The organism is Vreelandella indica, assembly GCF_037070225.1.
Classification (GTDB): Bacteria; Pseudomonadota; Gammaproteobacteria; order Pseudomonadales; family Halomonadaceae; genus Vreelandella; species Vreelandella arctica.
The window spans coordinates 1-57,671 of record NZ_JBANSO010000016.1 but is presented as its reverse complement, the minus strand read 5'-3'; the positions used below and the strand labels follow the sequence as shown (position 1 = coordinate 57,671).

The following is a 57,671-nucleotide window of genomic DNA, read 5'->3' as shown; positions in this document are numbered from 1 at the left end:
CGACTGCATCTCTTCGTTGGCCGTGGCCAGCTCTTCAATTAGCGCCTGGAGATGTTCACGGGTAGCCACCAGCTCATCTTCTAAGCTATTTCCTTTTTCCGTTGGCAGCGGCTCCATTAGCCGCTCTAACGACACATCGGTTGCTGGAACAGCTTCAGTAATGGGATTCGGCGTTAGAATCACCAGAAGACGGCTGTCGTCATCGCTCTCCAGCGACCGCACACTGAGCCGCCACCAGCGGTCTTCAAAACGCCGACGGCGGCCTACCTGAGGCTCCCGCAGTTTCTGGAACTGATGCAACATCGTCATCAGCTCTCCGCGAAACACCGGACTAATCACATCGCTGATGCCTACTTGCGTGCGACCAGCAGGAAAATGTAAAAATTTAGCGACGTCACCCGCTGTATGCAGCACGCTTCCTTGGGTATCGCACAAGGCAACAGTTGCTTCCATATGGGAAACCAGCCCATCTAACAATTGCTGCATATCGCGATCACGCCGACGTAAAGGCTGACTCTCCCCACCCCCTTGCGATGAACGCACGGCTACTTCGCGGCTTTCACCCTGTTTGCGGAACAGACGTTCACGTCTATTCAGCGGCGTAAATAAACTTTCGGTTTGGGCGATACTTTCCGAGCGCCCTAGAAAAAGCACTCCTTTGGTTCTGAGGCCAAAATGAAAGCGCTGCAGCACCCGCGCCTGCAACTCATTATTGAAATAGATCAACACGTTACGGCAAGAAACCAGGTTCAATCGCAAAAATGGGGGGTCGTTGACCAAATTATGTTTGGCAAACACGACCATATCGCGCAGCTCTTTGTTGACCTCGTACGTATGCTCGTCAGCAGTGAAGTAACGCTCCACCCACTCGGACGGCAACGCTTCAAGGGCAGCCGCTATATAGCGACCGCGTCGAGCAATCTCCAAAGCATCTTCGTCGATATCGGTAGCAAATATCTGCACTACACGGCTGAACTCGCCATGCCGCCGCTTGGCCTCGGCAATCATTAACGCAATCGAGTAAGCCTCTTCCCCTGTTGCACAGCCCGCCACCCATATCCGAATTGGCTCACGACCTGCCTCTTGGATAAGGCTATTCACAGCCCCATCCAAAGCATCAAATGCGGACCTGTCGCGTACAAATGCCGTTACCGAAATTAAAATATCGCGACCTAGCTGCTCTAATTCTGCAGCATCAGACTCCACTAATGCTAAATACTGATGCATATCGGCAACATTTGTAGCAATCAAGCGCCGCCTGATGCGTCGACTTAACGTGCCTTTTTTATAGCCGGAAAAATCTAGCTTTCGATGCTCTTTTAATAATGCTAATAAGCGTTCTGGTACGTAGGCCTGTTTATCCTCCATGCCTGAACGTTCAAGGCGAGAAAGATCAGCCAACCGTGACGCCATGGACTCTACATCCAATACATAATCAATGACGCCGGCATCCAGCGCCGATTGCGGCATGCCGTTGTACTTAGCGCTGGCTGGCGTTTGCACCATCGTGATGCCACCGGCCGCCATAATAGCGCGTAAGCCAGCCGTACCATCAGAACCGGTGCCTGACAGCACAATCCCTACCGCAGCCTCATGAGCGTCCGCCGCTAGCGAGATAAAAAATTCGTTAACCGACGGTTTTGGCCCAACGTGAGGTCTTATGGGGGTGGTATAAAAAACCCCCTCTTTAATAAGAGCATTGGTATTCGCAGGCACCACATAGATTACGCCCGCTTCTGGGGTTTGATTATCTTCAAAGAGCTGGACGCTTAAACGGGTCTCTCGGCTTAAAATGTCGACCAGCATACTTTTATGCTTCGGAGATACATGCTGTAACACGACATAAGCCAGTGGCATGTCCGGATCAAGCGGCTTTATCAACTTTGAAATGGCTTCTAACCCGCCAGCAGAGGCGCCGATACCCACCACGAGGGGAGGGATGGGAGGAAAGCTGGCAGCGGTCATGAGAATCCTTACAAGGGGAAACAGTCTCCGCTCAGTTTACACACCTTACTGCGCAAAGCGACATTTTCAGAAGTCGAACCAGCCCAATAACCACCTGTTTTTTAATGCAGATTACATTCGTATTTGCTACTGCTTTTAGTTTAGCTTTAGACATTCGCTGTGCACCTGGGCAACCCCAGCTAATCAGCCAAACTTAACTTCAAATATAGAAATTTAGTGATGGCAAACTAAAACGCTGGCGTAAAGCGACGAGGCTAGCACTCGCCACGAACGCCTTTTATGCGCTATTCCACAACGCTCTCGACGCCACTAATTACGCAATTTATTTATTAAGTGGACACACGTGCCTTCCAAATCAAGCCGTTCCGATACTTATCTTGGCTGCGTTTTGTCTGTGGTTCGGTGCACATAGGCACTGTCAGCGGCGCATTTTGCAGCTTGCCGGGCTGTTGTTTTTATGGGTTATTGGCTTCATTGCTTTAGCGGCTCACTTTGGATGGCCGGTGCCTGCATGGCTACTGCGAGCAATTAAGTTAATCCCCGGCTTGCTCTGCTTTTTGTTAGGTATCGCGATACTGATGGTAAGTCGACGCATTCCTCACTTGAAAACGTCGTTAAGCAGTAAGAGCAACTAACGGCGTTTAACTGTGATGTATTTCAAGGCTACCTATTTGCTCGACCGATGCCCATCGAGGCTTTGCAGGGATGGTTGGCAGAGCACTTTTAGGTTAATTAAAATTAACTAAAAAGCACTTTTCTGTGTTGTGCTCAAGCGTGACGTATGCAAACCATCAATTTATGAAAATATTTTCCACAAAACCATTCGCTCGCTCCCGGTTCTGCGCCATACTACACCTTAGTCGCATACACTAACGTCTAACCTCGATCTATAAGCCCGGTTTATAAGTTACAAGCCCAATGCTTATGACAGCTCTTTAGGAGTTAATAGAAGCCATGAAATACCAAGATCACTTCCCGACAATTTGGGACGCTCCTCGTAAGACTAGCGCCAAACCCGCTAACCAGGCGCCAGCTAAAAAAGTACTTTCACCGGTTAAAGAAGCGTTTTTATCTATTTGGGATATCCCAAAGCGCCAGCCCAGCGCATAAAGCGTCAGGAATTACATCGGCAGCACGGCAATGATGTGTGACTCCAACTGCTGCTCAGGGACTTCATCTTGAGAAACGGCAAAACTACGCACACTGATCCCTTTACGGTGAACCCGTTCGGCGTCATTGCTTAACAGCGGATGCCAGCCCGCCAGCTTGCGTCCCTCTGCCACTCGCCGGTAACCACAGCTTTGTGGTAACCAGGTGAATTCTTTTACTAAGGCAGGAGTAAGCTGGGTGCAGTCGGGAACCGTTTTAAAACGGTTCTCATAATCGCTGCACTGGCAGCTATGGATATCCAGCAGGCGGCAAGCCACGTTCAGCACTGCCAGTTCCTGGGTATCCTCGTCGTGCAACTTTAGCAGGCAGCACTGCCCACAGCCGTCGCATAGCGCTTCCCACTCCTGGGGCGTCAACTCTTCCAGGGTATAGCGCTCCCAAAAACGCTCGCGCATCGCGGTTTCCATCGTTTTCTCCTTCACTACCACACAGAAACACGTCCTATGGTGGTGTATCAGTGTGGCTTAATTCTGCCAACAGCGCTGGCCATAAAGCTTGAAAGTCGTCCTCTAGCGCTTGGTAATCGTCGTGCAGCCAGGGCACCAGAGCGGCAAGCTGATTCGGGCCAGACAATCGCTGGCCGATTCCCGCCACGGCGCGGCAGGTAAACGCGAAATCAGCGTAGCCTCTTAACCAGTCGTGCTCGACAAGTGATGGCACCATACCCGCCAGCCGGTTCGGCGCAGAGCGCGCTAAGAGCAGTCGATAGCAGCGTTTTACAATTACTTCCTGGTCAGCCTGCCCCGCCGTATCACGGGCTAGAAAATGATCCCAAACCATATCGAGCGCAATGCCCGCATAGCGGCGCTGAGCAGGCGGGGCGCGTCGCCGCGCATTAATAACGCTCGGATGACTATCCACCCAGGCATCCACACGACGGTGATGACGAATGCCTAGCGCCGTGGCCGCGGGCCAATCACTTAAGTCACGCCCCTTAACCCCATCGGCAATTAAATTGCCGTAGAGAAAATCATCGCTACCCGCCCTGACGAGCCAAGCATGGGCAAGAAAATTCATGTAAAGCTAACGCTACTCATCGTCAGAACGCATATTAGAATGCGAGGCCACATGGGCGCGATGCATGTCGAGCAAGTAGGCCTCTTTAGGCGGCGGCATCTGTAAATAAAAGCCTTTATCGTTAATACCTTCGACCACATCGGCCGCATTAACACGTGACAACTTTTTATCAGCCGTTAGCAGCATGGTAAAAACCGGCACTGGCTTACCAAACGTTTCCAGCAGTGGCGCTGGTATATTTGCCAATCCTTGACGTTTATCTACGTACAAATACATTTCATCTTTACGCGAGCTTTTGAACACCTCGCAAATCAGTTTGTCGCTCATGATGGTCGCTCCTCAAGGGCCTGGGCCAGCGCAGCATTCAAATACTCTCCCCGCCAACCGCTCGGCCAGGTGCAAGGCTCGCCCGCCAAGTCCTGCATCACAAGTGTTTCAATATCACGGCGGCGCAGCAGCATTTCCGGTGCCACACCTAATTCGTTGGCTTTAGCCGTCACCGCTTTTTTGAGTGCCTTAAAGCGCGATTTGAACGATGGATGCATCGGGTCTGGCCAGCGTGTCGGCAGTGACGCTTCATCGCAATGCTGCGCCTGCTTCACCATTGCCAAAAGAGCATCACCCTCTTTTTTAATTAGCACCGGCTTAACGCCTTCCACCTCAGCGAGCTCGAAGCGGTTGCTGGGCATCTTTTCGGCGATGGCGAACAGCAATTTATCGCTAATTAGCCAATTACGCGGCAAATCGCGACGACGTGTTTCGCCTTCACGCCATGTGGTCATCAGCCGATACGCCTCCATTTGACGGGGCATCAAGCGCCATAATTGACGTTGACGGGTATACCACTGTTGATCGTTATCAACGCTGCGCCCGGCCTGTTCAATCAAGCTAGCACTCTCAGCTTCCACCCACTCACGACGACCTAGCGTAGTGAGCTTTTCAGCCTGTAGCGCCCAGACTTTCAATAAATAGATAACGTCTAGCGCGGCGTAATGGCACTGCGCAGGCGACAGCGGGCGCACTAACCAGTTTGAGCGCGTTTCCTCTTTAGGCAACGTTTCACCGACCCAAAATTCGACCAGTTTTTGATACCCCATTCCTGGATTTTCACCCAAAAAACCTTGTACTACCTGAGTATCAATTAAGGGTACGGGTAACACGCCTGCCCAGTGCTGAAAAACTTCCAGGTCCTCGCTACAGGAGTGGAGCAACTTAATCGCACTGTTTTGCAGCAGAGCACGGAATTTATCAGTACACGGGACAGCCACAGGATCAATTAGATAAGCCTCTTCACCCGCGGTGAACTGAATCAACGCAGGCACTGGAAAGAACGTATTCTCTCGGAAAAACTCGGTATCCAGAGCAATCACAGAAGCATCGGCTACTTGATCGCACGCAGCATCAAGCGCCTCTGGAGTATCAAGCCATTGAAAAGAGGGAGTAAGAGAGGACAAAAGCATTCTTCCAAGTTGGCGCAAGCGCTAAAGCGCTTGCGTTTAGATAGGCTTATTCGCTGGCAAAAGGCAGGCGACCATTAAACGCGCGACTCAAGGTGCCGCCATCAACATACTCCAGCTCACCGCCCATCGGGACGCCATAGGCAAGCCGCGAGAGTTTGACGCCATATTCTGCTAACTGCGAGGCAATATAGTGAGCTGTCGCCTCCCCCTCGATAGTAGGGTTCGTCGCCAACACCACTTCTTCGACGAGCCCTTCTGCGACACGTGCTTCTAACAAATCCAAACCAATCGATTCTGGGCCAATGCCATCTAACGGTGAGAGGTGGCCGTGCAGCACAAAGTAGCGGCCTTTAAAGCCGCCGGCCTCTTCAATCGCTAGTTGATCGGCAGGTGACTCCACCACACACAACAACGCATCATCGCGGCGTGGGCTTTCGCACAGCATGCAAATATCGGCTTCAGTGAGTGTGCGGCAACGTTGGCAATAGCCCACTTCTTCAATGGCTTGTTGAATAACTGCAGCGAGTCGCTGCCCCCCTGGGCGTTCACGCTCAAGCAGGTGCATCGCCATACGTTGAGCCGTTTTAGGCCCAACGCCTGGCAGTACGCGAAAAGCATCCATCAACTGCTCAACGAGAGGAGAAAAACGCATTGCTTAGAACGGCATCTTAAAGCCGGGCGGAAGGTTCAAGCCAGCGGTCGCTGCTTCCATTTTTTCTTTAGAGCTAACTTCCAATTTACGCACCGCATCGTTGACTGCCGCGGCTAGCAAATCTTCCAAAAGCTCTTTGTCTTCTTCCATAACGCTGGGGTCAATGGTCACTTTTGATACGTCATGTCGACCATTCATCGTGACCTTAACCATACCGGCACCCGCCTCGCCCTGCACTTCGGCTTTGGCGACCTCTTCCTGGGCTTGCTGCATTTTTTCCTGCATCTCTTGGGCTTGTTTCATCAAGTTGCCCATTCCACCTTTAAGCATGGTCTAATCTCCAACGTGGTTAAAAGATAGGTCGCTATTGCAATGATATGTGAGACAGCTTAGCGCATTTCATCGGCTGGCTTAACGCTGGATTCTATCAGCTTTGCTCCAAACGCCTGCTGTAATTTCTGTACATGGGGGTCGTGATTGAGTAGATCAACCGCCTGGGCATGACGCTCGTGATTAAGACGCTCTTCGCGCTGCCGGGGTGTTTCCAGGCTATTAGACAACTCAGCCACGTAAAACGCTATTCGCCGCGGCATGCCCTGCTCTTTCAGCGCCCGCTCAATACGTGTTTGGTGCACCTCCGCCTGCATGGCCTCCTGGCTAGGATCCAGGCGAAGGGTCAACAGCGTGCCATCATCACTCTCGACCAGACAGTTGCCTGCTAGATTTCGCGTCAAACCGCCCAACCCGAGTGCATCAAAGCATTGCAACCATTTTGCGTTGTCCAGCCTACCAGCCGGGGCCACCGAAGCAGGTTCCTCCTGCGCAGGAGCAGGATCAGCTGTCAACTCGGGCGCTGGCGGCGAAACCGGTTCCGGCGCTGTTGTTGATTCCGCGACAGGCGCTGGCTCAACCATAGCCGCTGGCTCGGGGCCTTGATCAGGCGCGCCAACCTCGGACGGTGGTGTTTCATTCTCGACAACCCAAGGGGGTGGCTCTTGTAACGGTGCCTCCTCTTCAGCGACAGGTAGGGCTTGGGGCTCGGCTTGGGGCTCGGCTTGGGGCTCGGCTTGGGGTTCTGGCTGCGCTTCTGGCGTGGACTGCTCTTCTGGAATGGTCTGAATGTCAGGCGTTGTTTTCGTTTCTGGCGTGGGCGCTGATGAAACCGTGGCCGGCGCGGGAACGTGAGTATTCGTTTCTGACGCTGCCTCACCTGTAGGCTCGCGACGCAGGGGCAGCGGTGTACGCGGCGGTTTCGGTACGCCTTGAGGACGAAACGCCAGCATGCGCAGCAGCGTCATCTCCAGGGCGCTGCGCAGATCCGGCGCGTGCACCATATCCCCACGGCCCTGAATACCGATTTGGTAATAGAGCTGAATATCCTCGGCGGTAAAGCGGCTCGCTAGCTGCAGGATAACATCACGGTCACCGTGGCTGTTATCGACAGCATCTGGCACCATTTGCGCCACCGCCAAGCGGTGCAGAATGCTGGAAAACTCATCCAGCACCGCGGCAAAATCAGGGCCTTGTTCTGCCAACTCAGCTACTTCGGCCAGTAAGCGCTGCACATCCACATCGGCCAGGGCTTCTGCTAGCCCAAGAATATGACGATGATCCAAGGTGCCCAGCATGGCAGCCACATCCGCATGGCGAACCGCCCCCTGGCCAAACGCGATGGCTTGGTCGGTCAGGCTCATGGCATCGCGCATTGAACCTTCGGCCGCTTTACCCAGCAGCCACAACGCGCTCTCATCAAATGCAACGCCCTCTTCCCCTAGTACGTAAGTGAGGTGCTCCACTACGCGCTCAGGCGGCATATGTTTGAGGGTAAATTGCAGGCAGCGCGAGAGTACCGTCGGCGGCAACTTTTGCGGATCGGTGGTCGCTAGCAGGAATTTAACGTGAGGGGGCGGCTCTTCCAGCGTTTTCAGCAGCGCATTAAAGCTGCTGGTGGAGAGCATGTGCACCTCATCAATCAGGTACACCTTGTAGCGCCCTTGGGTCGGCGCGTACTGAACGTTATCGAGTAGCTCGCGGGTATCTTCCACCTTGGTTCGAGAGGCTGCATCGACCTCAATCAGATCAACAAAGCGTCCTTCATCAATAGCTTGGCAGCTATCGCACTGCCCACAGGGGGTAGAGGTAATGCCTTCATCACCACGCCCGTTGGCCGTGCAATTCAAACATTTGGCGAGTATGCGCGCCAAGGTGGTTTTACCCACCCCACGGGTACCTGTAAAAAGATACGCATGATGTAAACGCCCCTGGTCAAGGGCATTTACCAAGGCGCGTTGAACATGGGCCTGACCAACGAGTTCGTGGAATGTGCGGGGTCGCCACTTGCGGGCCAGAACCTGATAGCTCATGAAGCTGTACTTCCTTCAGCGGGCTAACTTACCTCGCGCTGAAGACAGCGCAAGGTAAGTGCCACGGTGCATAACAATGTGTCATTCTAGCGGTTGCACCATAGCCCGCCAACCGCTTAGGGCGGAGTGCTCAACAACACTTAAGCGTTGTCACCACCCTCTGCAGCACCAGCGCGCTCGGCAGCTGCTTTCACCAGTTTTTCCAGCTCACCGTTCTGATGCATTTCCACCACGATGTCACAGCCACCGACTAACTCGCCTTCTACCCATAACTGAGGAAATGTCGGCCAGTTAGCAATCTTTGGCAGTTCCGCGCGAATGTCCGGGTTATCCAGAACATTAACGAATGCAAAGCGCTCACCGCAGCTCATCAAGGCTTGCACGGTCTGGGCGGAAAACCCGCACTGTGGCAACTGTGGCGACCCTTTCATGAAAATAAGGATCGGGTTTTCGCTGATTTGACGCTGAATGTTTTCGGCGGTAGTGCTCATACTATTTCCTCGCTTATTGATGACCGATGCTTAACTACTCCGTTGCTTAGCTACGTAGCACTTAAATCTAGCATTTGAACGTAGCACTAGAACAAGTACCTGAGTAGAGCGCTCGGCTTTAACGTGTGGGTCTATTCTACGCATGCCATTCGCGTTGCGCATCCCCTGCTGCATAGCTAGGATAGTGTTTTTGCGCGGAGAGAAGCCCTTATGGCGACACGCCATTTCCTAACGCTGTTGGATTTGACCCCGGATGAGCTGGATTATTTGATCCAGCGCGCCATTACCATCAAGACCAACCTTAAAGCCCAAGGCCCTGTTTATACACCCTTACCCAACCGCACCCTGGCGATGATCTTTGAAAAATCGTCAACACGTACGCGAGTTTCATTCGAAACGGGTATGGCACAGCTTGGTGGTCACGCGCTATTTCTCTCCCCTCGCGACACCCAACTAGGCCGCGGCGAGCCGATCGAAGATACCGCTCGCGTACTGTCGGAAATGGTCGATGCGGTAATGATCCGCACCTTCTCCCACGCAGGCCTGGAGACCTACGCCAGCGCCAGCAGCGTGTCGGTTATTAACGCTCTGAGTGATGACTATCACCCCTGCCAGTTGCTAGCCGACGTAATGACCTGGACCGAGCTACGCGGCAGTGTAAAGGGACGCACGGCAGTATGGATTGGTGATGGCAATAACATGTGCCACTCCTGGATCAATGCGGCCCGTCAGTTCGGTTTTCATTTGCGCATATGCTGCCCGAAAGGCTACGAGCCACGCGCCGACATCATGGCGGCCGCTGGTGACCAGATAACATTGCTGCATGACCCGCAAGCAGCGGTCAAAGACGCCGACCTGATCACCACCGATGTCTGGGCCTCCATGGGCCAAGAAGAAGAACAGGCCAAACGTGAGGCGGATTTCGCTGGCTTCCAGGTAACCGAAGCGATGCTTGATCAGGCGAATCAAGAGGTGCTGTTCCTGCACTGCCTGCCAGCACACCGCGGCGAAGAGATCAGCCAGACGCTGCTTGATGACCCCCGCGCCGTTGTTTGGCAGGAAGCCGGTAACCGCCTACATGCACAAAAAGCGCTGATCGAGTTCTTACTGCTGGGCAGGGTTGCTGAGTAATCTTTACTGGAGACGAAAAAAAGCCTCGTTTAATCAACGAGGCTTTTTTCTATAATCTTGATAAATATTATCAGGATTATATTTAATTTTGGTGGAGCCTAGCGGGATCGAACCGCTGACCTCAACACTGCCAGTGTTGCGCTCTCCCAGCTGAGCTAAGGCCCCACATGCTGCTCTTTTCGACAGCGAGGCGGATACTACGATGAACATTTACCTCGGTCAAGTTTTTGAACCACCAGCGTTGACTAATTCTCCTTTGTCGCCAGCTGTGGCACTCTATATGTCGTTAGCAGGATATGTAGTCAGCAATATAAAGTAGCGTACAAGGCCAACGCCTGAGCCCATGATGTTTCCATGCAGGAGCGTATCCATTGATCAGTGTACTTATCGCCGATGATCATCATTTAGTAAGAACCAGTATTGCGCACCTGCTAAACGAAGAGTGTGACATTAAAATTGTGGGCGAGGTCGACGACGGTGAAAATGCAGTGACACAGTGTCGCCATTTGAAGCCCGACATCGTGCTAATGGATATCCGCATGCCGGGCATCGGCGGACTGGAAGCGACACGCCGCATTCACCGCACAATGGAGGACGTCAAAGTATTGATCCTGACCGCGCACATGGAAGACAGCGTACTGCGTCGCATGTTGGAAGCTGGTGCCTCAGGATTTTTAAGCAAAGGTGCAGACGCAATAGAGATGACCGACGCCATACGCCAAGTATTTCATGGTCGGCGCTATGTCAGTCAGGAAATTGCGCAACGCTTAGCCCTTTCACACTTTACTAATGAGGATAATCCGTTTAGCCACCTCTCCCACCGTGAGCTACAGATTGCCCTGATGATTGTTAACTGCCAACGCGTGCAAGACATCTCAGATCGCCTGCACTTAAGCCCTAAAACAGTAAATACCTATCGCTATCGACTGTTTGATAAACTACAGATTGCTACTGACGTTGAGCTCACTCATTTAGCGCTCCGCCACGGGTTAGTCGAGGGGTTTGACGCCGCCCAGATATAACTCAATTTCCCCTGCTGTTATCGGGTACCGACACGCTGATATGACCTTTGATGCAAAACAATTTCTAAGCTCGGTAAGTACCTCTCCTGGTGTTTATCGCATGCTTGATGAACAAAGCAACACGCTCTATGTGGGCAAAGCAAAACGCTTAAAAGCGCGCCTTGCCAGCTATTTTCGTGGCCAGCTGAATACTAAAACCCAGGCCATGGTCGGACGCATCGCCGACGTCCAGGTCACCGTGACGCGCACTGAAACTGAAGCCCTGCTGCTCGAACAGACGCTGATCAAGCAACTGCGTCCGCCCTACAACATTTTGTTGCGCGATGATAAGTCCTACCCCTTTGTCTTTGTCACCGACCGTCACCCTTACCCGGCACTTGAGTATAAACGCGCTCGTCAACGTAGCGATGACGGTCGCTATTTAGGCCCTTACCCCAGCAGTGGTGCGGTACGGGAAAGCCTAGCGCTGATGCAAAAAATATTTCATATTCGGAACTGCGAAGACAGCGTGTTTGCGCACCGTTCGCGCCCCTGTTTGCAGTATCAAATTCAGCGCTGTAGCGCTCCTTGCGTCGACTATATCTCCGCCGAGGATTACCAGCGCGATGTTGAACATGCGGTGATGTGTTTGGAAGGCAAAAGCGAAAATGTCACCCAAGAATTGATGGAGGCAATGGAAGCGGCCAGCCAAGCGCTGAACTTTGAGGAAGCCGCTCGCCTACGCGATCAAGTTCAGCAGCTGCGACAGCTTCAGCAGCGTCAGTTTGTCGATACAGGCGGTGGTGATGCAGATATTTTTGCCTTGGCACAGCGACCCGGCGCGCTAGGCGTTTCTGTTCTCAGTGTTCGCGACGGACGCCTGCTGGGGGCACGCCATCACACGCCAAAAAACGACCTCGATCTCCCGCTAGAGACACTGCTCACTGAAGTGGTTAGCCAATATTATTTTGGCCAACCGCATAACGTTCCTAGCGAAGTCATTACCAGCCACCCACTCGACGATAGTGAGCTGATTGCCGAAGCGTTGACGCAGCAGGCGGGTAAACGCATCCGCGTCACCAGCCAAGTCCGCGGCCACCGCGCCCAGTGGCAACAGCTTGCGATTACTAACGCGGAGCAGCAATTGGCATCGCAGCTTGCCAATCAAACGCAACTTACTCAGCGCTTTACCGCGCTACAAAAAGCACTCGGCTTGGAAGAAACGCCTCAACGCCTGGAGTGCTTTGATATCAGTCACAGCCATGGCGAAGCGACGGTTGCTTCTTGCGTGGTGTTTGATCATCAAGGCCCACGTAAAAGCGACTACCGCCATTTCCGCATTGAAGGGGTGGCCGCAGGTGATGATTACGCCGCCATGCAACAAGCGCTCACACGGCGCCTTAAACGGGTGAAAAGTGGTGAAGCGGTAGCCCCCGACATATTGATCGTTGACGGTGGCAAAGGGCAGCTCAACATGGCACGTGAGGTGTTTAAAACGCTTGAGATCACCAATATCATTCTATTGGGCGTCGCCAAAGGCACCACGCGTAAAGCGGGGCTTGAAAGCCTATTTTTGGAAACAGCGGACAATCCGCTTGATTTGGATCCGGCCTCACCGGCCCTGCATTTAATCCAACACATTCGCGATGAGTCTCACCGTTTTGCCATTGCTGGCCACCGCGCCCAGCGCGATAAAGCGAGACGTACTTCGACACTTCAGGATATTCCGGGCATCGGCCCCAAGCGCAGGCGTGAGCTGCTGCGCTTCTTTGGCGGCCTGCAGGGGGTGCAAAAGGCTAGCCGCGATGAACTCGCCCGCGTTCCAGGTATTAATGCCTCGCTAGCCGAGAGCATTTACCGGGCGCTCAATGGATAAACCGCCTCTTGGCATAGATGCTATCGGCCAAGGGGGATAGAATAAGCGCCAGACACTTCGAATCCTCTGATTTTCCGGCAAGGATCGCACCCTGCGATGAATATACCCAACATACTGACACTGGCGAGAATCGCCTTTATTCCGCTGCTAGTGGTGCTGTTTTATCTGCCCTTCAGTTGGAGCATGCCTATAGCGGCTGGCCTATTTGCGTTAGCGTCCGTCACCGACTGGCTGGATGGCTATTTAGCGCGGCGCTGGAATCAGTCAACGCCATTTGGCGCTTTTCTAGATCCAGTGGCCGACAAACTTATGGTCGTCGTGGCCCTGGCGCTATTAATAGAGCGCTATGACACACTGGTACTCACGCTCCCAGCACTGGTGATTATTGGTCGTGAAATTGTCATTTCGGCGCTGCGTGAATGGATGGCCGAAATGGGCAAGCGTGGCATGGTGGCCGTGTCCTGGGTGGGCAAATTGAAAACAACACTACAAATGGTGTCACTGCTAATCTTGCTGGCGCTTCCACCAGCGCACGAATTTGCGCTGTTAGGAATTATGGTGCTCTATGCCGCTGCTATTCTCACGTTATGGTCCATGATTCAGTACTTGAAAGCCGCCTGGCCACATCTTAGCCGCTCAATGTAAGCTGCTGATAAGTAAATAATGAACACGCGCCAATTCATTGATTGACAAGCTGGCGGTGATCCGTATAATTCGCCCTCGAGTCGAGCGGGAATAGCTCAGTGGTAGAGCATCGCCTTGCCAAGGCGAGGGTCGGGAGTTCGAATCTCCTTTCCCGCTCCAAAGCGAAATTGAAGACGAGGTCGTAAGCTGGAACGCCAGCCCGGTCGAATCTACTTTCTCGCTTCAACGACTTTTGAGGCTGGATGGCAGAGTGGTTATGCAGCGGACTGCAACTCCGTGTACGCCGGTTCGATTCCGACTCCAGCCTCCATCTTTGTGTAGCAGTGATGTTTAAGTAGCACGAAACAGCATTGCGATGTGATTTTTGTGATGTATAGCCCGGATGGCGAAATCGGTAGACGCAAGAGACTTAAAATCTCTCGGGGGCAACCCCGTGCCGGTTCAAGTCCGGCTCCGGGCACCACTTCTTGTTTTATCTTTCCACAGTTATAAACTGTAACTCCCCCCCTTTTTCTGTTCTCTTTTTTACGCTGTAGTTTGCCGCCTTTTTTGTGTCCAAACATCGCTAAACGCTCATCGTCACGCTATGATGCCTGCCGTTTAATGGTTAGCGCTAAGCGGACTAGTCATATCTAAGATATACAAGCTTTTGGTCGGCATGATGAAAGGAGCGGGCACTATGAGCACGCCAATATCCGATGTACTTATCATTGGCGGTGGCGTCGCAGGGCTAACCCTTGCTCTGGAAATGGCTGATCATCAAACAGTCACCTTAGTTCGCCCCGCTCAAGACGACCAAGGCGCCAGCCGCTGGGCACAAGGCGGCATTGCTGCAGTACTCTCGCCCGATGACGATCTCGATGCACATATTAACGACACCTTGATCGCAGGCGATGAGTTATGTGATGTCGAGGCGGTTCGCTTTACCGTCACCCACGGCCCTGCTGCTATTCAATGGCTGATTGATAAAGGCGTTCCTTTTACGCCGGAGACCGACCCCGCCGCCCGGTACCCCTATCACCTAACCCGCGAAGGCGGCCACAATGCCCGGCGTATTATCCACGCGGATGATGCCACCGGCCGCGCCGTGGTGGATACACTGTTAAACAACGTGGCGCAGCACCCCAACATTACCCAGCGCAACGACCTCACCGTGGTGGGATTACTGCAGGATGAACAGGGCACCTGCCGCGGCGCCTATGGCAGCGATACCAACCAGCAGTGGCACTCGCTCATTGCGCGTCATACTGTATTAGCGACCGGCGGGGCCAGTGGTCTTTACCGTCACACCACCACGCCAGCCCCTAGCAGCGGCGAAGGCATGATGATGGCTGCCGAACTAGGCGCTAGTTTGATGAACCTTGAGTTTCAGCAGTTTCACCCGACCTGCCTCTTTGATCCGGAAGGCCCGGCGTTCTTGATTAGCGAAGCGGTTCGCGGTGAAGGCGGTCATTTGCTCAATGAAGATGGACAGCGCTTTATGCTGGCGCTGGATCAACGCGCAGAGCTTGCCCCCCGCGATGTAGTGGCCCGTGCTATTGACGCCGAAATACAGCATGGCACGCTGGGCCATGTGTGGCTGGATATTCGCCATTTAGGTAAGCAGGCAATTCACCACCATTTCCCCACCATTCTGGCCCATTGCGCCTCGCGCGGCATTGATATTACCCAGCAAGCTATTCCGGTAGTACCAGCGGCACACTATAGCTGCGGCGGTGTCGCAACCAACTTACAAGGCGCCACTCATGTCATGAACCTATATGCCATTGGCGAAACGGCCTGCACGGGCCTACATGGTGCCAACCGGATGGCCAGCAATTCATTGCTAGAATGCCTAGTGTTTGCACGCAGTTGTGCTCGTGCTCTACTGGCCCAAGATGACCGCACACCCGTAGAGAAATTTCAGCCCCCTGCCTTCCCAGCAACAGCCCCTTTACCCACAGTATTGCTTAGCGATATCCGCCAACGCATGCGGGCCATCATGAGCCAGCATGTCTCCATCGTGCGTAACGCGACAGGGCTAAATACGGCTCAAAAGCAGCTGAAGGCACTGTTAAATTCGCTGGAAGAAGTAGAAAGCGCATTAGCAGCCCCGGAAGGTAAACGCTTACATCAAGCCCTGCAGTTAGCACGTCTAACGGTACTTGCGGCTCAACAGCGGCATGAGTCGCGTGGCTTGCACTACACCACGGATTGGCCACAGCAGCAGCCGATAGCCGCTGCTTCGACACTGACTTTGCAAGATTTAGAAAAAAGGGGCTAGATCACAGCACTATCGGCCGGGGCGATGAAATAACTTGCGCACTTCGCGCAATTGTTCAGAAGGAGCGCTATCAGGCCATAACCAAACACGCTGCTTACCAACATAAAGCCCTATTAACCAGGGGCCTAAATAGTCGCAGCGCACTTGATACTCCTTATTGTTAAGCGCGTTCAGCGGCTGGTCGTTCTCAGCAGGCAGCTGCTCGCACGGCAACCAGCGGCCATAAAACAGCGAGGCTGTTGATATCAAAGAGAGCACTCCTGTCGGCTGGCGCTGATAACCACGCCACACAAGAGCACCGCCAACCACGGCTACAGCCATTCCTGCTGGCTTACCCCCAACCCAGTAGCTAAGCCCCGCTATTCCAATCAACAGACAGCACTGCGTTAACCGCCACTGCCTAGAGGGTACGATAGGCAGAATTATCGGTGGTTTCAGCATGTTCCACTATCATTTGTACGATACGCCGCTGGCTGGGTTCTTCAGGCCACTCTCGATGCATTAGCCAGACAAACAGGTCCTGGTCTTCACCTTCAATTAGCTGCTGATAGGCCAGTTGATCCGCTTCGCTAATATGATCAAAACGCTGTTCAAGAAACGGAATTAGCAGAAGGTCTAGCTCCCACATACCGCGACGCGAGTGCCAATAAAGCCGTTTGCGCAAAATGGCTGCAGGGGAATTGTCGTCGTTCAACGTCAGCCGCTCCGATTAAATAAATGAAGCACCAGTATACCTAAGCTGTGGGGTCGCGCCAGCGCCCTCCTTCGCCTATGCTATTAATCAGTCTAGAACCTTGTTTTATCTGAATTGTTTTATACTGAATTGAGCAGTATGCTGAATTTGATGTGAGTGAGGCCGAGAGCGCATCAAGGCCTTCAATGTTCGCAGGGAGCTAACCGATGACTAAATCTGAATTAATCGAACAAATTGCGATGCGTCAGCCGGAATTGTCCGCCAAAGATGTTGAAACAGCGGTGCGTATTATCCTGGACGACATGACGGATTCTCTCGCCAGTGGTGGTCGCGTTGAGATCCGTGGCTTCGGTAGCTTTTCTTTGCACTACCGGGAACCGCGCGTAGGGCGTAACCCAAAAACAGGCGATGCGGTTGATCTTGAAGGCAAATATGTGCCGCACTTCAAGCCTGGGAAAGAGCTACGTGAACAGGTAGACGCTAGTCGCGCACTCGGCTATTAAGGGCGGCTATTGCGTTATCCGACCTTCTGCGGGATGACGTCGTCGCTTGAGTCGTACACAATAGCGCTACCGTGAACGTCACAGACTAGGAAACTCACATGCGTTGGATCAAAGGGCTTATTCTGGCCGTTATTTTGCTGATAGTAGTGCTCGTAGGTATTTTGTTTGCCGTTAACAATCAGCAAACGATTGCTTTGAACCTTATTTGGCTGGAACTGCCAGCCGTATCGCTCTCTGTGTGGTTATTGGCGACACTGGTGTTTGGCGTCGTACTGGGCATGCTGGCCATGTTAGGTGTGTATGTCCGCCTAAAAGCAACATTGGCCCGTAGCCAGCGCCATAACAAGCAGCAACGCAAAGAGCTTGATAGCTTGCGCACCCAGGAGTTCAAGGAACTAGCATAAATGCTGGATGTCGCGCTGCTAAGCGTATTGTTGGTCGCTATCGCCATCGGTTATGGCTTGGGCTACCACCAAGCTGGACGCCGTCGACATCGCTCTCAACCGCCCTCAGCGCCCTCACAGGCACTGTCGAGAGATTACTTTGTCGGGCTAAACTATCTCCTTAACGAGCAGCCCGACGAAGCGATCAACACGTTCATCAACGTGCTAGCCGTTAACAGCGATACGGTGGATACTCACATTGCTCTTGGCAAACTTTTTCGCGCCCGTGGCGAGGCGGATAAAGCGGTCAGTATTCACCAAAACCTCTTAGCGCGTCCTGCGCTGTCGCAGCATACCAATGAACAGATCCAGCTGGAGCTTGCCCGGGATTTCATGGCGCTGGGGGTACACGATCGCGCGCAGCGTCTTCTTAACACGCTACTGGAACACAGCAGCGACGATGAACTCCGCTATGCTGCCAAACAGCTATTGGTGGATTTATTAGAGCGTGAAAAGGCTTGGCACCAAGCATTAGAAGTAATTCAACCGCTGTTTAAACAGCACCCAAAGCTGCGGCGCCCTGCCGCGCATTGGCTGTGCGAGCTGGCCATTGAGGAGATCAGCGAAGCCAGTCGAGCGCTTGCTAAAAAGCACCTGAAAAAAGCCCTACAGCTAGATGAAAGTTGCGTTCGCGCCACCTTGCTTTTGGCTGAATTAGAGATGGATAACGGCCACTATGGGCGCGCTATTGGGCGATTAGATAATATCCCGCGCCAGGAGCTAGCCCATATCCCTACTATGCTGCCTGCCCTCAAAAATGCCTATTTGCGTCGTAACGATGAAGCGGGGTTTGAGGCGCACCTTTACCGCCTGCTTGAGCAAGCGCCCTATACCAGCATCATTATTGCGCTAGGCCAGCTCGTGCACCAGCGAGACGGCGTCGACAAAGCCATTGAGCTGGTCGGCGAACGGTTGCGCGCAGCGCCAAGCTTGGGCGGGCTGGATTATTTGATTGACCTGTATATTGAGAGCCAGCGGCTAAACGGAAAATCCTCTCCTGACACGCGCTTATTGCTGCTAAAGCACCACACCGATGCGCTTTTGCTTAATCGTACCCGCCACCGCTGCCGACACTGTGGATTTGCCAGTGATGCGCTCCAGTGGCAATGCCCCAGTTGCCGCTACTGGGGGACTATCAAGCCAGTTATCGGCGTAGAAGGTGAATAGCGACAGTATAAACAGCGCGGTTTATGCAACTGCTAGTTCGGCCTCAATCGCCTCAAGGGCTGCCATAGGGTCTTCGGCCTGAGTAACGGGTCGGCCTATGACTAAATGCGTGCTTCCCGCCTGTATGGCTTGGCTAGGTGTCATAATCCGCTGCTGGTCATTAGTCGCTGCAAAACTAGGGCGAATTCCAGGAGTTACTTTTAAGAACGAATCACCACAAAGTGTTTTAATTCGAGCAGACTCTTGAGCCGAACAGACGACACCGCGTAAGCCGCTCTGCTTCGCCAGCAGCGCTAAGCGCTCTACATGCTCAGCCAGCGGTGCATTAATACCAACATCAGCTAAGTCCTCGGCCTGCATGCTGGTCAATACGGTAACCGCAATTAAATGGGTGGCTAATCCTTGTTGTTCCAGGCGCTGCGTAGCCGCCTCCATCATCCGCTGCCCCCCGCTGGCATGGACATTGACCATCCAAACACCCTGCTCCGCCGCTGCCTGTACGGCGCTGGCAACCGTGTTGGGTATATCATGAAACTTAAGGTCTAAAAACACCTCAAAACCACGTCCATGTAACGCTTCAAGCACGGCGGGGCCACTGCGAGTAAATAACTCTTTACCCACTTTAACGCGGCAGCGGGCAGGGTCAAGCTGATCAGCCATGCACAGCGCCGCATCTAGCGAAGGGTAGTCAAGCGCAATAATGATCGGGGAATCAGTAGCCATATAGTTGCTCCGAATGTAGTTTTTGCCATTATATCAGTCTCTCCCCCCTCCTCGCCCCCTCACGATGTAAGCTATTTGCCATAGGGCTATAGCTAAAAACTTACAATCGCTGTCGTACATCGCTGACATATTCACTTATTAAAAAAAGCTAAGTTGATAGTGCAGCGGCGTTCATAACGCTAAAAGACAATTCAAGCGTATAACATCATCTTCTCTGAACTTCGCGCACTACATCAATGACATCAAACGTTATTAAAAGGATTATCGAGGATGAACATGACTCTTAAAGGAACTTTAGCCGCACTTTTACTTAGCATTAGCTTGGGGCTTTCCAGTGGCGCGCTGGCACAAGAGGTGGCGCCCATCAACGTCAATACCGCCGATGCTGAGCTGCTGGCCGAATTACCGGGCATTGGCCCAAGCCGAGCAGAAGCAATCATTGAAGAGCGCGAAACCAACGGGGCCTTTGAAAGCGCTGAAGACCTTGAACGTGTCAGTGGCATTGGGCCTGCCACCGTCGACCGCATGCGCGATCAAGTAACGTTTGAAGAGTAGTTTAACGGTGCAAACCACCATAACCCGGTAGCGCTTAAGCGCTGCCGGGTATTTTTAGTGAAATGTATTGAGCACCAAGGGCTAAATCATCCACTCATCCATAAATTTGTGTACAGGTAACGCTTCAAGCGTTGGCTGATGGCTGCATAGATCAACAATTTTTTGGCAACGACTTGCTGGAAATCGCATCGCCAAATGTCGCTTAAACTTATCAACTAACAATGGCATACCTTCTTCACGCCGGCGCCGGTGGCCTAACGGATACTCCACCACGGCTTTATCTGTCGCACTACCATCCTTAAAAAAAACCTGCACTGCGTTAGCGATAGAGCGCTTCTCAGGGTCGTGATAATCCGCCGAATATCCCGCGTTTTCCTCTACCACCATCTTGCCCCGCAGCTCATCAATCAGCGGATGAGCCGCGTGAAAACTATCTTCATAATGATCAGCGGTCAGCTCGCCAAAGATAAGCGGCACCGCGGTCATGTACTGCAAGCAGTGGTCGCGGTCCGCTGGGTTAGCGAGCGCCCCGGTTTTGGAAATGATACGGATAGCCGAATCATGAGTGGTCAGCACGATCTTATCAATGTCAGCCAGGCGATCTTTCACCTGAGGATGAAGGACTACCGCAGCTTCACAAGCCGTTTGAGCATGAAACTCAGCAGGGAAAGTGATCTTGAACAGGATATTTTCCATCACATAGCTGCCAAACTCGCGCTGGAAACGCAGCCGACGCTCCGCTTCTGGCTTCAGACTCAAATCTTTATTGGCGTGGCTAAATAGTACATCGTAGAAGCCCCATTGGGGCGCCGACAGCGCGCTGGGAACACCCATTTCACCGCGCAGGGCGATATCCGCCAAGCGCACACCCCGTGAAGTGGCGTCCCCCGCGGCCCAGCTTTTCCGCGAACCTGCGTTGGGCGCATGACGATAAGTTCGCAGGCTCTGACCATCGACCCACGCATGGGAAAGCGCCGACAGCACCTGCTCACGATTGGCGCCCAACAACTTGGCGGCCACCGCAGTAGACGCCACCTTTACTAATACCACGTGATCAAGTCCAACCCGATTAAAGCTGTTTTCCAGCGCCAGTACACCCTGTATTTCATGGGCCATAACCATTGCTTCAAGCACATCACGCATCACAAGCGGTGCTTCACCTTGAGCAACTCGCCGCTGAGAGAGGTGATCGGCTACCGCCAGAATGGCCCCAAGATTATCGGAGGGGTGGCCCCACTCGGCGGCAAGCCAGGTATCGTTATAGTCCAGCCAGCGGATGATACAGCCGATATCCCATGCCGCTTTGACTGGATCAAGACGCAGCGTTGTGCCTGGGACTCGGGCTCCAAACGGCACCACCGTGCCTTCTACTATCGGCCCAAGGTGCTTGGTACACTCCGGAAAGCGTAGTGCCAAGAGCCCACAGCCAAGCGTATCCATCAGGCAGTAACGCGCAGTCTCCAGCGCCTCTTGGGAACCCACCTGATAGTTCAGGACATAATCGGCAATGGCCTGCAGCTCGGGATCGTAATCGGGCCGCTCATTGGCTTCGGATGTGGCAGATGGTCTGGTAGACATAGCGCTCTCTCCTACTGTTGAATCACCTACTCCTCAGTATGGCTCAAGGAACGCGCCCTAAAAGCTGTCCCCAGGAATTCTCACCACTCCTTCCATCAATACCCGGGCACTACGGCTCATCACCGCCTGCTCGATATGCCACCTCCCCTCGATCAAGCTTGCTTCAGCGCCAACCCGCAGGCTGCCAGAAGGGTGTCCAAAAGTGACCGCGTTACGTTGACCGCCACCTCCTGCTGCCAGATTCACCAGCGTGCCTTCAATGGCAGCTGCGGCGGCAATGGCGACGGCGGCCGTGCCCATCATGGCGTGATGCAACTTGCCCATCGAGAGCGCTCGCACCACCAGATCGATATCACAAGCATTCACCCTCTTACCGCTCGAAGAGAGGTAATCCACTGGCGGGCCCACAAACGCCACTTTGGGTGTGTGCTGACGGTTAGCGGCCTCACTGATGTCGCTTATCAGTCCCATTCGTAATGCGCCATGGGCACGAATGGCTTCAAACATCGCAAGTGCTTTACCGTCGCCATTGATGACATCCTGAAGCTCGGTACCCACGTAGCCAATATCATCGGCATTAATGAAGATCGTGGGTATCCCGGCATTGATCAGGGTGGCTTTCAACACTCCCACACCCGGGACATCCAGTTCATCGATTAGGTTGCCAGTGGGGAAGATTGCTCCCTCGCCGTCCGCCGGGTCCTTAAAGGCTACTGGAATCTCAGCCGCGGGAAATGTCACTCCATCCAGCTCAAAACCGCCAGTCTCCTGCACCTGACCATTCACGACAGGCACCTGGGAGACAATGGTTTTCTGAATATTGACCTGCCAGATTCTTACCTCGACGACACCATTTTCTGGAATACGTGATGCATCAACTAGGCCATTGGCTATCGCAAAGGGGCCAACCGCCGCCGATAGGTTGCCGCAGTTGCCGCTCCAATCCACATAGGGCTTGTCGATCGAGACTTGGCCAAACAGGTAATCCACATCGTGTTCGGCTGACTCACTTTTCGACAGAATGACGGTCTTGCTGGTACTTGAGGTCGCCCCGCCCATGCCATCGATCTGTTTTTCGTAAGGGTCGGGGCTGCCGATGACGCGCAGTAGCAACTGATCCCGCGCTACGCCCGGCTGCTGGGCCGCTTCGGGTAGATCGTTGAGCTTAAAAAAAACGCCCTTACTGGTGCCGCCGCGCATATAGGTGGCCGGGATCTTTATCTGCGGCACATGTTTGTTTTGAACTGACTCGCTCATTATTACCACTCCTAAAAATAACCCGGTGCTCTAAGACTGATTCGAAAAGCTAGGTTCGAAAAGCTAGGTTCGAAAAGCTAAAGACACCGGGTTCTCTTGGCCAGATACGGTTTTAAGCTGCCGTCGATTCGAGGAAATCCTGGGCGAAGCGCTGCAGTACGCCACCAGCGGTGTAAATTGACACCTCCTCGGCGGTATCCAAACGGCACTTCATCGCGACGCTCTCGCTGTCTCCGCTTTGGCGGTGGATTACCAGCGTGAGCATTGCCCCTGGCGAAACGGCGCCTTCGACATCGAAGGTTTCGGTGCCATCCAGAGCGAGTGTCATGCGCGTAGTACCCGGTTCAAACTCCAATGGCATCACCCCCATACCGATCAGGTTGGTGCGGTGAATACGCTCAAAGCCTTCAGCGGCAATCGCTTCCACACCTGCCAGGGCCACACCTTTGGCCGCCCAATCCCGCGACGATCCCTGACCGTAATCCGCACCGGCAATAATGATCAGCGGCTGCTTACGCGCCATATAGGTTTCAATCGCTTCCCACATTCGGGTCACTTCGCCTTCGGGCTCTACCCGCGCCAGCGAACCCTGTTTTACCTTGCCATCGGCATCGCGCACCATTTCGTTAAACAGCTTAGGGTTGGCGAAAGTAGCGCGCTGGGCGGTGAGGTGATCGCCGCGGTGCGTCGCGTAGGAGTTAAAGTCTTCTTCCGGCACGCCCATTTTGGCCAGGTACTCACCCGCCGCGCTGTTGAGCTGTATCGCGTTGGAGGGAGAGAGATGGTCGGTCGTGATATTGTCCGGCAGGATTGCCAGTGGGCGCATGCCTTTCAGGGTGCGCTCTTTAGCCATATTACCTTCCCAGTAAGGCGGGCGACGGATATAGGTACTCTGGGGGCGCCAGTCATATAGGGGGCTGACCTGAGCGCGGGCGCTCTTGTCCAAATCGAACATGGGAATATAGGTCTGGCGGAACTGCTCCGGCTTCACCGATGACTTAACGATCGCGTCGATCTCTTCATCCGCTGGCCAGATATCCTTTAACGTGACAGGGTTGCCCGCCTGATCCACGCCCAGGGCATCTTTTTCAATATCAAAGCGAATCGTGCCCGCAATGGCGTAGGCGACCACCAGCGGCGGTGAGGCCAAAAACGCCTGCTGGGCATGGGGATGAATACGGCCATCGAAGTTACGATTACCGGAAAGTACGGCGGTTGCGTAGAGATCGCGCTCGATAATCTCCTGCTGAATTTTTGGTTCCAGCGCTCCGGACATGCCGTTACAGGTGGTGCAGGCGTAAGCCACCACCCCAAAGCCGAGATTTTCCAGCTCGCTCATCAACCCGGCTTCTTCCAGGTACATCTTGACGGTTTTCGAGCCCGGCGCCAGCGACGACTTCACCCACGGCTTACGCAGCAGACCGAGCCGATTGGCGTTACGAGCGATCAGCCCGGCGGCAACCATGTTGCGCGGGTTAGAAGTATTGGTGCAGCTGGTGATAGCGGCAATAATGACGGCACCATCAGGCATTCTGCCCGCCTTCTCCTCTTCCCGCGCTGCCTCAAGCCCTACCGCAATACCGCGCTGTGCCAGTTCTGAAGTGGGCAAGTGTGCATGAGGATTAGACGGCCCTGCCAGAGTGCGGTGTACCGATGAAAGATCAAAAGTCAGCACCCGCTCGTACTCAACCTCGGTCAAACTGTCCGCCCACAGGCCAGTGTGTTTGGCATAGGTTTCCACCAGCGCCACCTGCTCATCTTCACGGCCGGTAATTTTCAGGTAATCGATGGTTTGACCATCGATGTAGAACATCGCCGCAGTCGCGCCGTATTCGGGGGTCATATTCGAAATCGTGGCGCGATCACCCACGGTGAGCGCATCGGCACCTTCGCCGTAAAATTCCAGATAAGCCCCGACGACGCGCTCTTTACGCAGGAACTCGGTAATCGCCAGCACCATATCGGTGCCGGTAATCCCCGGCTGCAGCTTGCCGGTCAGTTCTACGCCGACGATATCCGGTAAGCGCATCATGGAAGCGCGGCCTAACATCACGCTTTCGGCTTCCAGGCCACCCACGCCCACCGAGATAACGCCCAAGGCATCGACCATGGGCGTATGGCTGTCGGTACCCACACAGGTATCCGGATAGGCAATGCCGTCGCGGTTTTGCACCACTGGCGACATCTTCTCCAGATTGATTTGATGCATGATGCCGTTGCCGGGCGGGATTACATCGACGTTCTCGAATGCCGTCTTGGTCCAGTTGATAAAGTGGAAACGGTCATCGTTGCGACGATCTTCAATGGCACGGTTTTTCTCGAAGGCGCCCTCTTCTGAGCCTGCGTGCTCCACCGCCAATGAGTGATCGACAATCAGTTGGGTGGGCACCACCGGGTTGACCTTGGCGGGATCGCCGCCCTTTTCGGCGATGGCGTCACGTAGCCCGGCCAAATCGACCAGTGCGGTTTGGCCGAGGATATCGTGGCAAACGACACGCGCCGGGTACCAAGGAAAATCCAGGTCGCTCTTGCGCTCGATCAGCTGTTTCAGCGCATCGGTGAGCAGTGCTGGATCACAGCGGCGCACCAACTGCTCGGCCAGCACACGCGAGGTATAGGGCAGCTGAGCATAGGCACCGGGCTGGATATCTTCCACCGCCTCGCGAGCATCAAAAAATTCAAGCGCTGTGCCAGGCAGGGGTTTACGGTATTGGGTATTCATAACAGGCAGACTCACAAGAAGGGGCTGAAAAAAGCCCGGTAGCCAAGCCACCGGGCATCACGCAGGTCAGTCTCGCGCTTCTATCGGCACCCACTCGCTCTTCTCGGGGCCGGTGTAATCGGCACTGGGGCGGATGATGCGATTATTGGCGCGCTGCTCAAATACGTGTGCCGCCCAGCCAGTCAGCCGCGAGCAGACAAAAATCGGCGTGAACAGTTTGGTGGGTATATCCATAAAGTGGTATGCGCTGGCGTGGAAGAAGTCCGCGTTACAGAACAGCTTTTTCTCGCGCCACATTACCGCTTCGACCCGCTCGGAAACCGGGTAAAGCACTTTGTCGCCTACGTCGTCGGAGAGCTTCTTGGACCAGTGCTTGATAATCGCGTTGCGCGGATCGGACTCGCGGTAGATCGCATGACCAAAGCCCATGATCTTGTCCTTGCGCTCCAGCATTCCCATGATCTTGCTTTCCGCCTCTTCCGGCGACTGCCAATTCTCGATCATCGCCATGGCCGCTTCATTGGCGCCACCATGCAGCGGGCCGCGCAGCGAACCAATCGCGCCGGTCACGCAGGAATGCATATCCGAAAGCGTTGAGGCGCATACTCGCGCTGTAAAGGTAGAGGCATTGAACTCGTGCTCGGCGTAAAGAATCAGCGAAACGTTCATGACCCGGGCATGCAGTTCAGAAGCAGGTTCGCCGCGCAGCATATGGAGGAAGTGACCGCCTACCGAGTCATCATCCGTCTCAGTATTAATGCGTACGCCGTCATGAGAGAAGCGGTACCAGTAGCAAATAATCGAGGGCAGCACCGCCAGCAGGCGGTCGGCCACGTCCTGCTGCTGATCGAAGTTCTCCTCGGTTTCTAGATTGCCCAGCATTGAGGTGCCGGTGCGCATCACATCCATCGGATGTGCATCTTTAGGAATCTGCTCAAGCACCGTTTTCAACGCATCGGGCAAACCGCGCAGGTTTTTGAGCTTACTGATGTAGTGATCTAATTCGCCCTGGTTGGGCAGCTTGCCTTTTAGCAGCAGGTAAGCAACCTCTTCAAACTTGGCTTTTTCGGCAAGCTCTTTGATATCAAATCCACGGTAGGTCAGGCCTGAGCCGGTTTTGCCTACTGTGCATAGCGCGGTAGAGCCAGCGCTCTGACCACGTAGTCCTGCACCTGTTGCGGGTTTATCAGCCATGGTGTGTCTCCTAACTCTGCTTTTATTTTAAATTGTGTGTTTCATTTAACTTTCGGCAAGGCAGTCTCGGTGACGAGAGCAGGTTTCCGCGAGGGCGCCGTGAACCCATCCCTGGGCGCTACTTTCGACATCTGACCGCCATGGATGGCGGAAATGCCGGAATCGTCAGGAACATTTTCCGGCCCTGTCGAAAGACCCTCGCTTCAACCTGCCCTCTCACCAGTTGGCCTTACTGGTCTTCGCCTTTTTCAGCAAATAATGCATCGAGCTTTTGTTCAAAGTCGTGGTAGTTCAGAAAATCATAGAGCTCATCGCGGGTCTGCATGATAGGCACGACGTCTTTTTGGTGGCCGTTGTCGAGAATGCTTTGATAGACCTGGAGCGCAGCAGCGTTCATAGCGCGGAACGCGGAGAGCGGGTACAGCACCATGCGGCAGCCAACGTCACCCAACTCGGATTGGGTAAACAGCGGAGTAGCGCCGAATTCGGTGATGTTGGCCAAAATGGGCGCGTTGACCCTTTCACAGAAAGCTTTGTAATCATCCAGCGTGTGAACGGCTTCGGCAAAAATAGCATCCGCCCCCGCTTCAACGCAGGCGTTAGCGCGCTCAATAGCCGCATCAAGGCCCTCTTTTTGAAACGCATCGGTGCGGGCAATCAAATAGAAGTCGGGGTCGACCTTGGCATCAGCGGCGGCTTTGATACGGTCGACCATCTCCTGCTGGGTGACAATTGCCTTATTCGGACGGTGCCCACAGCGCTTTTGCGCGACTTGGTCTTCCATATGTACCGCGGCGACACCAGCACGCTGCATCTCTTTCACAGTGCGGGCGATATTGAAAGCACCGCCCCAGCCGGTATCGATATCCACCAGCAGCGGCAGCTCGGTGGCGCCGCAGATACGGTGGGCATCTTCCACCACATCATTCATGGTTGTCATGCCCAGATCCGGCAAGCCAAACGACGCATTGGCAACACCGCCACCAGAAAGGTAAATCGCTTGGTGACCGACTTTCTCGGCCATCAGCGCGGTGTAGGCATTGATGGTGCCAAGGATTGGCAGCGGGCGGTTAGCCTCTAGCGCGGCCCGAAAGCGGGCGCCGGGAGTCATTTGGGACATGGGCGTTTCTCCTGTTACTCATTTCTACTTATGTTTAGTTATGTTTAACGACGACTTAACGATGAGATTCTGATGCTGACTGTTCGAGGGTCGCTGCATAGCGATCCGCCACATTGGCGCGGGAGGCGCTGACATGACGGCGCATCAACAGCTCGGCCAACTCGGCGTCCCCGGCTTCAATGGCGTCCACAATGCGATGGTGCTCCACGAAAGCCCGCTGCGGTCGCGTGCCACTGGCACTGAATTGGGTGCGATAAAGGCGCACGAGATAGTAGAGGTCATCGCAGAGCAGATTCATTAGCATTTTGTTATGGCTGCCCTGAACAATGCAGTAGTGAAAATCGAGATCGCCTTCGCGCTGGTAGTAAGCTTCGCCGCGCTTCAGGTCGGCCTGGCCTTCGTGTAGCGCTAGTACATCGCGCAAACCCTGAACCTCCTCCGGCGACATATGCTCCGCCGCCAGACGCGCCGCCATACTTTCCAGAGCCTCACGCAGGTCAAACAGCTCTAGAAGCTCTTTCATTGAGAGTTGAACCACGCGCGCGCCTACATGAGGAACTCGCTCAATCAGGCGGTGTGCTTCCAGGCGACGCATCGCTTCGCGCAGCGGCCCGCGTGAAATACCATAGGTCTTGGAAAGCCCCGGTTCAGTGATCTTGCTTCCGGGGGCGAGTTCGCCACGCACGATGGCATCCTGCAATTGATGAAATACCCGCTCTGCGAGCGTGCGTACTTCGGGTACAGCCATTTCCGAGGCGGTTGCCTCAGAACCTGCTGTTGCAGAGGAAGCGTTGGCGGCAGTAGACGAGTTAGAAGCGAGTGTTGCCATGATTAATTGTCGACAATTGAAAAGTAAACAAACTCTAGCGTGTGTTATTTGAACCGTCAACTAGCCTAGATAGCCGATTTTGTACGCCTTTCGTTGTACTGATAGGGACAATCAGATCAGCTCTGTCAACAATCAAGCAGTTATTGTTAGGTAACGAGTGGTGGGTTGCGGTTGCATAGCGTTAAATGCGACAGGCGTCTAACACTGGTGTCATTGCCTACGCCCCTCTAAAATGGCTCGCCCTTTACTGGCGAGGCGTTTGTTTAATGATCAAGGCGTTGTCGATGACTTCCCTGCCCTATTCACCCGACCCCTTGGGCGTATTCGCCTGCCTGCGCGCCAGACCCGGCGCGGTGCTGCTCGATAGTGGTCGCCCGATTGCCAATGGCCGCTTTGATATTATCAGCAGCGACCCCCTGGCTACGCTGGAAGTGACGAGCGACGGCAACCCGAGCCTCTCATCTCACCAGTTCAGCCCTCCATCACACCTAGCCAACGATGCGTTTGCGCTGCAGCAGTGGCTATTGGATCAGTTAGATATCCCTAATGAGCCCAGCGAACTCCCTTTTCTTGGCGGTTTGATTGGCTATTGGGGCTACGATTTAGGACGTAAAACCTTATCCATACCTAGCGGTCAAGCGAGCCCGGTCGCACTACCACAAGCCCGTCTAGGACTTTACGATTGGTGTATTACGCTAGATCACGTGGCCCAGCAGGCATGGTTAATTGCCACGCCGGAACGTCGTGACCAGGTAAAAACCTGGCTTGCCACGTCACCAGACCAGCCAGGCACATTTGCACTTAATAATGCCTTTCAGGCCGAGCTTAGCCATGAACAGTACGTCTCGCGCTTTAACGCCGTGCAGCGCTATATACGGGCGGGAGATTGCTATCAGATCAATTTAGCGCAGCGTTTTTATGCCGACTATGAGGGGGATGAGTGGCAAGCGTACCTGCGATTGCGGCAGGCAACGCCCACGCCTTTTTCGGGCTTCATGGCCTGGGGAGATAAAGCCGTTCTCTCACTTTCGCCGGAGCGTTTTATCCAATGCCGCAATAGAGAAGTCGAAACGCGGCCCATCAAAGGCACCCGTCCGCGGGGCGCAACGCCAGAAGAAGATCAGGCGTTAGCGGAACAGCTATTGAGCAGCACTAAAGACCGCGCTGAAAATGTGATGATCGTTGACCTGTTGCGCAATGACTTAGGCCGCGTGTGTAAGCCTGGCTCCATTCGCGTGCCGCAACTGTGCCGCCTGGAGAGCTACCCCAACGTGCACCACCTGGTTAGCGTCGTGCAGGGAACGCTGGCCGATAGCTATACCCCACTGTCACTTCTTGAAGCCGCTTTTCCCGGCGGCTCGATTACCGGCGCGCCCAAGATTCGCGCCATGCAGATCATTGATGAATTAGAGCCCTGCCAGCGCAGCGTCTATTGCGGCAGCTTAGGTTATGTCGATGTACGCGGGAGTATGGATACCTCCATCGCCATTCGCACGATGGTTGCCGAGGCGGGAAGATTGCATGTATGGGGCGGCGGCGGCTTAGTGGCAGACTCTCAAGCGGACGAAGAGTACACCGAAACATTGGATAAGATTCGCCACCTAATTGGCGCCCTGGAATAAGCAATTAAATTTCTATATCTAAAAGGAATATAAAAGCCTAACTAAACGGTATTGGGGCGTCAGGGGTCGGGTTTGATAGCCTAGTCACCATGACTCTACACCCGAACAGGAGGCAGCATGTCCTCAGAGCTTGAAGCGATCAATAACGAATTTGCTAACAACCCGCAGGGTTTGGTTGAGTGGGCTTTAGTCCAGGGCGCGCGGCCTATCTGCACCACTAACTTTCGCCCTTTTGAGGCGGTGATTCTGCACATGGTCAGCCAGGTACGCCCAGATATACCGATTGTTTGGATGGACAGCGGTTACAACACCGAGGCGACCTATCAATTCGCCGACGAGGTGATAAAACAACTCCACCTCAATATCGTCAGCTTTGTGCCCCGTCGTACCCGCGCCCACCGCGAAGCGCTGGACGGCCCCATGCCGGGCATTGACGACCCGCGCCATGCAGCCTTTACTCAGGAAGTGAAACTCGAACCATTCGAGCGTGCGTTGCGTGAAATGCAGCCTGACGTATGGTTTACCGCGCTACGCGCTGAAGACACCCCCGAACGCGCCAAAATGCAGGCGGTTAGCCGCAACAGCGACGGCCTGTTAAAAGTGGCCCCGCTGCTACAGTGGAGCGCTAAAGATATGTATCAGTACCTACAGGCGCATAACCTACCCAACAACTTCGACTACTTTGACCCCACTAAAGTGGAAGAGAAGCGCGAATGCGGGCTGCATTTACAGCACTGATACTCGCCAATAATCAATACTCGGGCAGGTCTAAGTCATCAAACAGCGACTGTTCATGGCGTGGACCTGCTGTTAGCGCTTCATCCACACGGTCACGGGTTAAGTGAGGCGCGAAGCGCTCTAAAAAGTCATACATATAGCCGCGCATAAAAGTACCACGACGAATACCAATCTTGGTCGTGGAGCTGGCAAACAGATGGCTTGCATCCAGTGCTACCAAGTCATCGTCAAGCGTCTCATCCACGGCCATATGCGCCACGATACCCACGCCCATTCCCAGGCGCACGTAGGTTTTTATCACATCGGCATCGGCTGCCGTGAGCACTACGTTAGGCGTTAACCCCTTCGCTTTAAAGGCATCATCTAACTGAGAACGACCAGTAAACCCAAACACATAAGTCACCAACGGATGCTCGCCAAGCGCCTCAAGGGTCAACGGGCCATCATGAGTCGCTAAAGGGTGCCCCTTAGGCACCAGTACGCAGCGGTTCCAGCGATAGCATGGCAGCAGTACCAAATCGGTAAACAGCTCCAGTGACTCGGTGGCGATAGCAAAGTCTGCCTGCCCTTCGCTAACCATCTGTGCAATCTGTTTGGGCGTCCCCTGCTGCATATGCAGGGCTACATCAGGGTATTTCAGCGTGAATTCGCTAATGATCGGTGGTAGCGCGTAACGAGCTTGAGTGTGTGTGGTTGCAATCGACAGGCTGCCACGACGCTCGTCGCTATGCTCCTGGGCAACCTGCTTGATATTATCGGTCAGGCGCAGCACTTGCCCGGCCAGTTCAATAATCGATTGGCCAGCAGGCGTTACTCGCGTTAGGTGCTTGCCGCTGCGGGCAAAAATCTCAACGCCAAGCTCGTCTTCCAATAAACGAATTTGTTTGGAGATCCCCGGTTGTGAGGTAAATAGACTTTGCGCCGTGGCTGAGACGTTCAGGTTATGTCGATTGACTTCCCAGATATAGCGTAGCTGTTGTAGCTTCATATCCTCACCTTATTTATTCTCTAAACAGATCTATGTAGGATGCGCTTTGAAACACATCCTTGCGCAGCTACTACGATGCGTTTGATGGAAATCGGCGCTGGTGCAGCACTTTACAGCACCAGATAGAATAAAAAACAAATGGATAATACTTTTATATTATAAAAAATCTTCCTACCAGCATCCATTAATTTCTGCTATTCAGATAAATCACCACACGGGAAATTTGCCAGCAACCTCCGCGCCCGCTAACATCTGACCACGCTTATCGTGATAGAGATGAGGCGCGGTGAACGAGCGCCAATTGATCGCGTAATGACCGTTGCTCCATTTGAGGCAACGAAACAGTAAGAGCAACGCAAACGGGAGAAGCAAATGGCTAATAATGTTGATGTCACCAACGCCAATTTTGAGCAAGAAGTCCTCAACGCTGAACAGCCTGTGCTAATGAAGTTCTGGGCGCCCTGGTGTGGCCCGTGCAAAGTCATGGCCCCGGTCGTTGATGAAGTAGCTGCAGAGCGTCAGGACAGCCTGAAAGTCGTTAGTGTCAATGTTGACGATGCACCTGAAATTGCTGCCGAGCAAGGCGTACGCGGTGTACCTACCGTGATGCTGTTTAAAGCAGGCACCAAAGTCGCCTCACTGGTTGGCGCGCAATCCAAATCACAACTAACGCAGTTCATCGAACAGAATGCCTGATGACAGCCGTTTAGTACGTGCAATTACCGCCGACGCTGTCGGCGGTAGTGTTATCAATAATCTTTACCTCAATTTCAGCGCTTCCACGGCGGCAAGCTTGCGTCACTCGCCCTACTATCCTTTATACGCCGCCTCCCAGGCCCTAGCAGCCGAGCGATCCAGCGTGTTTGTGGGTGGCTATCAAGCGCGATTTTAAGTGTCATTGTCAGCACCACCGAAAGTAACATCCCCGCCGCACCAAAGATCCAGCCCCACACGACCAACGATAAAAACGCCACAAAGGTGGAGAGCCCTAACGCCTGCCCCATTACCCGTGGCTCAATTAGGTTGCCAAGCACAAAGTTGATGACCAGATAGGCCGATGCCAACAGCATCGCTTGAAACGCGCCGCCATCTTGGGCAACCAGTAGTAACAACACCGGCGGTATGGCAGCCAGAGCAGAACCAATATTAGGAATGAAGTTTAGCGCAAAGGCTAACACCCCCCACAGCAGTGGAAATTCAACACCAACAATCAAGCAAGAGAGCCAAACCAGCGCACCCGTGGCAAGGCTAATAACCGTCTTAACCGCAAGGTAGCGCTTTAGCGTTAAGCTGAATTCACTGAAACGCTTCAAACTGGGCGCTGGATTTTCCAGTGCTCGAGATATTTTGTCGCGCACATTGAGCGTCTCAAACAGCATAAAGATAACCAGCAGCCCAACAATAATGCTCTGCATGAAGAGATTGCCAAGCTGGCTCAATAGCGCTGGCATCCAGGAGCCTTCATCCTCGCCTTCAAAGAGGGAGTTGATCTGGTCCGGGTTGATGGCTAATCCGCGTGAAGAGAGCGCATTAAGCAAGTTCCAATACTGTTCATACAGCCGAGACTCAATTTCCGGCAGCGCCGTCAAAAAAGTGCTAAAGCTATTAACCACTAGCAGACCAATGAGCGATATAAACGCCAGCAACACCATTAAGGTCAGAAAGGCCGACATTCGCATGCTCAGACCACAGCGGTGCAGCCACTGCACCGGCGAGGTACACACCACCGCGATAAATATCGCCAGTAGCAACGGCACCAGTAAATCAGCACCAACTTTCATTCCAGCAATAATCACTACCAACGCGGCAAGCGCCAAGGTGGCATTGAGCGGAATACTTCGGTAATCCTCATCAGACACGTTCGACATAATCTTTCCCTAGCCTGTTATTGGTACATAATGGCTGCTTTGATCATAGTGCACAAACCGTGCAAACAATAAGCAACCGTTGTGCGTCCACTCTTCCTTGCTGAACTTTCTTTTCTACTACCCTTCCAAGTTGTGTCTGCCCTAACTTCTTGAAACAGCTTTTAAAACGATGATTTAACTTGGCGGCGCGGCTGTCCACTCACTGCTGCCCTCTTACTTAGGAAGCCATTTATGAAAGCAATTCCACTCAGTCTTCAAAATGCTGGTTCTCAAACACTAGGTTCTCAAAGGTCAGGTTCTTCAGGACTACGCTCTCAACTTCTAGGTTACGGCCTGCTAGGTGGTACCTTATTAGCACTCCTAAGTGCGCCTTTTGCTCACGCGGCACCGGCACATCAAGCGCCCCCCAGCCTGCACGTTCAAGCGCAATCTTGGGTTGAGGTAGAACCCAACAAGGCCACCCTCAACGCGCGCTTATGGGAAAACACGCCAGCCCTTTCCACCATGGAAGAAAGCGATAGTAGCGCACTTAGTGATGCACGCGAGCGTTTAGAAAGCCGCGCCAGCGAATTAATCGAAAAAATGGAAGCCACCGGTCTTGAACGCAACGCCATCAACGCTGGATCGCTTAACGTCTACCCAGAGCACATTCAAGGACCGCGCAACGAAGACGGCGAACATGAAACACTCCAGCGCACACGACTGGAGCGCCCTATCACCGTCGAACTTACCGACCTTGATCAGTTAAGCGAAGTGTTAGACGCACTGATTGCAGCGGGCGTTAACTCGCTGGACGGCGTGCAATTCGACCTACAGGACCGTGATGCCGCGACTGACGAAGCATTGGTCAAAGCACTCGAGAAAGCACAGCACAAGGCAAACCTGATGGCCGACAGCTTAGATGCCGAATTGGGCCATGTGCAGCGCATTGAAGAAACTCAATCACCTATCTTCCAACCGCAGATGATGTCGATGCAGGCAGAGAGCGATGCCACTGGTGCCAGCCAATCCACTGCCACCAGTGATTACAGCCCTGGCACCATTCGTATTGATGCTGGCGTTAACGTTGTGTGGGCGCTTAAAGGACCAAATGCTCCAGGCCGCCCAGGTAGCGACGTAGCGGCTCAGGAATAGTCACCGACCCATCCGCCTGCTGGTGGTTTTCAAGCACTGCCAGCAGGCAACGCCCCACCGCTAGTCCAGAACCATTCAAGGTATGCAGCAACTGTGGCTTTTTGGTATCCGGGTGGCGATAACGCGCCTGCATACGCCGCGCCTGAAAATCCTCGCAGTTGGAAACCGAAGAAATCTCCCGGTACGTTTCCTGACTGGGCAACCACACTTCTAAGTCGTAGGTTTTAGTCGCCCCAAAGCCCATATCCCCAGTACACAGCGTCACCACACGATACGGCAGATTCAGCGCCTGCAGGATTGCCTCCGCATGACCACGCATCTCTTCCAACGCCTCGTAGCTCTTCTCCGGTTCGACGATCTGCACCATCTCGACCTTATCGAACTGATGCTGACGGATCATGCCGCGGGTATCACGGCCGTGTGAGCCCGCTTCAGAGCGGAAACACGGTGTATGCGCGGTAAGCTTCATCGGCAATGCCGCCTGCTCGACAATTTCATCGCGCACGAAGTTAGTCAGCGGTACTTCCGAGGTGGGAATCAGGTGGTACTCGCGCTCATCGTCCAGCTTGAACAGATCTTCGCCAAACTTCGGTAACTGGCCAGTCCCCATGAGCGATTCGCGATTCACCATATAGGGCACGTAGCACTCTTCGTAGCCGTGCTGTTCGGTTTGGGTGTCCAGCATAAACTGCGCCAGCGCCCGGTGCAGGCGTGCAATCGGCCCGCGCATTACCGCAAAGCGAGCGCCAGTAATCTTAGCTGCCAACTCAAAATCGAGATAACCCGATTTTTTACCCAGATCGACGTGATCGAGTACCGTGAAATCAAACGCCCGCGGCGTGCCCCAGCGGTGCAGCTCAACATTATCGTTCTCGCTTTTGCCTTCCGGCACGCTTTCATGGGGCAGGTTGGGAATACCGCTGATGGCGTCGTCCCACTCTTCCTGCACCTCGGAAAGCTCGCGCTTGGCTTTATCCAAGCGATCGCCTAAATCGCTGACTTCATCCAGCAGCGGCTGAATGTCTTCACCGTTAGCTTTGGCTTTACCAATCGCCTTGGAACGCATATTGCGCTCGTTTTGCAGCTGCTCGGTTTGCGTTTGCAGCTCGCGGCGACGCGACTCCAGCGCCTGCAGCCCCGCTTTATCAAGCACAAAGCCCCGGCGGGCCAGTTGTTGAGCAACCGTGTCAAGATCACCGCGCAGCAGTTTCGGATCGAGCATGAATCCTGTCCCTTGGCCTGAAATCAATAAGAGCAACGCGCTAATGCGCGTGCATAAAGGCGCCTATTGTAGGCAAAAGCATGGCAGGGAGCCATGGGCAGTGTCACGCTGCAGTTGTGATTCGCGCGTTTTCTCGGCAACCTAGCCCTAATTCACTCAAAGCCGAGCAACGCAACCATGTCTACTCCCTTTGATCAAACGCTTGCCGCCATTGATGCTCTTCATGCCGAGGATCCGCGCTCCACGACGCTTGCCGATGGCACATCCATGCCCCAGGAACTGGCCTACGCCCAGCGCATGAGCGACTGGCTCGACCGCGTGCACGATGCCCCAGATGAAGTGCTGCGCCTGGCCGTTCGCGCTCAGCACTTGCAGCGCTGGTTAGTAGCGCGCAATGAGTATCCCGAAGGGCGTGTGGGTTATTTAACCTGGCGGCGGGACCAAGGCATTCGCGCAGGCGATACTACCGCCCAACTGATGCGCGACGCAGGCTACGCAGACGAAGATGCCGCCCGAGCCGCGAAGATTATTGGCAAGAAAGGCCTGGGCCGCGATCCCGATGTACAAGCGCTGGAAGATTGCGCCTGCTTGGTGTTTCTAGAGAACTACTTTGCTGACTTCTCGCGTAAGATAGAGCACGACCATATGGTGCGTATTGTGCAGATGACTTGGCGCAAAATGTCGCCCCGCGCTCACGAACTGGCGCTAGCACTGCCGATGTCAGACGCCTCAGCAGCGCTGGTAAAAGAAGCCCTGGGTGTTGAGTAAGCCATGGAGTAAAGCGCTATCGTGAGATGCAGCCGGGCAGTCACTGCGGTAAAGTAGCCGTCTTCTTTTTTTGCGCCCCCGGCACTGACGGCTTGCTCAACTATGATTGCATCCTTGGATACCCGTACCGCCCCGTTTGAACGCTTGGGAAATTCGTATTTACGTTTTCTTCAAGCCCTCAAAACTCGCGGATTTGAAGGCGAAATTGCCCCCGACTATGCCAACCGCACGGTGCTGGCGACGGATAACTCGATTTACCAGCGCCTGCCCCAGGCGGCGGTCTACCCCAAGCATGCCGAAGACCTTGAACGCCTGTCCCGACTAGCCGCGCAAACCTCCCACCGGGGCATTGTATTGACCCCACGTGGCGGCGGCACCGGCACCAACGGCCAGTCGCTCACCGACGGCATCGTGGTGGACGTATCACGCCACATGAACAATATCCTCGAGATCGACACTAAAAACCGTCGAGTGCGCGTTCAGGCCGGGGTAGTGAAAGATCAGCTCAACGCCGCGCTCAAACCCCACGGGCTGTTTTTCGCCCCGGAGCTCTCGACCTCCAACCGCGCCACCATCGGCGGCATGATCTCCACTGATGCCAGCGGCCAGGGCAGCTGCGAATACGGTAAAACCCGCGATCATGTTTTAGAGCTCGATACAATTCTGATCGGTGGAAAGCACCTGCACAGCCGGGCGTTAACGCAGGACGAAGAGCTAGCTGAATGCCAGCAGGAAGGCATTCTGGGCCGCGTACACTCCACCGCCGCCGCCATTATCGACCAGCAGCGCGAATTGATTGCAGCCAAGTTCCCGTCGCTCAACCGCTGCTTGACCGGCTACGACTTGGCCCATCTGCGCGATGACGAGGGACTACTCAACCTCAACAGCCTGCTGTGCGGCTCGGAAGGCTCGCTGGGCTTTTTAAATGAAGCGGTGTTGAACGTACTGCCAATTCCCAAGCACTCCACCCTGGTCAATGTGCGCTACACCAGTTTTATGGATGCGTTGCGGGATGCCAAAGCATTAATGACTGCCAGCGCGCGGCCTACCTCGATTGAGACCATCGACGACACCGTGCTGCAACTGGCCATGGAAGACTTCGTCTGGGACAGCGTAGCGGAGTTTTTCCCGGCGACCGCTAACACGGCGATTCGTGGCATTAACCTGATCGAATTCAATGACGACGATGAAGCCGCCCTCGCCGAACGAGTGCGCGCCTTCATCGACCATTTAAGCCAAGACACCACCGTGGAGCGGCTGGGTTACACCCTGGCCGAAGGGCGCGGGCAGATCCAGAAAGTCTACGGTATGCGCAAACGCTCGGTGGGTTTGCTCGGCAACGTGCAGGGTGAGAAACGGCCGATTCCTTTTGTGGAAGATACCGCCGTACCGCCGGAGCACTTGGCGGACTTTATTGCCGAATTTCGTGCCGCGCTGGATGCCAGAGGGCTCTCCTACGGGATGTTTGGCCATGTCGACGCCGGCGTACTGCACGTGCGCCCCGCCATCGATATGAAGGATCCCGAACAGGAAAAACTGATTCGCGCGGTGTCCGATGAAGTGGCGGCGCTTACCAAGAAATATGGTGGCCTGCTATGGGGCGAGCACGGTAAAGGCGTGCGCTCTGAGTACGCGCCTAAGTTCTTTGGCGAGCTCTATCCCAGTCTTCAGCGGGTAAAAGCGGCCTTTGACCCCTATAACCAGCTCAACCCCGGCAAGATCGCCTCACCCGCCGAAGGCGGCGAGCTAATCGCGAAGGATAGCGACCCTGATCTGCTGACGGTCGATGGCGTGCCCATGCGCGGCCAGTTTGACCGCACCATCGACGAGCGCGCCTGGCAGGCCTACGACGCCGCGGTGTACTGCAACGGTAACGGCGCCTGCTACAACTACGACCTTGATGACCCCATGTGCCCTTCCTGGAAGGCAACGCGGGATCGCCGTCACTCTCCCAAAGGCCGCGCCAGCCTGATCCGCGAATGGCTGCGCCTGCAGACCCAGGCGGGGATCGACGTTGTCGAGGAGTCGCGTAAGAAAAAAGCCGAGGGCGGCTGGGGGTTTATTAAAAGCTTTCCGCTGCGGGTGGCGAACACTCTCAGCCGCAAGCAGCACCACGACTACTCCCACGAAGTTTATGACGCCATGGCGGGCTGTTTGGCATGTAAGTCCTGCGCGGGACAGTGTCCGGTTAAGGTCAATGTGCCCCAGTTTCGTTCACAGTTTTTAGAGGTCTACCACGGCCGCTACCTGCGCCCGCTGCGCGACTACGTGATCGGCGGCACCGAATTTATGTTGCCTACCCTGGCCAAGGCTGCGCCGCTGTATAACGCCGTAATTGGCCAGCGCTGGGTAGAGCAACTAATGCGCCGTACGCTGGGCATGAGCGACTCCCCAGCGCTGTCACGGGCCAGTGTTAAAAAGCAGCTGAACGCCTGGGGCGTCGCCGAGGCAACGCCGCTCTCGCTGGCCCTGTTAACCGAACAGCAGCGCGCCAACAGCGTGATACTTGTGCAGGACGCCTTCACCACCCACTTTGAAGCCAAGCTGGTGATGGACGTGGTGGAGCTACTCTCGCGCCTCAATCTACGCGTGTTTGTGATGCCTTATTCGGCTAACGGCAAACCCCTCCAGGTACAGGGCTTTTTAGGCGCCTTCGAGCGCACCGCCGCCAAGCAGGCCGAGCGGCTACGCACCTTGGCCCGCTTTGATATCCCCATGGTCGGTATCGACCCGGCGATGACCCTCACCTACCGCCAGGAGTACGTCAAAGCATTAGGCCATGAAGCCGTGCCGGAGGTGCTGATGCTGCAGGAGTGGCTGGCGATGCGCATCAATACGCTAGCGCCCACCCCGCTTAAGCTAACCGACCCCGGCTTTAAGCTGCTCTCCCACTGCACCGAGAAAACCAACGCGCCGGGCAGCCCTAAAGCATGGCAGCAAGTGTTCTCGGCGTTTGGGTTAGAGCTTGAGCTGATGGCCACCGGCTGCTGCGGTATGTCAGGCACCTACGGCCACGAGACCCGCAACGCCACTACGTCCAAAACCATCTACGCCCAGTCGTGGCAACCCCAGGTGGAAACCAAAGAGAACGCAGGCAAGCTACTGGCCACCGGCTACTCCTGCCGTAGCCAGGTGAAGCGCTACTCCGAACAAGATCTGCTACACCCTTTGCAAGCACTACTGATTGCTTTAAAGCGCAGCTAAAATTTGTACAAACACTAAACCTTGTATAACGTTGAGGGAGCTAACGGCGTGCAGTGTAAAAATCTGTCACGCTGTTCATTGACTGTTATTTTTTCAGGAGCTGCCTTGTTGTTTCTACTTTCCTACCTGGCTCGCCTAGGCGCAGGCGCTGTTCTAACCCTGAGCCTAGCATCCCTCGCTATCGCTCAGGAAAACCGTGTTGAAACGCAGGTGGTGGCTGACTCTCCGCGGATAGAGGTGTTGCCGTTGACCGGCAGCGTCAGTGCCCCACGCACCTCACAGCTATCAAGCGCTGAAGCGGGTCAGGTCAGCGAGCTGGCGGTTGAGATGGGCGACACTGTCACTCAAGGCCAGCCACTTTTATCCCTTGATACCCGCGATATTAGCCTGGAAAGCCAGCGCGCCCGCGCGGATCTGGCCCAGGCCGAAGCCGAGCGCGACGAAGCACAACGTTTAGTGAGCGAAGCTAACCAACTTTCGGCGCAAAACTTTGCCGCCAGCGAGCGTCGCCAGCGTGAAAGTGCTTTGGCGGCGGCCCAGGCCACCCTTGAAGCACGCCGAGCCGACTACGAGCTGGCCCAGTTGCAGTTGGAGCGTCATCAAATACGCGCCCCTTTTGACGGCATGGTCACTCACCGGGAGAGCAATGTTGGTGAGTGGGTCAACCCCGGTGACAACCTGCTTACCTTGGTCGATTTAGCTTCTCTTCGCTTGGATTTCTCGGTGCCGCTCTCCGCCTACCAGCGCTTTGAGGGCTCTCAATTAGAGGTACGCTTAGAAGGCAGCGATCAATGGCACCCGGCGCGCACCCTCGCACGTATCCCTCTTGATGCCAGTTCAAGGCAGTTTCTGCTACGTGCGGCGCCGGAAACACCACTGGAGATGCTGCCGGGTATGGCCGTGGAAGGCCGTTTGCAACTTAACGGCGAAAGCGGGCCTAGCGTGCCGCGGGATGCCCTCATTCGCCGTCCGGATGGCAGCGTCAGCGTTTGGCTAGCCCGCCAGAGCGATGATACTTGGCAGGCGTTCGAACAGCGGGTTGAGATCGGCAGTAGCTACCAGGGAGAGGTCGCCGTCAATGAGGGCCTATCAGCGGGAGACCGCGTTATCGTCGTCGGTAATGAGCGACTTGAAGAGGGGCAAACCGTGTCCCTTAGCGACGACTAAAGGAGCCCGCCCCACCTATGTTTGCCGCCATTATTCGTCACGGCATCTTGGTTAGCGTTATTACGCTGATCCTGCTGATTTTGGGTATCGCTGCCATCTGGCGCATCCCGGTGCAGATGATTCCCGACCTGGAAACCCGCGTTGTGGGCATCGAGACCCAGTGGCCGGGTGCTACGCCGCAGGATATTGAAAAGGATATCTTAATTGAGCAGGAGGAGTTCCTGCGCAATGTGCCCAACCTGCAGCGCATGGAGTCCACCGCCAGCAGTGGCAGCGCCGAAATCGAGCTTGAGTTCCCGTTTGGGGTCGATCTCACCGAAACCTTGATTCGGGTTAACAACGCGCTAAGCCAGGTGCCCTCCTACCCCAATAACGTTGACCAGCCTCGCATCGTCGCCAACTCCTTTTCCGCCAACGCCTTTATGTACTTTAACGTTGGCCCCCGGGAGGGCAATCCGCGCCAGCTCGATATGCCGGCCATGCGCGACTATCTGGAAGATAATGTCCGCCCGCGCCTGGAGAGCGTTGCTGGCGTATCGGAAGTCACGGTTTCCGGTGGTGCAGAGCGGCAAATGCAGCTGCTGATCAACCCAGAGGCGCTAGCCGCCCGTGAACTGAGTATCGCTGATATTCAGGACGCCCTTCAGGCCCGCAACCAGGATGTCTCCGGCGGTAACCTAGAGAGCGGCAAACGCCGCTACCTGCTGCGTACCGTGGGCCGTTTTGAGGATGTGGAGAGCCTTGAAGCGCTGATCCTCATCCGCGACGGCGACGCGGTTACCCGGCTGAGCGATGTTGCCGAGGTGCGCCAATCCTACGCCGAACTCAGCTCTCGCTCCTACAGCGCAGATGGACAGCCGGTATTGAGTGTGCAGGTGCGCCGGGAACCGGGCGCCAATGTGATCGACATCAAGCGCGCCATGCTCGACGAAGTCGCGGCGCTGAATGAAGGCTTGCTAGCCGAGCAGGGCATGCGTATGACGCTCTCCAGCGACGACGTGCGCTACGTGGAGTCGTCGATTGCCAATGTTTGGGTCAACCTGGGCCTGGGCGCGCTGTTTGCCACCCTGGTGATGTACGCTTTTCTTCGCTCTGCCCGCGCGACCGTGGCCGGGGTGATCGGCATCCCGATCTGCACCATCGCCGCCTTTCTAGGCCTGTTGCTGGCAGGGCGCACGCTCAACGTCATTTCGCTGGCGGGTGTCGCTTTCGCCATTGGTATGACGATAGACAACACCATCGTTGTGCTGGAGAGCATTGAGACCCAGCGACGCCGTGGCTTGGCGCGCTTTGAAGCGGCTCTCGAGGGCGTTAAGCAAGTATGGCCTGCGGTGCTCGCCTCAACGCTGACCACTATTTTAGTCTTTGTGCCGATCTTCTTTATTCAACAGGAAGCCGGGCAGCTCTACTCCGATATAGCGGTAGCCATCTCGACCTCGATTATTGTCTCGATGGTGGTCGCCATTACCGTTATCCCCACCCTCGGTGCGCATATCGATTTTCGCGGTAAGGAGAACACTTCAACCTCATCGCCACGCTGGATACGCGGCTGCCTGTGGCTGGTTGACAGCATGATTCGCACGGCATCCCGGCGCTTTATCGCTATTGTACTGGGCATCGTAGGGGGGATCGGCATTTTTGTCTGGCTGACGCCCCCGGCGGAGTACCTGCCCGAAGGCGAAGAAGCCAAAACCTTTGCCAGCATGAACGCCCCGGCAAGTTACAACCTGTCGACCATGGATGCGATTGCCCAAACCCTACAACGGGAGCTGGAACCCCATGTGGGGGCTGAGCCTGAGCGCTTTGAGCGCGGCGATACCGACATCCCACCGATTCGCACTATGGGCATACAAGCCGAAGCTCAAAGCCTACGGATCATTGCAGAAACCATCGACCCCACCCATATTGAAGCCTTGATGGACGCCCTCACCCGGCGCTTTGAGAAATATCCGGATATGCGCGCCTTTGCCGCCCGGGGCTCAATTATTTCCAGCAATGACGGCGGAACGCGCAGTATCACGTTGGATATTGCGGGCAATGATCTAAACGAACTCTACACCACCGCCAATGCGATTTATCAGCGCGCCGAGACAGTGTTCGACAACCCGCGCATTCAGTCGCGGCCCTCCGCCCTGGATCTTGGCCAGCCGCTGATCGAGGTGTATCCCCATTGGGAGCGCGCCGCAGAAGTCGGCCTGGATACCAACGCATTGGGCACCACCGTCGCGGTGCTCACCAACGGCGCCTACCTGGATGACTTTTACCTCGACGACGAGAAAATCGACCTTTACGGCTATGGCCCCGAGGCGGGCAATATCGACCTGGACGCCCTGGCCACCCTGCCTATCCATACCCCTTCTGGGGTGAGCGTTCCGCTCAATACCCTTGCCGAAATTCGCGAAACCGTGGGAACGGCCACCCTTCGGCGGGTGGATGGCCGCCGCGGCGTCACGCTGGACGTTATTCCACCCCGCAGCGTGGCACTGGAAGCCGGTATCGAGCGGATGCAGCGAGAGGTGATCGACCCACTGCGCGATGAGGGCATCATACCCGCCAACATTAATGTCAGCGTGACCGGCGCGGGGGATCAGTTAGACGCCACCCGCCAGGCACTTACCGGCAATGCGTTAATCGCGTTGGCGATTGTGTATCTGCTGCTGGTGGCGATTTTTGCCCACTGGGGTTACCCGCTGCTGATTCTCGCCACTATTCCGTTAGGTGCCGCCGGGGGGATTGTAGGGCTTTGGCTGATGAATACGGTGGGCGCTCAGCTGCCGAAAATCGGCTTGAATGCCATCAGCCAGCCGTTTGATATGATCACTATGCTGGGCTTTTTGATTCTGATGGGGACAGTGGTCAACAATCCGATACTGGTGGTTCATCAGGCGAGGGAGAATCTTCGCACGGCGAGCATGGGCGTTCGGGAGGCCGTTGAACAGGCGGTAGAGAGTCGCTTACGGCCGATTGCCATGACGACGCTTACCACCCTGTGCGGGCTATCACCGCTGGTGTTTCTACCCGGGGAAGGCACCGAGCTTTACCGCGGCGTCGGTGCCATTGTGCTATTTGGGCTGATCGGTACGGCAATTGTCACCGTCACCTTCTTACCAGCGCTTACTGTTGCCGTGCTCAGTTGGAGAACCCAACGGTCGGCGAGCTAACAAGCTGCGGCGTTAAAAGAATAACCGCTTAAGTGCCAAGCCTGGATCGCTTTCGCGCATAAAGACTTCGCCAACCAGGAACCCGTTAACGTTATGGTCGCGCATTAGCTCAACGTCATCGCGGGTGTGGATACCCGATTCGGTAATCACCGTGACGCCCTCAGGAATGCGCGGCAGCAGATCCAGAGTGGTATTCAGGCTGGTTTCAAAGGTATGTAGGTTGCGGTTATTGATGCCGATCAGCTTTAGATCCAGCGCCAGGGCGCGCTCAAGCTCCTCTGCGTCGTGCACCTCGACCAATACATCCATCCCCAACTGGTTGGCCTGCTGGTGCAGGTCGCGCAGTTGTGCATCGTCCAGGGCAGCAACAATCAGCAGTATGCAGTCCGAACCAATCGCCCGTGCTTCACTGACCTGATAAGCGTGGGTAATAAAGTCTTTGCGAATCACAGGCAGCGTGCAGACATCACGAGCGGCGATCAAATAGTCTTCGTGGCCTTGAAAAAAGTCGGCGTCGGTGAGCACCGATAGACAGGCAGCGCCGCCCTGGGCGTAGCTTTTAGCGATATCCGAGGGGTGAAACTCTTCGCGAATAATGCCTTTTGACGGTGAGGCTTTTTTCACCTCGGCGATAATCGCTGGATCACCTGTGGCGATGCGCGTATTAAGCGCCTCAATAAAGCCGCGCGGGGCGCTCTGTTGCTCCCCGAGGGCGAGCAGATCGGATTCCGAGACCGCTTGACGACGCTCAGCTACTTCTTGATCTTTGCGAGCCAGAATGCGCGTTAAAATAGTTGGCGTTGCCTGTTGAGTCATGTTGATCTCTTCTTGTTTAAGAACTTATGCTGAAAATCTTACTGCTTAAACACGCTGGTGAAGTGAGAAAGCTCTTTAAGCTTTTCAAGCGGCAGTTTGGAGGCTTGCGCGTCCTGGGCCACCATCACACCCTCTTTTAAGGTATCCGCGACGCCCGAACAGTAAAGCGCGGCCCCGGCGTTTAGCGCGACCATATCGGCAGCGGCGCCTTCTCCGGAAAGCGCTGCTTTGACCAAACGCAGGCTATCTTCTGCGCTGTTGGCTTTCAGTGTTGCCAAACTCTGGCGCTCTATACCCAGCTCTTCGGGCGTAATGGTGTACTGGGTAATCTCACCGTCTTTTAGCTCGGCGACTAACGTGGGGCTTGCCAGGGAGATTTCATCCAAGCCATCGTCTGAATGAACCACCATCACATGACGACTACCCAAGGTTTTAAGCACTTCGGCCATCAGCGGTACTAATTCCGCAGCGTAAACGCCCAACACCTGATTGGGGGCGCCAGCGGGATTGGTTAACGGCCCTAGAATATTAAACAGCGTGCGCACGCCCATTTCGCGGCGTGGCCCAATCGCATAGCGCATGGCCGGGTGATGATTGGGCGCAAACATAAAGCCAACGCCCACTTGCTCGATACAGCGCGCCACTTGGTCAGGCTTAAGATCCAGGTAGATGCCCGCCACATCAAATAAATCTGCACTGCCGGATGACGACGAAACGCTGCGGTTACCGTGCTTGGCCACATGGGCGCCAGCGGCAGCGGCAACAAAACTAGCAGCGGTAGAAACGTTAAATAGATTCGCGCCATCGCCACCGGTGCCGACGATATCCACAACGTTTTCCGCCTTCAATTCAACGCGTTTCATTAGCTCGCGCATTACCTGCGCGGCGGCGCTAATTTCAACGGCACTTTCGCCCTTCATGGCTAAACCGACCAGCAGGCCGCCAATTTGCGCGTCAGAAGCATCGCCGGTCATGATCTGGCGCATCAAGGCGTGCATGGCATCGAAAGAGAGGTCTTCGCGGCGCATTACCGCATTAATCGCGTCTCGCATTTGCATGAGCAGAGGGGCCCCTAAAAAAGCGTGTGAAACCGGCCATCAGCCGCGTTTTAAAAAGTTGGCCAACAGCTCATGGCCTTGGCGGGTAAGAATCGACTCGGGATGGAACTGCACCCCTTCAATATCCAGCTCGCGGTGACGAACCCCCATCACTAAACCGGGAGTAACATCGTCATCACCTGTCCAGGCAGTGACTTCCAAACAGTCAGGCAGACTCGCTTTATCGACGACCAGGGAGTGATAGCGAGTAACCTCAACAGGATTATCCAACCCTTCAAATACACCTTGGTTCGCGTGTAGTACAGCAGAGGTTTTGCCGTGCATGACCTGTGGGGCGCGCACGACCTTGCCACCAAAGACCTGCCCAATGGCCTGATGGCCCAGGCAGACACCTAAAATAGGTAGCTTGCCAGCAAAATGCTCGATGGCGGCCATGGAGATACCTGCCTCGTTAGGCGTACATGGTCCCGGCGACACCACCAAGTGCGTCGGCGCCAGCGCTTCAATCTGCTCAATGGTGATGTCGTCATTAAGGTAAGTGTTTACTTCCGCGCCCAGCTCGCCCAGGTACTGGACTATGTTAAACGTGAAGCTGTCATAATTATCGATCATCACTACTTTACGCGCTGGCTGATTCTGCGCTGACAGTTTCTGCCCCGACTGAGCTTGCGCCATTGCCCCACTTACTCCGTTGCGTCATTCAGGTCACAGATGAAACCTCTAATGACTTGATGATACCGCAACCGGGCGCTGCGTTGCAGGGGTTAAGTGCTGCGCCCGGTAGTAATGATAAGAAGCTCCCTCAGCGAGCTTACGAACCGCCCCAGAAAAGGGGCTCACCAACGCCGCACCGAAGAAACCGTTCGCTCAGTCATCAGGCACGCTATGCTTAGGAGTGTAAGACTGTTAAGCATAGTGGCACTTTCCTTTAAAGGGAATCCTACCTGTACCTTACCTCTCTCGACCTGCCTGAAGATTGGTACTAGCAACGAACCACCGCAGTCTTTATTATCTACCGACATTTACGTTAGTTTACAATTAAGTTAGGAGCGTAAGATGACAAAGCGGGTTACCTGGATGTGTACGCTCTTATTTGTCGCATTGATCAGCGCTGCGCCAGCCTATGCCAACACAACGCTACGCGTTATTGCCTCGTTTTCAGTCATGGAGGAGTTGGTCAAACGGGTGGCAGGAGACGCGGTCAGCGTCAATGTCATTGTTCCTGTGGGTGAAGACGTTCACCGCTGGGAGTTAACCCCCCCCAATGTGCTTGCGTTAGAAGAGACCCATATCGTCTTTTATAACGGACTGGGCTTAGAGCCTTGGATTCGTCATATTGAAGCGATGTCAGACGATCAGTTAACCCTCGTGGAAGTGGCGAAAAAGGCCGACTACGCACCGCTGATGATCTCCACAGGTCAATATAAAGGCGAACCAGATCCGCATATGTGGATGGACCCCGCCGGCGCCGCCGCTTACATTGATGTGATTGCCGCCACGCTGGCCGAGCACCTGCCCAAGCAGGCAGATGTGTTTTATGCGCGCGCCGAAGAAGCTCGCAAAGCGCTGACTACTCTGAGCTCAGAGGTGAAAGAGCGGCTCGACGGTATCCCTCAAACCAACCGCACACTGATCACTAGTGAAGCAAGCTTTGGTTATTTCGCACGTGCTTTCTCATTTCAAGCCCAGGGAATATGGGGCGTTAATCATGAGACCCAAGGCAGTGCCCAGGCAATGGCCAAAATGAGCGAGCAACTTGCTGCAAAGCGTCCCTCGGCACTCTTTTTTGAAAGCACGACCCCCAGTATTCATATGGATGCTTTAGCTCGGGAGACTTCAATTCCACTCGCAGGGCCGCTGTATGTTGATTCACTGAGTCGCGCAGATGGCCCAGCTGCCAACTATTCGACCATGCTGCGTCATAACGCAGAGGTACTGCATACCGCTTTAGGTGGTGCAACGGCCGAGTAATCAGCCCTTTGCCATTACTCAATCGCTTTTGTCGTCTGGGAGGTGGTTGTCAGCAATTCTGTTAACGAAGAGAGCACTAGATCAGGGTGACTCTCTTCGATTGGCTCGCCGTGGTTGTAGCCGTACGGTAACGCTACGGTAGTAAAGCCTGCCGCTTTACCAGCAGCGATATCATGCCGGGAATCACCCACCATCACACATCCAGCGGCTGGAATCTGGCACGTGCGGGCAGCATGCAGTAGCGGCAATGGATGAGGCTTTTTTTCAGCCAGTGAATCACCGCCCACCCAGAGTGTAAAATAGTCCAACAGTTCAAAGTGCTGTAAAAGCGGCTCAATAAAACGCTCAGGCTTATTGGTGATCAGTACCAGTGTCATTCCTTGCTGGTGCAGCCCCTGAAGCGCTTGCTGAACGCCTGGGTAGAGTGTTGTGAGAGCATGGGGCGCGGCGCCATAGTAGTCCATAAAAGCATCATAGCCGCGCTGCTGGAGTGCGGGCGTGGGCGGTGTCTGTAACGCCCAGGTTAGGGCTCTTTCGACTAATATCGGCGCCCCATTGCCGACCCAATCACGCACCTCGGCTTCGCTTGGCTGGCGTAGATCAAGCGCCTTTAGAGCATGCGCCACCGCAGCGGCAAGATCAGGTACCGAATCAATCAACGTGCCATCCAAGTCGAACGCAATCAGCCGTTTACCCTGCAGTGCCGAATGTAGTCCTGAATATCGTTCTGTAAATCGTATGGAATGCACCGTCACTGCCCTCTGCCTCATCGTGTTTAGAAAACTATCTTACCTGTTCAAGGTAAACCTTCGCATTAGTCAGAAGCGTAAGAAGCTTCTATGCTGGAGCTAACTTAGCCAAGGAGATAATGATGGCCATACCCAGGATTGTGATTGTCGGGGGTGGCGCGGGTGGGCTAGCTCTCGCTACGCGGCTAGGGCATACATTAGGCAAGCGTAAACGCGCAGAGATTGTGTTGCTGGATCGTAACACCACCCACGTTTGGAAGCCTTTGCTCCATGAACTGGCGACCGGTGTGCTTAATTCCAGTATGGACGAGGTGGATTATCGCGGACATTCGTCTGCTCACTTCTACCGTTATCAACGTGGTTCGCTGACGGGTGTGGATCGCCAGCAGCAAGTCCTACGTTTAGCCCCCGTTAAAGACGAAGACGGCGCTGAGGTACTGCCTGCACGCGAGTTAACCTATGACTACTTAGTGATGGCGTTGGGTAGTGTCTCCAATGACTTCGGCACGCCCGGCGTCGCCGAGCACTGCCACTTTATTGATTCGCCCCAGCAGGCCAAAGCGTTTCAGCGCGATATGATCAATACCTTCCTGCGCTATACCGACCCCACACTGCGCCAGCATACTCAGTTGACTATTGGCATTGTGGGCGGCGGCGCCACAGGGGTAGAGCTTGCCGCCGAGCTATTTGATGCCTCGCGTATGCTCAATGCCTATGGCGTAACGGCGATAGATCATCAGCACATTAGCGTGCACTTGCTAGAAGCTGCGCCGCGCTTGCTGCCTGGGCTTTCTGAACGGGTCAGCCAGACCGTTAAAACAGAGCTTGAGAAAATGGGCGTCACTGTTCATACCGATACGGCGATCAAGGAAGCACAAGCGCATCGGCTGATTACCGACAACGGTGAGGAGATCCAGACGGATATTAATGTGTGGGCAGCGGGTATTAAAGCGCCGCCATTTCTAACCGAACTTGGCCTGACGACTAACAAGAAAAATCAGATCGAAGTGAAACGTAGCCTGCAAAGTGTCGACGATGAAAAAATATTCGCACTTGGCGACTGCGCCAGTTGCCCGATGGGAGACGAGGGTACCGTGCCGCCTCGCGCTCAAGCGGCGCATCAACAAGCCAAGTTATTAGCCAAAAACCTAGTTAACCTACTCGACGATAAGCCACTGCAGGATTTTCGCTACCGTGATCATGGCTCACTGGTCTCACTGGCGCGCTACGATGCAGTGGGTAATTTGATGCGTAGCGGAGCCTCCAAAGGTCTGTTTTTGGAAGGCTGGCTGGCACGCCAAGCGTACGCTTCGTTATATCGTACGCATCAGCTCTCTATTCATGGGGCGACAAAAACGGGGCTGTCATGGCTGGTGGATAAACTTAATAAGTATTTAAAACCGCGCATGAAGTTACACTAAACAAACACCCCGTTAATTTTTGCTTGAAACGCAGTATTAAGCCGTCGCTAGCGCCGCCCGCAGTTGTTTGAGTACTGTGTCGTAGCCGTGCGGGTCGCTAGCTTGGTGGGCACTGAAAATAGCAGAGCCTGCTACAAAGGTATCGGCGCCAGCGGCGGCAATCTCAGCAATGTTATCCACTTTTACCCCGCCGTCGATTTCCAAGCGGATATCATAGTGTGATGCATCAATGCGCGCCCGTGCCTCGCGCAACTTGTTCAGCGTACCAGGAATAAATGACTGGCCACCAAAGCCTGGGTTAACGCTCATCAGCAGTACCATATCGACTTTATCCATCACGTAGTCAAGAAAAGAGAGCGGCGTCGCGGGATTGAACACTAAACCAGCCTTACAGCCACCATCGCGGATCAACTGCAGCGAACGGTCAACGTGCTCAGAGGCTTCAGGGTGAAAGGTGATATAGCTGGCACCTGCCTCGATAAAATCGCTGATCATGCGGTCGACCGGCTTGACCATCAAATGCACATCAATGGGCGCCGTTACGCCGTGCTTACGCAGCGCTTTGCACACCATGGGGCCAATCGTGAGGTTAGGCACATAGTGATTATCCATTACATCGAAGTGCACCACATCGGCGCCTGCAGCCAGCACGTTGTCCACCTCTTCACCCAACCGGGCAAAATCAGCTGATAAAATAGAGGGGGCAATGAGAAAATCATGCGCATCGGTCATATTCCATTCCTGCTTATTAATCAGTAGACGAGAGTAGCCACCCGATATGCCTGCGAGCACAGGCTAAAGAGCAAAGCCAAACATCTATCTTATCAGAGCCGCTTACTAGAACCACGTATCTGCGGCCTAAGAGCGGCTGAGCATAGTCATCACAGGCATATTCTTAAATAGAATATAAAACATGATTGTAATTCCACATTGATAGCATTAACCTTGCGGCTATTGCGACACTACTTTTTGGCGATCCTATGCGCTTACTGATTTAAGGAGTTAACGATGACGTTGCCGACAATTTTCCGCCGCAGCCTGATAGCCATTGCCATGGGCGTTACGGTCAGCGGTTCCGCCGTTGCCCAAGAGCGTGAAATGCTCAATTCATCCTACGATATCGCTCGCGAGCTGTTTGCCGCGATCAACCCTGAGTTTCAAGCGTGGTGGCAGGAAGAGCACGGTGAAGAAATTGCCATTAGCCAGTCTCACGGCGGCTCTTCGGCACAAGCACGCGCCATCTTGCAGGGTCTACGTGCCGATGTAGTGACCTTTAACCAGGTGACCGACGTGCAAGTACTCGCGGATGCCGGGTTGGTGGCAGAAGATTGGCAAGACGCATTTGAGAACAATGCTTCGCCCTACTACTCCACTACCGCTTTCCTGGTGCGTAAAGGCAATCCCAAAGGCATCGAAAGCTGGGACGATCTAGTCCAAGAAGACGTAGAAGTGGTCTTCCCTAACCCGAAAACCTCGGGTAATGGCCGCTACACCTATTTAGCCGCTTGGGGCTTTGCCGAGAACGAATTTGATGGCGATGAAGAGCAAATCGAAGAGTTCATGAGCACCTTTTTAGCCAATGTGGCGGTATTTGATACCGGCGGCCGTGGCGCGACGACCAGCTTTATTGAGCGAGAAATTGGCGATGTACTGATTAGCTTCGAGTCTGAAGTTAACAATATTCGTAGCGAGTACGGCAGCGACGATTACGAAGTGATCGTGCCGCCTGTCAGTATCCTAGCCGAGTTCCCCGTTGCCGTTGTCGGCGAAAATGCTGAGCGCAACGGCAACAGCGACTTGGCCCAGAGCTACCTTGAGTACCTCTACACCGAAGAGACTCAGCGCCTGCTGGCAGGCTTCAACTACCGGGTGCATAACGAAGCTGTGGTCGAAGAGTTTGCCGACGAGTTCCCGGAGACCGAATTACTCGAGGTAGACGACGTGTTTGGTAGCTGGGATGAAGCAATGGAAACTCACTTCGGCAGCGGTGGCCTTCTCGACCAGTTACAGCGCCGCTAATATTCACCTATGAGCCAGCCTGAACTATGAGTCAACTTGCCACTTGGCGAACCGGCAGCACACGCGTGCTGCCGGGTTTTGGCCTTTCTATGGGTATCAGCGTGCTGTTTATTTCGCTGGTGCTGCTCTTACCGATTACCGGCCTGTTCGGCCAGTTAGCGGGGCTTAGCTTCGCCGAATACTGGGCAATTATCACCGAAGGTCGTGTGGTCGCAAGCTATATGGTGACCATTGGCGCGGCAGCCGTCGCGGCCATTATCAATGCCATCTTTGGCCTGTTATTGGCCTGGGTACTGGTGCGCTACGAGTTCCCTGGCAAGCGCTTACTGGATGCCTTGATGGATCTGCCCTTTGCGTTGCCCACCGCGGTGGCAGGCATTACCTTGGCAACGCTTTACGCCAGCAGCGGCTGGATGGGCCAACTGCTTGAACCGCTTGGTTTTCAGGTCGCCTATACCTGGGTGGGCATTGCACTAGCCATGGCCTTTACCAGTATTCCGTTTGTAGTGCGCACCGTTCAACCAGTGCTGGAAGACTTGCCCGCTGAAGTCGATGAAGCCGCCATGTCACTAGGGGCAACTGACGGTGTCGCCTTTCGCCGCGTGATCTTGCCGCATATCTGGCCTGCCTTGGTGACTGGTACTGGGCTTGCGTTTGTGCGCTCACTAGGCGAGTTCGGCGCGATCATTTTTATCGCTGGCAATATGCCTTATGAAACCGAGATCACCGCGCTGATGATCTTCGTCAAACTGCAAGAGTACGACTATGCGGGTGCATCGGCGATTGCCTCGGTCGTGCTGTTCGTATCGTTGTCACTGCTACTGGCGATTAATGTTTGGCAAGGACGTTTTGTACGCCGCCTGCATGGAGGGAAGGGCTAATGCGTCGAATTGGTGATGCACCGGTTATCCGGCGCCTGCTGATAGGTGCCGCCCTAGTGCTGTCAGCACTTTTTTTGTTGTTACCATTGGTCGCTATTTTTGCTCAGGCATTTTCACAGGGCGTCATGGTCTTCTGGGCCAATGTTAGTAATACCTTCACGCTGCATGCGATTGGCTTAACGCTGATGATAGCGCTACTCACTATCCCGGTGTGCTTGGTGTTTGGTGTAGCGCTGGCGTGGCTGGTAACACGCTTCAGCTTTCCCGGGCGACGCATTTTACAGACCCTGATCGATATTCCCTTTGCGGTCTCACCTGTGGTGGCGGGTCTGATTTACTTGCTGCTGTATGGGCGCAACGGCTGGATCGGCACGTGGCTGGATGGCCACGATATTCAGCTGATGTTTGCCTGGCCGGGTATTCTGATGGTGACTATTTTTGTGACCTGTCCTTTCGTGGCCCGGGAATTGATTCCGCTGATGCAGGCTCAAGGCTCGCGTGAAGAAGAAGCGGCCGTGACGCTTGGCGCTTCCGGTTGGACGACATTTCGCCGAGTCACGCTACCCAACATTCGCTGGGCACTACTGTATGGCGTCATCCTCACCAATGCTCGTGCAGTCGGCGAATTCGGTGCCGTTTCGGTGGTCTCAGGTGCCATTCGCGGCCAGACCAATACACTGCCACTGCACCTTGAGCAGCTTTATCAGGACTACAACGCCGTCGGGGCTTTTGCCTGCGCGGCCCTACTCGCATTCATTGCCCTATTGACGCTCGCCGCGAAGGCTGGGCTGGAATGGCGCGCAGCGCGCCGGGAGGCATTTGCATGAGCATTCGCTTACACAACATCGCTAAGCACTTCGGCAATACCCAGGCATTAGAGCCCATCAATCTGGATATTCATGAAGGTGAGCTGGTCGGCCTGCTCGGCCCTTCGGGTTCAGGCAAAACCACCCTGCTGCGGATTATCGCCGGATTGGAAAATGCTGACCGTACCACCCAACCGGGTAAAATTCTGTTTGGCGACCGCGACGTGACCAACGTGCATGTACGCGACCGGCGGATTGGCTTTGTCTTCCAGCACTATGCGCTGTTCCGCCATATGAGCGTTTACGACAACGTGGCGTTTGGCCTGACCGTGCTGTCGCGCAAACGCCGCCCCAGCAGCGGTGAGATTCGTGCACGGGTGTTCAGGCTGCTTGAAATGGTCAAGCTGGAACATCTTGCCAACCGCTACCCCGCCCAGCTTTCGGGCGGCCAGCAGCAGCGTGTGTCGCTGGCCCGCGCCTTAGCGGTAGAGCCTGAAGTATTGCTCTTGGACGAACCGTTTGGTGCCCTTGATGCCAAAGTACGCCAGGAGCTTCGCCGCTGGCTGCGTCATCTGCATGATGAGCTCAATTTCACCAGCGTCTTTGTAACTCACGATCAGGAAGAGGCACTGGAGCTTTCCGACCGCGTCGTGGTAATGAGCAATGGCCGTATAGAGCAGATCGACACCCCCGACGAGCTCTACCGCACGCCAGCAAACCGCTTTGTGTTTGAGTTCTTAGGCGATGTTAATCATCTGGAAGGCAAAGTAAGTAACGGCGTATTGACCTGCGGCGATGCCTATTGGCACGTTGACCTGCCCGATGGTCATGAAGAGCTGTTGCTGCGCCCTCATGAAGTGCGCCTGACCGAACAGCCGACCTCAGAGAGCCACTTGCCAGTCACTATCACAGCGATCTCCCCGGTGGGGGCAGAAGTACGCGTAGAGCTAGAAGCCGACTGGCTGGCCCAGCCGTGGCTGGCCACCGTGCGCCACACTGACTTTGAACACTTGGCACTACGCCGTGGGCAGCGTTTATTCGCCCATCCCCGTCACTGGCGACGCTTCCCCAAAGTCACTGAGAAAACGACGGAGCAGACACGCGTCGCATAACGTTTCAATAGCCGCCCCGACCCGGGGCGGTTTGCATTAAGCACTACTCGGATTAGTTCAAAAGCGCATTTGCCTAAACGTTAAGCTCACCCGCGGCTCGATATCTTTCTTGGTTTTGGGCAGGCTATGTAGCCAATTCTTTTGTGTAGTGCCTTTCATAATTAACAAACTACCGTGCTCTAACGTAAGCGAGACACTTTCGCCTGCGACGTCACCCCATCTTCAGTAGCACCTGGGTTTAGAGTCAGACGTAACTTTATCGTGTTTTAACACCAGTTGCTCGGCATAGGCTGAAGGTGTCAGTCCGCCAAGACTCTTTTTCGGTCTTTCTTCGTTGTACTCCTGGCGCCATGCTTCGATGACAACCTTGGCGTGATGAAGGCTGGTGAACCAATGCTCATTAACAGCATGGCGCGCCCACAAAATTCCTTTCCATTATCCGTACGAATGGCGCTAGGTAGGCCACGTTGTAAAGCCAGTTGATCTAGAATCCGTGTTAACGACAGACCGCCAATGGCCCGTTCAGGCACGATCGCCACGGCTTCATGGGTGGCGTCGTCGACAACGGTGAGGTTCTTTATCACGCGTCCTTCTGCCGTACGGTCAAATACAAAATCCATTGACCAGATCTGGTTGGCGGCACAAGGACGGCCAAGGGGCTTTCGCTCAGACGCAGGAACCTTCTTGCGCTTGCGGCGTTTTACCTGCAATCGAGCCGCCGCGTAGAGACGCTCGACGCGCTTATGATTGACCCGTTCACCGGCTTGACGCAGCTTCAGGTAGATCATGCCAGCGCCATAGCGACGATGCCGATGGGCCAGGGCAATAATGCGTTCACGCAATGCCCCATTGCGGTCAGGGGCCGATTGATAGCGCAATGCACTGGCACTCATATGGATGACACGGAGCGCTCGGCGTTCACTCAGACCACGTGACACCATAAAGCGCACCACGTCTCGGCGTGCCGGGGCACTCACCACTTTTTTCTCAGCGCCTCGCGAGTGACCTCCATTTCCAGTAGCGACTCCGCGAGCAGCTTTTTCAAGCGCCCATTTTCGGCTTCGAGTTCTTTGAGTCGTTTGGCATCGGGTACGCTCATGCCGCCAAACTTGCTGCGCCATAGATAGTAACTGGCTTCTGAGAAACCGTGCCGACGGCATAGCTCCTTGATGGGCAGTCCTGCTTCGGCTTCGCCCAGAAAACCAATGATCTGTTCTTCGCTGAAACGCTTCTTCATGTCCAATCTCCTTTCGTAGGATCGGACTCTAAAGTGTAGCGCTACTCAATCAGGGGGTGACGTCGCCTGTTACCTTATGTTTAAACGAGAACTTCCTTTCGCCGCCAAGCGTGAGCGCCCCGATGGATCCATGTTCAACCAGATCCTTCTCGGCATCGCTGTGCCAACTCATACCCTCATCCCCTGAGCTATAAAAATTACACAGGCACGAGTTAAAGGCATCTCCACAGAGGCTTTCCACCAACTGGTTCATATCGCGTAAAAAATCAGGCCATACCAACGCCGTTTTGGTATATCCAGAGTAAGTATATTTGACCGGTTCATCTGCATACCAGGCCATCTTTCGCTTAGTGACAATCTCTTTACCGTAAATAAGCGCGCGATCATGCTCCCAACTCAATTCGTTAATGCACCTACTGAAGTACATATCAGCGGTAGAAACGTCTAGGATTTTGCCGTGGTAGTAGGCCTCCCCATCCCGTGGAAGCAGATTAATCAGTTTCATACTGTCATTTTCAAATAGATCTGTATGCGTCATAGCGATGCCAATTGTGTGCCTATTACAAAGACAGCAAGAAACGGGTTTTTCTCACCCTAACAAGGAAGCAATACTGAAAGCCATGCGGCAAAGCACCCAGGCTGAAGCCTGTTGGCTAATCAGAAACTTTATAAAGGGAAACAAAATGAGAGCAATAGACTATATACGGCTACTGTCGCTAGCCGCTATCTGGGGAGCAAGCTTTCTTTTTATGAGAATCGCCTCACCGGCGATAGGCCCAATCAACACAGTGAACCGTACCGGCTTTCTCGGAGACCCGTTAGTTTGAGTCAAGCAGCCTTATTTGCCTGACTCTGTTGCTCATAATACATGGCTTCTCGCTCTGCTGGTGGGATATGGCCAATCGGCTCC

The 57,671-nt window shown here is 54.5% G+C and carries 50 protein-coding genes, 4 tRNA genes and 2 pseudogenes (1 of these 56 running past the window's edge); 26 read left to right on the top strand and 30 right to left on the bottom strand.

The window, feature by feature from the left end; genetic code table 11:
* The 9 genes from V8L71_RS12480 to grxD all read right to left on the bottom strand — a co-directional run.
* Positions 1-1,965, bottom strand: the 5' portion of a protein-coding gene (locus V8L71_RS12480; protein WP_336274306.1) for an EAL domain-containing protein. 2,598 nt of this gene lie to the left of the window's left edge; only the first 1,965 of its 4,563 coding nucleotides appear in the window; its start codon is at positions 1,963-1,965; the stop codon falls past the left edge of the window.
* Positions 1,966-3,086: 1,121 nt separating this feature from the next.
* The gene (locus tag V8L71_RS12475) at positions 3,087-3,542 is read right to left on the bottom strand and encodes a YcgN family cysteine cluster protein (protein ID WP_101147892.1); all 456 of its coding nucleotides are present in this window, start codon (positions 3,540-3,542) and stop codon (positions 3,087-3,089) included.
* A gap of 34 nt (positions 3,543-3,576) precedes the next feature.
* The gene (locus V8L71_RS12470) at positions 3,577-4,152 is read right to left on the bottom strand and encodes an acyl carrier protein phosphodiesterase (RefSeq protein WP_336274305.1); all 576 of its coding nucleotides are present in this window, start codon (positions 4,150-4,152) and stop codon (positions 3,577-3,579) included.
* A 12-nt stretch (positions 4,153-4,164) separates the two neighbouring features.
* Positions 4,165-4,479, bottom strand: coding sequence for a YcgL domain-containing protein (locus V8L71_RS12465; RefSeq protein WP_101147890.1), 315 nt, complete (start codon positions 4,477-4,479; stop codon positions 4,165-4,167).
* Positions 4,476-5,612 (bottom strand): ribonuclease D, encoded by a 1,137-nt coding sequence (gene rnd, locus V8L71_RS12460; protein WP_336274304.1) that lies wholly within the window; start codon positions 5,610-5,612, stop codon positions 4,476-4,478. The genes V8L71_RS12465 and rnd overlap by 4 nt, the downstream gene beginning before the upstream one ends.
* 46 nt (positions 5,613-5,658) lie before the next feature.
* Positions 5,659-6,264 carry a recombination mediator RecR gene (gene recR, locus V8L71_RS12455; protein WP_101147888.1) on the bottom strand — a complete coding sequence of 202 codons (606 nt, stop codon included), beginning with the start codon at positions 6,262-6,264 and terminating at the stop codon, positions 5,659-5,661.
* Between the two features lie 3 nt (positions 6,265-6,267).
* Complete coding sequence (locus V8L71_RS12450) at positions 6,268-6,594, bottom strand: YbaB/EbfC family nucleoid-associated protein (RefSeq protein WP_101147887.1); 327 nt, start codon at positions 6,592-6,594, stop codon at positions 6,268-6,270.
* A 59-nt stretch (positions 6,595-6,653) separates the two neighbouring features.
* Complete coding sequence (dnaX, locus tag V8L71_RS12445; RefSeq protein ID WP_336274303.1) at positions 6,654-8,627, bottom strand: DNA polymerase III subunit gamma/tau; 1,974 nt, start codon at positions 8,625-8,627, stop codon at positions 6,654-6,656.
* Positions 8,628-8,767: 140 nt separating this feature from the next.
* Positions 8,768-9,118, bottom strand: a complete 351-nt coding sequence (grxD, locus tag V8L71_RS12440; protein ID WP_008959532.1) for a Grx4 family monothiol glutaredoxin — start codon at positions 9,116-9,118, stop codon at positions 8,768-8,770.
* 210 nt (positions 9,119-9,328) lie between these two features.
* On the opposite strand from grxD, the gene argF reads away from it, so the two are divergent.
* Complete coding sequence (gene argF / locus V8L71_RS12435) at positions 9,329-10,249, top strand: ornithine carbamoyltransferase (RefSeq protein ID WP_336274302.1); 921 nt, start codon at positions 9,329-9,331, stop codon at positions 10,247-10,249.
* A gap of 89 nt (positions 10,250-10,338) precedes the next feature.
* Here argF and V8L71_RS12430 read toward each other — a convergent pair.
* Positions 10,339-10,414 (bottom strand) — tRNA-Ala (locus V8L71_RS12430).
* Between the two features lie 206 nt (positions 10,415-10,620).
* Here V8L71_RS12430 and uvrY point away from each other — a divergent pair.
* The 7 genes from uvrY to nadB all read left to right on the top strand — a co-directional run bounded on the left by uvrY (position 10,621) and on the right by nadB (position 16,034).
* Positions 10,621-11,271: a UvrY/SirA/GacA family response regulator transcription factor gene (gene uvrY, locus V8L71_RS12425; RefSeq protein WP_008959534.1), complete on the top strand. Its 651-nt coding sequence runs from the start codon at positions 10,621-10,623 to the stop codon at positions 11,269-11,271.
* 40 nt (positions 11,272-11,311) lie between these two features.
* On the top strand, positions 11,312-13,126 hold the full coding sequence (gene uvrC, locus V8L71_RS12420; protein ID WP_176304403.1) for an excinuclease ABC subunit UvrC: 1,815 nt from the start codon (positions 11,312-11,314) through the stop codon (positions 13,124-13,126).
* 96 nt (positions 13,127-13,222) lie between these two features.
* On the top strand, positions 13,223-13,771 hold the full coding sequence (pgsA, locus tag V8L71_RS12415; protein ID WP_035566621.1) for a CDP-diacylglycerol--glycerol-3-phosphate 3-phosphatidyltransferase: 549 nt from the start codon (positions 13,223-13,225) through the stop codon (positions 13,769-13,771).
* Positions 13,772-13,855: 84 nt separating this feature from the next.
* Positions 13,856-13,930 (top strand) — tRNA-Gly (locus V8L71_RS12410).
* 77 nt (positions 13,931-14,007) lie between these two features.
* Positions 14,008-14,081 (top strand) — tRNA-Cys (locus V8L71_RS12405).
* A gap of 66 nt (positions 14,082-14,147) precedes the next feature.
* Positions 14,148-14,234 (top strand) — tRNA-Leu (locus V8L71_RS12400).
* A 216-nt stretch (positions 14,235-14,450) separates the two neighbouring features.
* Positions 14,451-16,034: an L-aspartate oxidase gene (gene nadB, locus V8L71_RS12395; RefSeq protein ID WP_336274301.1), complete on the top strand. Its 1,584-nt coding sequence runs from the start codon at positions 14,451-14,453 to the stop codon at positions 16,032-16,034.
* Positions 16,035-16,043: 9 nt separating this feature from the next.
* On the opposite strand, the gene V8L71_RS12390 is transcribed toward nadB, so the two are convergent.
* Both V8L71_RS12390 and V8L71_RS12385 read right to left on the bottom strand, forming a co-directional pair.
* Positions 16,044-16,475, bottom strand: a complete 432-nt coding sequence (locus tag V8L71_RS12390; RefSeq protein ID WP_336274300.1) for a hypothetical protein — start codon at positions 16,473-16,475, stop codon at positions 16,044-16,046.
* Positions 16,435-16,728: an FAD assembly factor SdhE gene (locus tag V8L71_RS12385; protein ID WP_008959539.1), complete on the bottom strand. Its 294-nt coding sequence runs from the start codon at positions 16,726-16,728 to the stop codon at positions 16,435-16,437. The genes V8L71_RS12390 and V8L71_RS12385 overlap by 41 nt, the downstream gene beginning before the upstream one ends.
* 206 nt (positions 16,729-16,934) lie before the next feature.
* Here V8L71_RS12385 and V8L71_RS12380 point away from each other — a divergent pair, with 206 nt between their 5' ends.
* The 3 genes from V8L71_RS12380 to lapB all read left to right on the top strand — a co-directional run bounded on the left by V8L71_RS12380 (position 16,935) and on the right by lapB (position 18,841).
* On the top strand, positions 16,935-17,231 hold the full coding sequence (locus V8L71_RS12380; RefSeq protein ID WP_008959540.1) for an integration host factor subunit beta: 297 nt from the start codon (positions 16,935-16,937) through the stop codon (positions 17,229-17,231).
* 98 nt (positions 17,232-17,329) lie between these two features.
* Positions 17,330-17,635, top strand: coding sequence for a LapA family protein (locus V8L71_RS12375; RefSeq protein ID WP_035583902.1), 306 nt, complete (start codon positions 17,330-17,332; stop codon positions 17,633-17,635).
* Positions 17,636-18,841, top strand: a complete 1,206-nt coding sequence (gene lapB, locus V8L71_RS12370; protein ID WP_336274299.1) for a lipopolysaccharide assembly protein LapB — start codon at positions 17,636-17,638, stop codon at positions 18,839-18,841. It begins immediately after the preceding gene.
* A gap of 21 nt (positions 18,842-18,862) precedes the next feature.
* Here the strand turns inward: lapB and pyrF are convergent, their stop codons facing one another.
* A complete protein-coding gene (gene pyrF, locus V8L71_RS12365) occupies positions 18,863-19,564 on the bottom strand; it encodes an orotidine-5'-phosphate decarboxylase (protein WP_336274298.1) in 702 nt (233 codons plus the stop codon).
* 270 nt (positions 19,565-19,834) lie between these two features.
* Here pyrF and V8L71_RS12360 point away from each other — a divergent pair, with 270 nt between their 5' ends.
* Positions 19,835-20,119, top strand: coding sequence for a ComEA family DNA-binding protein (locus tag V8L71_RS12360; protein WP_176304399.1), 285 nt, complete (start codon positions 19,835-19,837; stop codon positions 20,117-20,119).
* 81 nt (positions 20,120-20,200) lie between these two features.
* Here V8L71_RS12360 and prpD read toward each other — a convergent pair whose 3' ends face one another.
* The 6 genes from prpD to V8L71_RS12330 all read right to left on the bottom strand — a co-directional run bounded on the left by prpD (position 20,201) and on the right by V8L71_RS12330 (position 28,738).
* Positions 20,201-21,697, bottom strand: coding sequence for a 2-methylcitrate dehydratase (gene prpD, locus V8L71_RS12355; protein WP_336274297.1), 1,497 nt, complete (start codon positions 21,695-21,697; stop codon positions 20,201-20,203).
* A gap of 57 nt (positions 21,698-21,754) precedes the next feature.
* Entirely contained in the window at positions 21,755-22,954 is a 1,200-nt protein-coding gene (gene prpF / locus V8L71_RS12350; protein WP_336274296.1) for a 2-methylaconitate cis-trans isomerase PrpF, read from the bottom strand.
* Positions 22,955-23,066: 112 nt separating this feature from the next.
* On the bottom strand, positions 23,067-25,676 hold the full coding sequence (gene acnD / locus V8L71_RS12345; protein WP_336274295.1) for a Fe/S-dependent 2-methylisocitrate dehydratase AcnD: 2,610 nt from the start codon (positions 25,674-25,676) through the stop codon (positions 23,067-23,069).
* A gap of 66 nt (positions 25,677-25,742) precedes the next feature.
* Complete coding sequence (gene prpC / locus V8L71_RS12340) at positions 25,743-26,870, bottom strand: bifunctional 2-methylcitrate synthase/citrate synthase (protein ID WP_336274294.1); 1,128 nt, start codon at positions 26,868-26,870, stop codon at positions 25,743-25,745.
* Between the two features lie 229 nt (positions 26,871-27,099).
* On the bottom strand, positions 27,100-27,990 hold the full coding sequence (gene prpB / locus V8L71_RS12335; protein WP_336274293.1) for a methylisocitrate lyase: 891 nt from the start codon (positions 27,988-27,990) through the stop codon (positions 27,100-27,102).
* Between the two features lie 55 nt (positions 27,991-28,045).
* Positions 28,046-28,738 (bottom strand): GntR family transcriptional regulator, encoded by a 693-nt coding sequence (locus tag V8L71_RS12330; RefSeq protein WP_336274343.1) that lies wholly within the window; start codon positions 28,736-28,738, stop codon positions 28,046-28,048.
* A gap of 347 nt (positions 28,739-29,085) precedes the next feature.
* Here V8L71_RS12330 and pabB point away from each other — a divergent pair, with 347 nt between their 5' ends.
* Positions 29,086-30,441, top strand: coding sequence for an aminodeoxychorismate synthase component I (gene pabB / locus V8L71_RS12325; RefSeq protein WP_336274292.1), 1,356 nt, complete (start codon positions 29,086-29,088; stop codon positions 30,439-30,441).
* 117 nt (positions 30,442-30,558) lie between these two features.
* Positions 30,559-31,179 (top strand): phosphoadenosine phosphosulfate reductase domain-containing protein, encoded by a 621-nt coding sequence (locus tag V8L71_RS12320; RefSeq protein WP_336274291.1) that lies wholly within the window; start codon positions 30,559-30,561, stop codon positions 31,177-31,179.
* Positions 31,180-31,192: 13 nt separating this feature from the next.
* On the opposite strand, the gene cysB is transcribed toward V8L71_RS12320, so the two are convergent.
* On the bottom strand, positions 31,193-32,167 hold the full coding sequence (gene cysB, locus V8L71_RS12315; RefSeq protein ID WP_336274290.1) for an HTH-type transcriptional regulator CysB: 975 nt from the start codon (positions 32,165-32,167) through the stop codon (positions 31,193-31,195).
* Positions 32,168-32,539: 372 nt separating this feature from the next.
* Here cysB and trxA point away from each other — a divergent pair, with 372 nt between their 5' ends.
* Positions 32,540-32,863 (top strand): thioredoxin, encoded by a 324-nt coding sequence (gene trxA, locus V8L71_RS12310; RefSeq protein ID WP_008959554.1) that lies wholly within the window; start codon positions 32,540-32,542, stop codon positions 32,861-32,863.
* 74 nt (positions 32,864-32,937) lie between these two features.
* On the opposite strand, the gene V8L71_RS12305 is transcribed toward trxA, so the two are convergent.
* Positions 32,938-34,035, bottom strand: coding sequence for an AI-2E family transporter (locus V8L71_RS12305; RefSeq protein WP_008959555.1), 1,098 nt, complete (start codon positions 34,033-34,035; stop codon positions 32,938-32,940).
* 231 nt (positions 34,036-34,266) lie between these two features.
* On the opposite strand from V8L71_RS12305, the gene V8L71_RS12300 reads away from it, so the two are divergent.
* On the top strand, positions 34,267-35,169 hold the full coding sequence (locus tag V8L71_RS12300) for an SIMPL domain-containing protein (RefSeq protein WP_336274289.1): 903 nt from the start codon (positions 34,267-34,269) through the stop codon (positions 35,167-35,169).
* Here V8L71_RS12300 and serS read toward each other — a convergent pair.
* A complete protein-coding gene (gene serS / locus V8L71_RS12295) occupies positions 35,114-36,391 on the bottom strand; it encodes a serine--tRNA ligase (protein ID WP_336274288.1) in 1,278 nt (425 codons plus the stop codon). The genes V8L71_RS12300 and serS overlap by 56 nt on opposite strands.
* Positions 36,392-36,568: 177 nt before the next feature.
* On the opposite strand from serS, the gene V8L71_RS12290 reads away from it, so the two are divergent.
* From V8L71_RS12290 to V8L71_RS12275, 4 genes are all read left to right on the top strand, one after another.
* Complete coding sequence (locus V8L71_RS12290; RefSeq protein ID WP_336274287.1) at positions 36,569-37,159, top strand: DUF4202 domain-containing protein; 591 nt, start codon at positions 36,569-36,571, stop codon at positions 37,157-37,159.
* A gap of 102 nt (positions 37,160-37,261) precedes the next feature.
* The gene (ydiJ, locus tag V8L71_RS12285; RefSeq protein WP_336274286.1) at positions 37,262-40,363 is read left to right on the top strand and encodes a D-2-hydroxyglutarate dehydrogenase YdiJ; all 3,102 of its coding nucleotides are present in this window, start codon (positions 37,262-37,264) and stop codon (positions 40,361-40,363) included.
* A gap of 108 nt (positions 40,364-40,471) precedes the next feature.
* Positions 40,472-41,530 carry an efflux RND transporter periplasmic adaptor subunit gene (locus V8L71_RS12280; protein ID WP_336274285.1) on the top strand — a complete coding sequence of 353 codons (1,059 nt, stop codon included), beginning with the start codon at positions 40,472-40,474 and terminating at the stop codon, positions 41,528-41,530.
* A 17-nt stretch (positions 41,531-41,547) separates the two neighbouring features.
* Complete coding sequence (locus V8L71_RS12275; RefSeq protein ID WP_336274284.1) at positions 41,548-44,691, top strand: efflux RND transporter permease subunit; 3,144 nt, start codon at positions 41,548-41,550, stop codon at positions 44,689-44,691.
* A 12-nt stretch (positions 44,692-44,703) separates the two neighbouring features.
* Here the strand turns inward: V8L71_RS12275 and trpC are convergent, their stop codons facing one another.
* From trpC to V8L71_RS12260, 3 genes are read right to left on the bottom strand one after another with little or no spacing between them, the layout of a single operon-like run.
* Positions 44,704-45,507 carry an indole-3-glycerol phosphate synthase TrpC gene (trpC, locus tag V8L71_RS12270; protein WP_336274283.1) on the bottom strand — a complete coding sequence of 268 codons (804 nt, stop codon included), beginning with the start codon at positions 45,505-45,507 and terminating at the stop codon, positions 44,704-44,706.
* A gap of 38 nt (positions 45,508-45,545) precedes the next feature.
* A complete protein-coding gene (gene trpD / locus V8L71_RS12265; RefSeq protein WP_336274282.1) occupies positions 45,546-46,565 on the bottom strand; it encodes an anthranilate phosphoribosyltransferase in 1,020 nt (339 codons plus the stop codon).
* A gap of 39 nt (positions 46,566-46,604) precedes the next feature.
* Positions 46,605-47,240, bottom strand: coding sequence for an anthranilate synthase component II (locus V8L71_RS12260; protein WP_336274281.1), 636 nt, complete (start codon positions 47,238-47,240; stop codon positions 46,605-46,607).
* A gap of 381 nt (positions 47,241-47,621) precedes the next feature.
* Between V8L71_RS12260 and V8L71_RS12255 the strand changes: the two genes are divergently transcribed.
* On the top strand, positions 47,622-48,536 hold the full coding sequence (locus V8L71_RS12255) for a metal ABC transporter substrate-binding protein (RefSeq protein ID WP_336274280.1): 915 nt from the start codon (positions 47,622-47,624) through the stop codon (positions 48,534-48,536).
* A 14-nt stretch (positions 48,537-48,550) separates the two neighbouring features.
* Here the strand turns inward: V8L71_RS12255 and V8L71_RS12250 are convergent, their stop codons facing one another.
* Entirely contained in the window at positions 48,551-49,306 is a 756-nt protein-coding gene (locus V8L71_RS12250; protein WP_336274279.1) for a phosphoglycolate phosphatase, read from the bottom strand.
* Between the two features lie 101 nt (positions 49,307-49,407).
* On the opposite strand from V8L71_RS12250, the gene V8L71_RS12245 reads away from it, so the two are divergent.
* The gene (locus V8L71_RS12245) at positions 49,408-50,706 is read left to right on the top strand and encodes an NAD(P)/FAD-dependent oxidoreductase (protein ID WP_176304548.1); all 1,299 of its coding nucleotides are present in this window, start codon (positions 49,408-49,410) and stop codon (positions 50,704-50,706) included.
* Positions 50,707-50,742: 36 nt separating this feature from the next.
* Here V8L71_RS12245 and rpe read toward each other — a convergent pair whose 3' ends face one another.
* Positions 50,743-51,438 carry a ribulose-phosphate 3-epimerase gene (rpe, locus tag V8L71_RS12240; RefSeq protein WP_336274278.1) on the bottom strand — a complete coding sequence of 232 codons (696 nt, stop codon included), beginning with the start codon at positions 51,436-51,438 and terminating at the stop codon, positions 50,743-50,745.
* Positions 51,439-51,714: 276 nt separating this feature from the next.
* Between rpe and cysP the strand changes: the two genes are divergently transcribed.
* The 4 genes from cysP to V8L71_RS12220 are packed head-to-tail and all read left to right on the top strand — an operon-like array spanning position 51,715 to position 55,524.
* Positions 51,715-52,725: a thiosulfate ABC transporter substrate-binding protein CysP gene (cysP, locus tag V8L71_RS12235; RefSeq protein WP_336274277.1), complete on the top strand. Its 1,011-nt coding sequence runs from the start codon at positions 51,715-51,717 to the stop codon at positions 52,723-52,725.
* Positions 52,726-52,751: 26 nt separating this feature from the next.
* Positions 52,752-53,606 (top strand): sulfate ABC transporter permease subunit CysT, encoded by an 855-nt coding sequence (gene cysT / locus V8L71_RS12230; protein WP_336274276.1) that lies wholly within the window; start codon positions 52,752-52,754, stop codon positions 53,604-53,606.
* Positions 53,606-54,433, top strand: coding sequence for a sulfate ABC transporter permease subunit CysW (gene cysW / locus V8L71_RS12225; RefSeq protein WP_336274275.1), 828 nt, complete (start codon positions 53,606-53,608; stop codon positions 54,431-54,433). The genes cysT and cysW overlap by 1 nt, the downstream gene beginning before the upstream one ends.
* Positions 54,430-55,524 carry a sulfate/molybdate ABC transporter ATP-binding protein gene (locus V8L71_RS12220; protein WP_008959573.1) on the top strand — a complete coding sequence of 365 codons (1,095 nt, stop codon included), beginning with the start codon at positions 54,430-54,432 and terminating at the stop codon, positions 55,522-55,524. Before cysW ends, V8L71_RS12220 begins: the two co-directional genes overlap by 4 nt.
* A gap of 57 nt (positions 55,525-55,581) precedes the next feature.
* On the opposite strand, the pseudogene V8L71_RS12215 reads toward V8L71_RS12220, so the two are convergent.
* From V8L71_RS12215 to V8L71_RS12205, 3 genes and pseudogenes are all read right to left on the bottom strand, one after another.
* A pseudogene (locus V8L71_RS12215) lies at positions 55,582-55,713 on the bottom strand (alpha-ketoglutarate-dependent dioxygenase AlkB); the annotation flags it as partial.
* Positions 55,714-55,746: 33 nt separating this feature from the next.
* A pseudogene (locus tag V8L71_RS12210) lies at positions 55,747-56,761 on the bottom strand (IS3 family transposase).
* 49 nt (positions 56,762-56,810) lie between these two features.
* Positions 56,811-57,299, bottom strand: coding sequence for an alpha-ketoglutarate-dependent dioxygenase AlkB family protein (locus V8L71_RS12205; RefSeq protein WP_336274274.1), 489 nt, complete (start codon positions 57,297-57,299; stop codon positions 56,811-56,813).
* Positions 57,300-57,671 lie beyond the last annotated feature (372 nt).

Excerpts from the sequence above, each read along its gene's own strand:
- grxD (WP_008959532.1), bottom strand. The coding sequence starts at position 9,118 with ATGAGCACTACCGCCGAAAACATTCAGCGTCAAATCAGCGAAAACCCG.
- cysW (WP_336274275.1), top strand. The coding sequence starts at position 53,606 with ATGCGTCGAATTGGTGATGCACCGGTTATCCGGCGCCTGCTGATAGGT.
- V8L71_RS12255 (WP_336274280.1), top strand. The coding sequence starts at position 47,622 with ATGACAAAGCGGGTTACCTGGATGTGTACGCTCTTATTTGTCGCATTG.
- V8L71_RS12220 (WP_008959573.1), top strand. The coding sequence starts at position 54,430 with ATGAGCATTCGCTTACACAACATCGCTAAGCACTTCGGCAATACCCAG.
- lapB (WP_336274299.1), top strand. The coding sequence starts at position 17,636 with ATGCTGGATGTCGCGCTGCTAAGCGTATTGTTGGTCGCTATCGCCATC.
- recR (WP_101147888.1), bottom strand. The coding sequence starts at position 6,264 with ATGCGTTTTTCTCCTCTCGTTGAGCAGTTGATGGATGCTTTTCGCGTA.
- V8L71_RS12330 (WP_336274343.1), bottom strand. The coding sequence starts at position 28,738 with ATGGCTGTACCCGAAGTACGCACGCTCGCAGAGCGGGTATTTCATCAA.
- V8L71_RS12465 (WP_101147890.1), bottom strand. The coding sequence starts at position 4,479 with ATGAGCGACAAACTGATTTGCGAGGTGTTCAAAAGCTCGCGTAAAGAT.
- pyrF (WP_336274298.1), bottom strand. The coding sequence starts at position 19,564 with ATGGCTACTGATTCCCCGATCATTATTGCGCTTGACTACCCTTCGCTA.
- trpD (WP_336274282.1), bottom strand. The coding sequence starts at position 46,565 with ATGCAAATGCGAGACGCGATTAATGCGGTAATGCGCCGCGAAGACCTC.
- cysT (WP_336274276.1), top strand. The coding sequence starts at position 52,752 with ATGAGTCAACTTGCCACTTGGCGAACCGGCAGCACACGCGTGCTGCCG.
- pabB (WP_336274292.1), top strand. The coding sequence starts at position 29,086 with ATGATCAAGGCGTTGTCGATGACTTCCCTGCCCTATTCACCCGACCCC.
- V8L71_RS12305 (WP_008959555.1), bottom strand. The coding sequence starts at position 34,035 with ATGTCGAACGTGTCTGATGAGGATTACCGAAGTATTCCGCTCAATGCC.
- V8L71_RS12260 (WP_336274281.1), bottom strand. The coding sequence starts at position 47,240 with ATGGCGCAAGCTCAGTCGGGGCAGAAACTGTCAGCGCAGAATCAGCCA.
- uvrC (WP_176304403.1), top strand. The coding sequence starts at position 11,312 with ATGACCTTTGATGCAAAACAATTTCTAAGCTCGGTAAGTACCTCTCCT.
- pgsA (WP_035566621.1), top strand. The coding sequence starts at position 13,223 with ATGAATATACCCAACATACTGACACTGGCGAGAATCGCCTTTATTCCG.
- V8L71_RS12390 (WP_336274300.1), bottom strand. The coding sequence starts at position 16,475 with ATGCTGAAACCACCGATAATTCTGCCTATCGTACCCTCTAGGCAGTGG.
- prpD (WP_336274297.1), bottom strand. The coding sequence starts at position 21,697 with ATGTCTACCAGACCATCTGCCACATCCGAAGCCAATGAGCGGCCCGAT.
- V8L71_RS12375 (WP_035583902.1), top strand. The coding sequence starts at position 17,330 with ATGCGTTGGATCAAAGGGCTTATTCTGGCCGTTATTTTGCTGATAGTA.
- nadB (WP_336274301.1), top strand. The coding sequence starts at position 14,451 with ATGAGCACGCCAATATCCGATGTACTTATCATTGGCGGTGGCGTCGCA.
- prpC (WP_336274294.1), bottom strand. The coding sequence starts at position 26,870 with ATGGCTGATAAACCCGCAACAGGTGCAGGACTACGTGGTCAGAGCGCT.
- rnd (WP_336274304.1), bottom strand. The coding sequence starts at position 5,612 with ATGCTTTTGTCCTCTCTTACTCCCTCTTTTCAATGGCTTGATACTCCA.
- ydiJ (WP_336274286.1), top strand. The coding sequence starts at position 37,262 with ATGATTGCATCCTTGGATACCCGTACCGCCCCGTTTGAACGCTTGGGA.
- V8L71_RS12245 (WP_176304548.1), top strand. The coding sequence starts at position 49,408 with ATGGCCATACCCAGGATTGTGATTGTCGGGGGTGGCGCGGGTGGGCTA.
- serS (WP_336274288.1), bottom strand. The coding sequence starts at position 36,391 with ATGCTCGATCCGAAACTGCTGCGCGGTGATCTTGACACGGTTGCTCAA.
- V8L71_RS12380 (WP_008959540.1), top strand. The coding sequence starts at position 16,935 with ATGACTAAATCTGAATTAATCGAACAAATTGCGATGCGTCAGCCGGAA.
- cysB (WP_336274290.1), bottom strand. The coding sequence starts at position 32,167 with ATGAAGCTACAACAGCTACGCTATATCTGGGAAGTCAATCGACATAAC.
- V8L71_RS12205 (WP_336274274.1), bottom strand. The coding sequence starts at position 57,299 with ATGACGCATACAGATCTATTTGAAAATGACAGTATGAAACTGATTAAT.
- V8L71_RS12475 (WP_101147892.1), bottom strand. The coding sequence starts at position 3,542 with ATGGAAACCGCGATGCGCGAGCGTTTTTGGGAGCGCTATACCCTGGAA.
- V8L71_RS12360 (WP_176304399.1), top strand. The coding sequence starts at position 19,835 with ATGAACATGACTCTTAAAGGAACTTTAGCCGCACTTTTACTTAGCATT.
- prpF (WP_336274296.1), bottom strand. The coding sequence starts at position 22,954 with ATGAGCGAGTCAGTTCAAAACAAACATGTGCCGCAGATAAAGATCCCG.
- rpe (WP_336274278.1), bottom strand. The coding sequence starts at position 51,438 with ATGACCGATGCGCATGATTTTCTCATTGCCCCCTCTATTTTATCAGCT.
- acnD (WP_336274295.1), bottom strand. The coding sequence starts at position 25,676 with ATGAATACCCAATACCGTAAACCCCTGCCTGGCACAGCGCTTGAATTT.
- trxA (WP_008959554.1), top strand. The coding sequence starts at position 32,540 with ATGGCTAATAATGTTGATGTCACCAACGCCAATTTTGAGCAAGAAGTC.
- V8L71_RS12290 (WP_336274287.1), top strand. The coding sequence starts at position 36,569 with ATGTCTACTCCCTTTGATCAAACGCTTGCCGCCATTGATGCTCTTCAT.
- V8L71_RS12320 (WP_336274291.1), top strand. The coding sequence starts at position 30,559 with ATGTCCTCAGAGCTTGAAGCGATCAATAACGAATTTGCTAACAACCCG.
- cysP (WP_336274277.1), top strand. The coding sequence starts at position 51,715 with ATGACGTTGCCGACAATTTTCCGCCGCAGCCTGATAGCCATTGCCATG.
- V8L71_RS12300 (WP_336274289.1), top strand. The coding sequence starts at position 34,267 with ATGAAAGCAATTCCACTCAGTCTTCAAAATGCTGGTTCTCAAACACTA.
- argF (WP_336274302.1), top strand. The coding sequence starts at position 9,329 with ATGGCGACACGCCATTTCCTAACGCTGTTGGATTTGACCCCGGATGAG.
- prpB (WP_336274293.1), bottom strand. The coding sequence starts at position 27,990 with ATGTCCCAAATGACTCCCGGCGCCCGCTTTCGGGCCGCGCTAGAGGCT.
- V8L71_RS12250 (WP_336274279.1), bottom strand. The coding sequence starts at position 49,306 with ATGAGGCAGAGGGCAGTGACGGTGCATTCCATACGATTTACAGAACGA.
- V8L71_RS12470 (WP_336274305.1), bottom strand. The coding sequence starts at position 4,152 with ATGAATTTTCTTGCCCATGCTTGGCTCGTCAGGGCGGGTAGCGATGAT.
- V8L71_RS12275 (WP_336274284.1), top strand. The coding sequence starts at position 41,548 with ATGTTTGCCGCCATTATTCGTCACGGCATCTTGGTTAGCGTTATTACG.
- trpC (WP_336274283.1), bottom strand. The coding sequence starts at position 45,507 with ATGACTCAACAGGCAACGCCAACTATTTTAACGCGCATTCTGGCTCGC.
- dnaX (WP_336274303.1), bottom strand. The coding sequence starts at position 8,627 with ATGAGCTATCAGGTTCTGGCCCGCAAGTGGCGACCCCGCACATTCCAC.
- V8L71_RS12450 (WP_101147887.1), bottom strand. The coding sequence starts at position 6,594 with ATGCTTAAAGGTGGAATGGGCAACTTGATGAAACAAGCCCAAGAGATG.